A 48,398-nucleotide genomic window follows, 5' to 3' on the forward strand; every position below is an offset into this window, starting at 1 on the left:
AAATAATAAATACACATACTGGAGAAGAATACAAAGGAGAAATAGAGCAACTTAGAAAATCTGATGTTTCTAAACTAAATGAAAATGACAATTTTGAATTTGATTGGTCGAAAGAATCTGAAAATGATGTTTACAAAATCAGACGAAAAGGAATCGATGAAACTTTAGGTTTAATCTCACTTACTGATTATCCTAAAGAAAAAAGAATTCATATAAACTTAATTGAGGCATCTAAAGAAAATGTTGGAAAGAATAAAAAATTTAAGAATATTGCTGGAAATTTAATTGGATTTGCTTGTAAAAAAGCATTCCAGAAAGGCTATGATGGTTTTGTTTCTCTCCTACCTAAGACAGAACTAATTCCAGTTTATATTGCTTATGGCTTTAAAAAAGTTGGACTGTTTTTGGCTGTCTTCCTCAAAGCTTCCGAAAATTTAAAATCTAAATATCTTGAAGATGATGAGAGAATATGAGAAAATATATAAAGAGCTTAGAAAAAAATTCAGTGATGAAGAAATTGCTGAATCTATGCTTATTCCTGCTGATTTAACGGAGGAAGAAAAAGAAAAAGCAACAGAAAAGTTATTAGCTTTTCGATTTAAATTACTACAAGAGCAATCTGAAAAAGAAAGAATATATTCAGATTTACTTCGATTCAAATATCAAATGGAAGACTATATAGAAAATAGTATTTATATAGATGGAAAAAGTTTTGGTAAACATCTTGAAGAATATACTCGCATTCTAAATAGAACTAAAAAGAAATTATCTGAAGATTTGGATATTCATTACACTCGCTTAAGCCAAATCATTAATGATAAAAAAGAACCCAATATTGAATTGACTTATCGTTTAGAAAAACATTCTGGCAATCTTATCCCTGCTGTGTATTGGTGGAAATTAATCATAAAAAAACAAGAAGCATCTATAAAAAAAGATAATAAAACTAGAAAAATAGAAGCGTCTAAGGTTAGTAATGCTATGAAATTTAGTGCATAAGTAACCACAGGTAACAAGAACGATATAGTGCTCCTATATTTAGCTAAACGTTAGCATTATCAATAGTTAGCTGCGCTGCTACTTCGTGGTCGTTGAAAAACTTTATTAGTTTACTTCGTGAGTGCTGCGCAGTTGATAATCAATAAGTTGCAGATTTATTGTGCTTTGTGATAAAGCTTTGATTATCAAGCTAATATAAATTTACTTTTTTATCTTTTTTGGTGAAAAAGTAAACAACTAAGCGATAGCGATCTCATGAGCGTAGCGAACTAATCAACGAACTACTACATTATAGAATATCCAGTTAAGTAAGATAATGAGAATAATAAAAAAAATAGTACTGGTGCTTATACTTAGCTCTATATCAAACCTTAGCAACGCTCGTGGTATAAGTGTCGATTTTATCAAACTATTAGCAGAATCTAGTAAAATAATAAGAATTAAAGTTATAAGTATCGAAAACCAAGTATTAAAGTATATCAATTTGAATAGCCAAAAAATTGGCTCTGCATCAACTCTTGGGACTCAACCAAACACAAACAAAGAATACTCTTTATCTGGATATCTTCCTAGACTTGGAGATACAGTTGTGATTGTTATCAATAATCTGAATGAGGTTTGCTTGTATGCTAAAAAAATAAACTCTAATTATAAATTTTGGTCCCCCTTAGTCTCAACTAGCCGTACACTTTTTTTTTATCCTCGACCAGTAAAAGTTATATCACTTGGGCATGAAGAAAGGTGGCGTATAATCAAAAAAAAACAATATTTTTATAGTTTGGACAGTTGTATTTTAGAGAGCAAATATTTTGAAAGAGGAAAGAAATTTTTTAGAAAAAAGTGGTTTAAAAAGCTTTACAAGCAAAGATAAAATAGGGAAATATTAACGATTAAATTGCAGCAAAAAAACATTTACCCAATTGCAAATCTGAATTCCAAAGATAAAATTATGGCTTAGCTCTACAAAATCAAAAAGCGTCTAGTAGTTTTTTACCACTAAACGCTTCTTGATTAAAAAGACTGCGAACACAATCACTTTTATTTATTCTCCCCTCGTCCACTTCGATTCACATCTCTAGCAGAAGCCTGCTGTGTTCCGAACATTAGGATATCCTGAATATTCACATGATCGGGTCTCGTGGCAACATAGTAAATTGTCTCGGCAACATCACGTGCAGAAAGAGGTTTAAAGTCCTCATAAATTTTTGCTTTTTCCTTATCCTCATAACGTACCTCTGCAAACTCTGTTGCTTCTACATGTCCAGGGCTTACACAAGTTACCTTAATATTGTGTTGATACAAATCCAAACGCATAGATTGTGTCAAAGAATCAACAGCAGCTTTAGTCGCACAATACACACCACCACCAGGGTAAACCTGCGTTCCAGCCACAGAACCTAGATTAATAACATGCCCCTTCTTACGTGCTACCATATTGGGAGTTACCATGCGTGTCATGTACAACAACCCTTTTATGTTTGTATTAATCATTGTTTCCCAGTGCTTCACGTTGCCTTCATGAATAGAAGCTAACCCTTTTGCCAATCCTGCATTGTTAATCAATATATCAATATTAGACCATTCTTCGGGCAAGCTATCCAAGGCATTTTTGACTGCATCCAAGTCACAAACATCAAAATTCAAACTATGAATATGTGTTTCTTCTAAATGCTCCTCCATCAATTGCTGAAACTCATCCAAACGTTCTTTTCGGCGACCAGTAATAATCACTTTGTAGCCAGCCATAATAAATTGACCAGCAATAGCCTGTCCAATTCCCGAACTCGCTCCTGTTACCATCACCACAGTATCTGCATTAGGACTTCTTTCCTCTTCAATTACTTCCTCTTCCTCCTCTAGTTCCTGAACAGCTTCCTCTACTTCATCCTCCAATATGCGAAGCACTCCAAAATAATTGTCATTTTCTGCGGTTTGAAATTTAGCAGCATCCAATACACAAGCCTGCAAATAGTTAGCTTTTGCTTGGTCAATCATTCCCATCTCTCTTTGACATTGCGCCAAACCTAGATAAGCATCTTCAAACATCGAATCAATTAACAAAGCTTCTCTAAAAGAGTCGCTTGCTTTGTTATAAGACTTAAAGTATTCTTTTTGCAACAAAGCATATTCATAGTACAAAGCAGCGTTATCATCATTGACCATAATTGCCTTGCGGTACAAATGTGCTGCCTCCATTGTCTCTCCGTCGTAATGTCTAGCCAACAAACGAGCCAACCAGATTAATGCTCGACCATTATAAGGATCCAGTTTAAGAATACGTTCGTATGTTCTTCGAGCATCCTCAAAATCTCCTTCTTCCGCATTACTTTCTGCTATATGAAATAGGATATCTACATCCTCTACCTCATCTATATTATATTGTTCCAATATAGCCTGTGCATCTACACTATCTAGATCTTTCAACCCTTCCATTGTAAATGGGAGCTCTACTTTATCCTCTTCAGATTCATCAACAATAGCAGTAGTTTCTTCTGGTTTCTCTTCTAGTTCTTCGTTGACCTCCTCTACTAACTCTGCTAGCACTTCTTCTTTGACCGTCGCCTCAGGTTCAGTCAAGATTTCCTCTATTTCCTCCTCTATTAATTCTGCTTCTGGTTGTTCTTCTGTTGCTTCATTTAAGGTAACTTCTGGCAATGGCATTGCTTCGATTGGCTCTTCAGAAACCACCTCTTCTTCTATTTCTTCTTTTGTTTCCTCTTCGTTTTCTGAAGTTGTAGGAAGTTCTTCTTCGTTTTCGTTAGAAGGTATTTCAGATGCAGATACCTCTACCGCTATGCTTTCTTCATCGCCTTTTAAGTCCAATACTTCTGTTTCCACATTTTCCTCCACAACCACTTCCTCAACAGGTATCTCAATAGTAGGAATTTCTGAGACTTCTTCCTCCTCTTCTCCCTCAACAAAAACTCTTTCAATACCAACTTTATCAAAAAGCATTTTGTAATCATCGGCACACAACTCATCCCAATCGGCAGGTTCGGTACTGTTAATTTTTCGAATAAAATTCGAAATACTACCCACTGACATTTTTTTAGCAATCTCTTTTTGCTCATTCAAAGCTTCCTGCTCTTCTATAGGAGCACTTTTAGATTTTTTGCGCAAAGCAATCCATTCTTCATACCAAAAATCTCTGTAATACATGACATTATTTAGTGTCTGAATTTTGGTAGGATACACTTCCATCTGAGAAGTCCCCACTTTTAGACGGCGACCATGCGTAATAACTGGAATTATTCGATTTTCTAGATCTTCATCTAACAAACGATCTAAGTGCGTTGTTTCTTGAATAGATTTGAGGTAATTATCGCTCACTAAAAGAAGTCCTGTTGCGTCTTCTTTTTCTACCAATTGCGTTACCTTCTCAGCAGTTGGTGCCGCAACGATACAATTAATATTCGTGTGCTTTAAATCTTTAGCAATTTGATTGGCCTCTATTTCATTAGCCTCAGAAAAAAAGATATAAACAGTGTGCTTTTGCATGAAAAAAAATTTATTGGGTGCTTAAGTTATTTATAAATCACTAATTTGTAACACGATGTTTCCGCTCTTATGTGGGTACTCCATTTTTTGCTACATTTATTCAGTAAGATAGGACTTCTTAAATGTATGGTTTTTGTCTAAAAAAACGAAAAAGATACTAGCTAAATATTGATTTAAAGGATTATTTCTATTTTAATTCATCAATCTCTCCAAACTACCACCTTGAAAAAACAACTACATTTCAATCGATTATAAATAGAATAACGAACCATTCCTACAAGGTAAGATACGTTGAATCTTCCACAAGAGATACCGCTTCTTTATCCTCTCTAAACTTAAATAAAAGTAAAATTAGCCCTCTACTATTTTGCATAACCTACATAAATAAACGTACCTTAGTGAACGATTTGGGCACTACTTTGTGTTAGGAGAACATGACAGTTTTTAATTTATTATAAATCAATTGGATTGGAAGGGATTGTAACAAAATCAACAGGCAAATGGTATATCGTCAAGTTAGAAGATGGGCGATTGATGAATTGTAGAATTAAAGGAAAATTTAGATTGGGTAAATTTAAATTGACCAACCCTATTGCTGTTGGTGACAAAGTTTGGGTAGAACAAGAAAAAGGCTTGGACACGGGAATGATTGCTAAATTATTTCCACGAGAAAATTATGTCCTAAGACAATCTACTCGACGCAAACATTATATGCATTTGATTGCGGCCAATATTGATCAAGCTTTTATTATTGTTACCATCCAAGATCCTATGCTCAAGCCAGGATTTATTGATCGTTTTTTGTTAACAACAGAATCTCACAACATTCCCACTTATATTATCGTCAATAAGGCAGATATTTATACCGACGATGACATGGCTATTTTTAATGGTTTAAAGCAATTGTATGCAGAAATTGGCTATCAAACGAAACTAGTTTCTGCCGAAACAGGTACAGGTATTGAAGATTTAAAAGAACTTTTAAAAGACAAAACGACGCTTTTATCTGGGCATTCTGGTGTTGGGAAATCTTCCATTGTCAATTGTATACAAGATAATTTAGAACTGGACACACAAGAAATTTCGGAATATTCTGGTAAAGGAATGCATACCACGACCTTTGCGCAAATGCATGAATTAGAGTTTGGAGGTGTTATTATTGATACCCCGGGTATCAAGGAAATGGGTTTTATTAATATGGATCCCGCAGATGTAGCGCATAATTTTAGAGAAATATTTGAGATGTCTGAACATTGCAAATACGGCAATTGTATGCACATGAACGAACCACATTGTGCGGTTAAAGAAGCCGTTGAATCGGGGGCTATTAGTATTTTGCGCTACCAAAGCTACCTTTCTATCTTAGAAGATGTTATGGGTCAAAACTCTTGGGAACGTTTGACGGATTGGTAACTATTTCTTTTAGTTTTGGCTATCAATTGGGGAGCATATTCCCTTTCTGATTTTTAGTTTAGGAACACATTCGACACACCCATATATAAAATTCTTCAAACCCTGTAACACTTTGTTCTACTGATGTTAAGGTCTCTAGAGCTTCCTTGAATTGCTTAAACAGCATCTTCTCTTCTTTAGATTCAACAGGAATTATCAATAATTTCTTGAAATATTGGAGAGCAATTTTTTCAAAGGTGTGCATTTCAGCTTTTAGCTTCTTATTTCTATATACACTTCTGAATAGATATTCCAACACTTTATAGCTAGATAGTTTATAATAAATTGCCATTTGTAAAATACGAGCAAATTGCTGTACGTCTTTTCGTGGTTCATATGTTCTCGCAATTGTCAAAATCTTGTTGAGCCAATCTGCAGCTGCCTCATAGTTTTCTAATAAAAAATAGGTAATTGTAGAATTGTAATAAAACGCTAATTTGCGAGCAGGATTAATTTTTTGAGTATACTTATTAAGTCCTTTTTCTATTAAGGGAATTAATTCTTCGGCAGCTTGTAACTTCTTGGTATTTAAATAATACAATTGTTTATAAAAATAAACATTTTGAAATTTCTCTCCCTCTTCATCAAACGTAGTTGTTTTTAAGCTTTCCATTTTTTCAATTAAAGAAAAAACCACTTCATATTTTTGACAAGTAAGGCTATTATTGATGTAATTAGCCAACCTTGCTATATAAACAGACCTTTTTTCCTGAATTATGGTAGGATTTGCTTCCCATAAGGTCAATATTTTGGCATGTATTTCATTCCCTTTTTCATATTGTTTTGTCAGTTGATGATACAAACTCTGTATGGTATAATAATAATACTGTGTTTGAAAAGTCCCTGTTTCTGGGAAACCTTGCTGAATCACAAATTGATAGCCTTTTTCCATTTGTTCAAGTATCTTGGCTGTTCTAGGATGTCGCCATTTTCTAAAAATCAATACAAACCAATGGTGCCAATAAATATAATGACTTTCTTCTTGCAATTGATGGTGTATATGTTGAGTTTGATGATACAAAGCATCTAGCTGTTCTGTTAATTTTCGATCTTTGTCAGCCACTATTAATTCTATTTTCCGAGGAGTGATTTCTGCCAGTATGAAATTTTTGTGCTGTTTTGTTGCCAATTTCTCTGCACGATTCAGTACTTCCATAGCTAATCTGTAGAAGCCCTTTCTACTCAAAATTTCAGCATCCATTAGCAAATTATACAATTTGGCTACAATAGATTTTTCGGCATGAAAAATTCGCAAGCTCTCCATAATACGCTGATAAAGATAATTTTCAGTAACATGCAGTCTTTTGACAAATTTATAGCCTGATAATTTTTCGATAATCTGTTGTTTGTCATAAGTCTCTTGTGCTTCCATTTCTTCAAACAGCAACACATAGTTTTTTTTACCAGATTGCAAATCTGTAGACAACTGAAAATGTCTTTTTTCATTACTAGTCAAAGACTGAATCAAATTAAACAACTCAAGGGAAGAAGCCATCTCATTCTTTTTAGGACAAATCAGAGATTCAAAAATAGCTAAAATGGGATTTTACATTTTTCAAAAAGTTGGTTTTACCTTTTTGGATTTCTAGTCTATATTTGAATCATCAACAAGGGTTAATAATAAATTGAATCATGCCTCCACAACAAAGAAAACAATATATACTTTGGATTAATGAATTGAGATTAAAACAAGCTGCTGCAATTACCCTTCCTCATTTCTATAATCCTGTTGCCATTATTATTCTAGTAGTCGTGATCGAAGATACCAAAAACAATGAATTTATTGTTATACCAAAAACATCTCATTCGATTTCAAAATATATTACTTTTATCGAAAAAAACAATGAAAGAGTCTTAAAAAAAGTATGTATTAACTATGTTTTCAATGAATTGAATAAAAACAACTTTGAGAGCCTTTTCTTTTTGGTGGAGATAGCTAACTCTGAAGACTATACAAAAGCACTCCAAGAAGTAGAGAAAATACTTCATACAAAATCAGAGGTATCAGAAAAAAGTACTTCTATGAAGACAATTGAAAAGATACAAACCTCTTTTAATTCCTTTTTGTGTAACAATATTTTTTTATGGAGAAAAAATAGCTCCTCTCTAGATGATACACTAGAATTACATATAGACAATCATTTGTTGTTTTTAAAAGCCACCCTATTAATACATTTACAACCACCTAAATAATATATTATGTTGAAACTAAAAATATTGCCTTATCCTCTTAATGATCAAAAGAAGATATATTCTAATGATAAAATTATTAATCTCCCTATTGACCCACCTTTTGAAGAAGGAACACAGCAGGCTCCCATTCCTTCTTCCAAGGGAAAAATAAAGTCGCTACTGTTGGTACTACCTAAAGATAAAAAGCTAAAAAGCAAATTCAATTTCTTTCCAATTCTAAGAGAGCTAATCCAAAAACTGCCAGAGGTACAATTTATTGTAGTACATAGAGGAACAGAACTTGATTTAGATCCAACTTTTAAACTGTGGCTAAAAAATCATCCCAGAGTAGCCTTAAAATTGATAAAAAATCAGAGAGGAAGAGCGGCTACAGATGCTGACTTGTCCACTTGGGCACAAGACCACTTTTATCCTTTAAAACTCATAAATGAAAGAACATCTTCTGTCACTACTTATGGTATGATAGGAAATATAGATAGCAATTATTTATTTTCCTTAAAAAGACTTGCTCAGTCTACTGCTGAATCCAATTTACTTCCAAATTTCAAACTAAAGCAAACAGGGCTTCCATTTGAAGGGGGGAACCTATTGGTTGGAGACGGTTTTATGTTGGTTGGAGCCAATGACATTCACCCTGAAGATTGTAAGGTAGATTGTAAAAAGGTTTATGAGAACTGGTTTGGAATCAAAACTATTTTTGTCAAGTCTTGTGTACCTCCTCCTCATGAGGAATATCATACCTCAAAAGATACCTTTGAAAACAAGTTTCCACTTTTATCTGATATTAGAAAACAGCCCATTTATCATTTGGACATGTTTTTAACCTTAGCTGGATTTAACAAAGACAAAACAAGCTATACAATAGTAGTTGGTCACCCCAGACTTGGAGTAGAAGCTCTAGAGCAATTGGATCATGAATTTTACTTGTTTTTGAATGGTTGGATCACACAAATGCAAGCTTCTCTTTGCTCTTGTATAGAAAACCTTAAAACTAGTTTTGTACAGGAATTGAAGGTAAATCTAAATATAGTTTCTATTCCTTTGATACTGACATACAATGACAAAGTAGGCTCAGCTTGTCTTAAAAGAGAATGGTTTTGGGCTTCTTATAACAATTGTTTGGTAGAACATATTGAGGAGACTCCCCAACAAAAAACTTCTAAAAAAGTCTGGCTCCCAGCTTATGGAAGTAGTGCATCTGATTTTTCTAAAAAAGAAATGTCATCTAATTTGAGTAGAAATATCCAACAATGTCTCAGAACCAACCATCCTATAAAATATGGAGATTGGACACATCTAAAAAAATATGACCTTGAAAGTAAATATGTATGGGAAAGCTTGGGCTTTGAGGTCGCTCTACTTGAGCAAAGTTACCTTCCTTTTGCTCGACAGTATGGCTCTTTAAATTGTTTTACAAACTGCCTTGAAAGATAAAATAACAATGGCGATTGCTGAAAAGCCAAAATAGAGTAAGCATTTAATCATAAAACTTTGAATCATGAGCGATTATCCTCAAAAAGTTACTTACAAAAACAGTACTAAAAAACTAACTTTGCACTTTAAAGATGCTTCTAAGAACACAGAACTCTTGCTAAGTGAAGGTCTTGAACTAACCATTTATAAACACAAAAATACTGGTATTCTGCAAGGGGAATTAAGCATTGCCAATAGCAATGACTTTGACAATGCTCCAGTATATTCTAAAATACTCTTTAACACTATTGATTATGATGGAGACATCAAAGGTGGTTTCGCTGATGCTACTACCCAACTCAAATTAAAAGATCTAGATAGCCCTTATATTGATATTGCTAATTCAAACAAATTCATGCTGGGTATTATTGGTGTAGATGACATTCGAGCATTGACATCAGAACCAAAATTCAATCAAATCTATCTGATGCAAAAACAGCGAATATTCTTAAAAACCACTACCAATAGTAATAATGAAACTACAATAGAAATAAAGTACATGAAACGCACTTAAGCTACTACCCATACAACTTTTTCAGATTAGGAATGGCCTAGGGCTATTCCTAATCTCCTTCTAATTTTCCAACACCTATTTCTCGACCAGTAAACTGCTACTTTTTGATAATGACAAAAACGTGGCTAGCCCTCCCTATATCCAATTATCAACTAAAATTCAATAAAAATGAAAACAATCACGATTCTATTTCTTGTACTAATCTCTAGTTTCTCTTATGCCCAAAAGGCAAAAGACGTTTTAGAAAATGGTATTAGAATAAAAAAACTAGAAAACCTCTTTTTAAAATTTGATTTAGCCAACCAACAATTGAAATATCAGGTCAATAAAAGCCTAAACGATCCCCAAAATCCTTTTTCGCCTAAGCCCCTAGAAGACAGTACCATTTTTTTGGTTTCTGAGAATGGTCTTAACCTATACATACGCCCACTCAACCCCTTAAATTACAGTGTGACAACACAAAATGAAATCATTCTAGATCCTATCAATGCAGCAGCAGAAAAGGCGTTAGCAACTATTTTAGAGGATCTGCCTTCTTTGATACCTATGGCTGCGGGCGGGGGAGCTCCTCACCCATGCCCTTCTGAAAAAGTCATAAAAAATACTTTATTAAGTATCAAAAAACGCTTAGAAAACAATAAAAAAGCAAAAATAAACCATGTTTTTACCCTTCTGAAAGCCATAGATTTTGCCAATCCAACACATACAGAAAGAACATTAAACGAGCTAAAAGATAGCCTTAATGAAATCAACAACCATTTCTCAAGTATAGAGGAAACGCTAACCCTCTTCTCTGTAAAAGACACAATGTTAACCCATGGTTGTGCTCCTCCTCACGACTATGCAACAGCCTTCATTTTCAAATCTATTTTAGATAATCTAAAAACTATTTTTTATGAGCAGAAGAAAAGATTTGACAATCTTAACAAAGCCTACGAGCTCGTTAAAGACACCTATGACAAAGCCATGCAAGTGGATGGAGACTGGAGTCCTGGATTGGAATGGAGCCTCCATATAGCCTCAGTTCCTATAAAAAAAGGTAAGGTATCTGTCCATACCATCACCATTCAAAAAAGTGGCTATGTATTGTCTGATAAAGGCGAGATTGTCAGCACCTCCCCCCAAGAAGTACTCAAACGTACTCAAAGATTCAGAAAATTTCAACGCTTCATTCCTGAGGTCTCTATTGGGCTAGCTTATACCTCTTTCTCTTTTATTTCTTATGGAACAAAATTCGACTCTGTGAACAACCAAATGTATGTGGGAGATTCTATTAGAAACCATGTAGGTAACATCAATATATCTACCATGCTTAATTTCAATTACGTTATAGAAAACTCTCCTTTACACCCTTTCTTCCAAATAGGTTTAGGAGTAAACACGGAGGTTCCAACACTGATGGCTGGTCTTGGCATAAGAAGTAATATCAATAACGTAAGACGAATCGCTATATCTGGAGGCATTGCTCTCTCTTGGGTAAAAGAATTAAACACACTTCGCCCAGGAGATCCAATAACTGGTTCTGACGATTTGGAAAAGGATTATCAATACAATTTTTCTTGGCCTCCTAATTTCTATGTGGGGCTTCAATACAATTTTTAATTTAATAATCTTTAATTTGATAAACATCATATATCATGGAGAAATCTATTTTCAATGGCGCTAGAATTAACACCTCTATATCTAAGGAATTGTACGAAACTAACAGTCCAGATGAAGTATTTACATCCGAAAACCCCTTTGAGCAAACAGTTAAGATCTTACAAGAACATGCTATTTACGATTGGGAACAGTTGTATGCTCTAGTCAAGAATAAAGCGATAGAACAACAATTAATCAGCACCCTTCAATTGAAGGACAATACTCAGTTAAAAACAATTGAAACTATTTGTGAGCGTATCATTCCTAGCTATAATTTAGAAAAATTAAGCGGTCTTGGCTCCATTGATTATAAACTAGGTGCTAAGCGACCTCAAAACTTTGAAAATTTTAACGATAATAAACTAAAAGTTCCTATTTACGAGGATCGGGAGAATACCGTAGATGTTCAGGTAAAGATGCATTCAATTGACCGTCTTAATAACACTGATTTTACCCTAGCAAATGCTGTCAATCACATTCATTACCTAAATCCAATCCAAGATCAAGGAAATCAAAGAGGCACTTGCACAGCCTTTGCTGTTACAGTTGCCAATGAACTTTCCTACTATATGCAAACTGGTAGAAAATATGACCTTTCAGAACAGCATCTATTTTTTGAAACAAAAGCCCTTGAGTCAGATAATGAGTGCGCTGCATGGCTATCTTCAGCTATGCATATCATTGCACACAAAGGACAATGCGAAGAACAAATATGGTCGTACAACCCTAATGCTCCTTGTATTCAACAATATGGAAAACCATCGAATGCACAAAGTAATGCAAGAAACTTTACAAACACTTATGCATTTGTAAATGGTCAAGACATCTTAACTCTGAAACAAATACTAAATACCAATCGAATTATTCCCTTTTCTATTCCAGTCTACAAGAGTTGGTATAGATCAACTGAAACACGCCGAACAGGCAGAATTACATTGCCTATAAATGGGGATGAAGAAATTTCAGGTCATGCAATGACTTTAGTAGGTTATCAAGATGACTCTACATTTGAAGGAGGTGGTTATTTTATTGTTAGAAATAGCTGGGGTACGACTTGGGCTCCTGATAGTTATTATGGTGCTGGTTATGGTATTATTCCCTATTTGTATATGAAAAAGTATTGTTGGAGTGCATTAACGTTCTAAGTCATTCTACATACACCAATTCCCCATTATCAGCAAGATCAATTCAGGCAAAGCCGTTTTTGATGCAAAAAAAGACGACTCACCAAAAACTAAAATCTTTATTTTTTAATTTTAATCTGCTAAAACTGTCTTAATAGCTCTCATATACTATACTATTCATAACTATTATGATAAACCAAGTACAAAAGGCTCTATCACCTAGGCGAACTCTTTTATTTTGTACTTCATAACGAGCTACTTCTTTTTATATAAAAATTAGCAGATTACTAAATTCAGTAATTATGAGTAATTTTTGTAAAGAACTTATAAACCAAATTGGCTTAGGGACTGCTTTTCACGATATGGTGGAAGCCGAAAGCAAAGAGTCCTATTATAAATCAATTAGAACTATTCTCTTGAAAGGAGAATTTAGCTCTATTACCGATTTGCAAACATTTGCTACAAGTCTAGATATAGGATTACCGGTATTCTCAGGAGATAGTTCTGGTTCATCTACGCGACAACAAACCAAAACATATCAAAAACAACTAGCGACAGACAAAATGTTTCTTAAAAAGTTTGAAAAAGAAAAATCAGAATTTATTTTAAATTTGAACGAAAAAGTCGCTGAAGCAATTTTAAATTGTTCTAAGAATAGCCCCAAGATTGAAAGCACTCCTGGATTACACGTTCATTTCAAACTCTTGGATACTTACGACAAGAAAGTCCAAGTCTCTTTTAAATATATACCTTACTCAATAGAAAACTATGCAGAAATAAAAGAGTTTGCCCTAGATGAAGAAGTTGAAAATAGTAGCTCGATTGAAAATTTTAAAATATATGCAAATCAAGAAGTAAATTTTACATTTACTATAAAAAATGACGCAATAAGAAGCGTTTCTATTTCTAAATTGACTTTTAAGAATCAAACACCAATAAGAGTTATTTATCGAACACCCATTATTATCTATTTTGCATATGAAAAAGAGGGGTTAGAAGTAGATTTCACGAATAATGTAATTGAACTAGGAAATAGAGTTTTTATAAGAGAGGCATCCGTTCTAGAATTCAATTCAGGGCTAAAAGCAATCAACAGTAACTCTGTCTATTTAACCCATTTGCCTATTCCAAAAGGGAATTCGAAATTCTATCTCCAAATAGGTAGAATTGAGATCCAAACTACTCTAAAAAAATATCGGGAAATTTGTAAAATAGGAGTCTTATCGGGAAAAACTCTAGACATCAAGGATTTTAATAAAGCTAAAATTATCAAGAAAATAGGTTATATGGAAGGCTTGCCTAGAGATCGATATGGTGAAAAGGCAAATTTATTTGAGTACGATAGAGAAGCTAATTTTATTACACTATTTATACAATTTAAAGATGCTTGGGCTGGTCATAAAGTTAAGGTCCGCTTATCTACTCTTAAATATTATTCTTTTTAAGGATTTAACGATTCATTACCATTACTGCTATTCTAATAATGCCACTGAATTATCTCTTTTTCAATAAAATAATACTCCGTTGATTTTTTAGTTTTCCTACGAAAAACGTAAAAAAGCATCTTGCATTAGTTTGATTACCAGCCTTTTAGCATAAAGACTAACAAAAGCATATCTTACTGATAATCAAACTAATACGATTTTTCAACGGAGTAATGTAAAAACAAGCAAAATATTATATAAATTTAAATACCAAGCAACAAATACATTTTCTTTACCGTCTCTTGCCCTCCACAGCAAGAGACTTTTGGCATTTTAAAAGTCGTTATTGAACTTTATTTGTCCAACAACTGTATATAATTAATGGTAAATTAAAAGAACCTTTTGAGGCTTATACTCGATTTTTAATTGAAAAAACTTATCTTTCAAAAAATTTGATTCACAAACCGTATTGATACCATTTTATGAATTTGCAAAACGTAAAACAAAAACTAGAAAAAGTCAATCGTTTTTATGACTACTTAAATGCTAATCAGGAAATTATTTCTAGAGTAGATCATGATGCTTTAATAGCTTCTATTCGAGAACTATACGACGCTTGTTTTGATGAAGCAACCGCAAAAGTAGCAACAACTAGTACACAAGAAGTTCATAAAACAACTACTCCTACCCAAAAAACAAGAGAAAAAGAAGCCAAAAAACGCCCTAAGTTGGTTTTCAATACAGCAGATCCTAGCCCAACAACCGAAAAAACGGGGAATGAAGTAACGCCCAACAAATCTCCTAAATCAACAGTTAAAGAAGAACCTATTGTTGAGCAACCAAAAGAAACAACGCCTACAGAAACAAAACCTGCTGTTGAGCAAGAGACTCCAAAGGCAGAAAAACAAGTAGAAACCCCTAAAGACAGCACAACAAGTACTGCCTTTAATGAGGATTATGAAGAATTATTTATCTTTAAAGAAGCAACTGATTTATCTCAGAAACTAAGTGCCACTCCTCTTAGTGATTTAAATAAAGCATTAGGGCTTAACGAAAAATTTCTATACATTAATGAATTGTTCGGTGGAGATGTTGCTAAATTTCAAGCTGCCATAAAAGTACTAAACGACGAAAAAGATTTTGACAGCGCACGTTTGTATATTGAATCTGAATTAGCAGATACGTACAATTGGATGAAAAAAGTGAAAAAACCAATTGCTAAAGATTTTGTAAAACTGGTTCGCCGTAGATACTTATAATCATACGCTATGCTCAATCAAGTACTTTGGAAAGGCAAAAGCCGCTGGCAAACTATTGGTGCATCAATAGGCATTTTTATAGGTCTATTTTTGTTGCTTTTTGCACTACAAGTTTATTTAGATGTGCAAATTTTGACCAAAGGAGCAAAAGATGATAATTTTTTGGTCATTAATAAAGCTTTTGAGAAACACTATGGAAAACCACTAGAGTTTTCTTCAGCTGAATTTCAAGAAATTAGCCAGCAACCTTTTTTTAATCAAGTCGATGCTTTTGAGTCTAATGAATATAAAGTGTCCTTATCTAGCCAAAAAATGGGCTTTAGGACACTTCTATTTTTTCAGTCGTTGCCACAAGAATTTCTAAGTGTAGACAGTACCTTGTTTCAATGGCAACCAGGAAATCGAATTCCAATCGTCCTATCCAGTGACTACTTAGCCTTATACAACTTTGGATTTGCCCCAAGCCAAGGATTGCCCAAATTCTCGGCAAGTACGATTAGTATGGTTGACTTCAAAATTACAATAATGGGCAATGGGATACAAGAATCTTTTGATGGCTATGTTTGTGGTTTTACACCCAATGTCAACTCTATTTTAGTGCCCCAATCGTTCATGGAATATAGCAACAAAAAATTTGGAGAAGCAAAAGAAGCAAAACTGCCTACACAAATCATTGCCTCTACAGACAACCCCTATAGCGTTGCCCTAGAGGAATTTTTAGAAGAAAAAGGCTATGAAATTTCTAGAGGTGGTCTTATCGGAGGTGAACTCAAAACAACGCTATTTATGCTTGTTTTCCTTTTAGTTGCCATAGGAATGACTATTGTTGGTTTGGCGATGTTGGTCTTTATCTTAAACTTTCAAGTACTTATTGCTCAAGCTAGTCACGATATTCAATTACTGCTTCAATTGGGATACAAAGACCAGCAAATCACCAAAACATTAGCTCAAAATCTACTCCAATTATTTGGTATTGTCGTTGTATTGGTTTTTGCAATATTAATTCCAACCAAATATTTCATATCGGCTTTGATAACAGAACAAGGATACAACCTAAGTTTTGGTTTGCACCCAATTGTTTGGGGAGTTGGGTTACTTTTTTGTATCTTGTTTATATGGATTAATTTATCTAGTATTCGTAAAAATGTGCAAAATTTGGCATAATTTCAGTACTATACTATTCATTAGTAGTTCGTTGATTTTTTAATTTTTTACCAAAAAGATAAAAAAGCACATTTATATTAGTTTGATAATCAAATTCTTAACATAAAACACAGTAAAACTATAACTTATTGATTATCAAACTAATAAAGTTTTTCAACGAACTATTGATTCATCTGATCTACGAATCAATTTATCATTTGCTACGATCGACGCTTTTACTTTGTAAGAATCATTTCAATTTATTTTTATAAAACAACCTGTTCTAACCCACACAAATAGAACTTTTGCTATCATATTCACAAAAAATAGTTTGTTAGAATAACACTAAGAATACTATTTATTAATACTTTGTATATTTTTTTGTAAGAACTAAAAGACCCACGAAGCGAAGTATTTACAGCAAATGGCAATCATTTTTTTATAGATTTAAATTATCCCTAAATTTCACTATCTTGAATTAAAAATTAACACAATATGAAAACCTCACATCTACTTTTCATAATCTTAATTTTATTTTCCTACAACAGTTTTGCTCAAACAGGAATTTATAAATATGAAGACAAATCATCAAAAGAAACCATTGAATTAAACTTGCGACGAGATGGTGTCTTTTTTTATACCTACAATAAAGAATGGACCAACTGCATTACTCAAGGCAAGTGGCGACCTCTTGGAAGCGGTCGAGTAGTTCTAACCAGTGATCATCAGCTAACAGATTATGTTGTAGAAGAAGTTGAAGATCCTCAAATCAACAATTTGCACGTCATCATTCAAGGAAAACAAAAGGGACAAAGCCCTACCTCTATCTCTAGTATTTTTGTTAATGAAGACGAAACGGCTACATTGGAAATGGATGGAGAAGCAGGTCTAAAAATGCTAGAAGAACGCCAAAAATTAATGATGGCTGCTTCTACGGAGATAAGAGATAGCCTCAAAAATAGTGACCCTCCTCGATTTTATAAATACAATAAGAATAAAGCAATTCAATCCATCACCATTGAATTTGATCAACGAGAATTAACCATTCCTATCGAAAATCCCAAAGCCAACAAAATTATCATTACAACAGCCTTTGCTACGAATGCGGCCTATCATTACTTAAATAGCGTAGAATTTATTTCTGATGGAAAATTTATTCGAGAAGAAGGAAGCAGTAAAAAGCTAAAAAAACAAAGACGATAAGTTATTGAAAAAAAAGAAAGGTTTGCCAAATTTTCATTTAACAAACCTTTTAATCACCAAAAATCAATCAATTAAATTTTAAAACCTTAATTGTTCTTTTGTTGTTCTCTTTATAGAACCACAATTAATGTTTTATAACCTTAGCTCGAAAGTAGGAAATGTTTTATAAATTTCCAAAAACTATTTTATAAAATATAGTTTACTTACAAAAAAAAGACTTTTTGCGGTTAAAATCACTTATTTTATCTTTTTTGTACGCAAAATTGCCAAATAATAAATTTGATACTATCAATGTTTTTTTTATCTCTAAAAGTAATGTCTTTACGCTTCTATTTTTGTTTTTAAGCATAGAACAAGTGGTTGTTCAGAAAAATTATCGTCTCTTTCTTTTGACAAAATAAGACAAACATCCACTATGAAAAATTTATGGCCACTACTTCTATTGATAAGCTTCTATTTTTATCAATGTGCTAGTACTGAAACTAGTCAAGAAGCCCCCTTTCAAACAACAAGTGCAGATAGTATACAATTTTCTAAAGAAAATACTGCTCCTACCATCAAGTTGGTAGAAACACAACGATCTAACATCAATTTAAAGACGATTGCTGCCCGTACAGCTGCTTTTGAAAAACAATTTGGAGCATTTCACCAACACATTCCTTACACCATGTTCATCAACAACCAACTGTATTTTATTGTTGCTACGGGGGATTGGAAGGAAGACAATTGGAGGGATTCAAATCAAAATGCAGCTCCCAAAGGCTCTTATAAAGTAGGTTTGGTCAATGAATTGAACGAAACGATTATCCCAATAAAATATGATAAAATCTACAACATGGGTGGTGTTGCCCCCAATCTTATGGAAGTGGAATTGGATGGCAAACTAGGAGCTTATGACATTGTTGGCAATGAATTACTAAAAGCAGAGTTTGACGGCATTTATCCTTGTAACAATGTTAAAAATGCTTGGGTTCAAGTTAGAAAAGGGGATCAATTTGGTTGGCTTAGGACTTCTGGCGAAGTCTCACTAGATACTATGTCTCATTACAACAAAGCCCTTTTCAAAGCACAATCAGTGGCTAACCTTTTAACCAATTGGTCTTTTGATTCCAACTCAGAGACATTAATTCCAATTTTTAAAACACAAAGAACGTTTCAAAAAGATAGCCGTGTGCAACAAGAAGCCTTGTTAGTTCTTCCATCCTACCTCTACCAATTAGGATTGGTTCCTGAATTTAGAACAGAATGGAGTCCGTTTGTAAGGAATGGTCCTGGCAATGGCGAAACAACGGCAACCATCGAAACTGCTCGAAAAACAGGCAATAATCAAACCGTTATTAGTGCTTTTAAACAGTATATAGCCGCCCCTCGCGGTTATTATGAAGAACGTAACGATATTATTACCGTCAATGAAAAAATGGAAAAAATAGATGTGCTGAGTATAGAACATTATGGTATACAAGGTCCTTGTTCTCCCGATATTCGTTTCCGTTTTATTGATGATAATACCTTAGAAGTAATGATGATTAAGGCAGCTCACCACCCAACTTATACGATGATGACAACTTATACTTATCATCATATTAGTGCCAATGGAAAAATTAGTTCTATTGACGTCAAAGGTCTGTATCCCTTTACTAGAATACTTAAAATTACAGATTTTTATTTTAAAGGCTGCTTTTCTCGTGACCTCACCGAGGAAGAACGAGCAACTGTAAAAGAAGATGATTATCTAAATTTTGCGAACTTAGAGCACCTTACTATTGACGACTTGGATGTGATGCGCAATGAAATTTATGCGGCGCATGGTTACATTTTTACAAAGAAAAAATGGCAAGATTATTTTGCAAAACAAGCATGGTATACCCCACAATTTAAAAATGTAGACGATCAATTAAGTGAAATAGAAAAACACAATATTCGTGCTATTCTCAACCAAAAGAAAAAAATGGAAGGACATGAAGCTGAATTCATCAATACCACCTATGGGGTATTTGTCGCTGCTGGCTAATGTTCTCAAAAATATTGGAAAAGGTATTGGGCTACTGTTCATTTTATCGATGGCTGTTGTGATTACAGTTGGTAGCCTCAAGCACTTTTCTCCTTACACGACCCCTTCTACTTTCTTAAAAACTAAACAAATACATTATTCTATTTATCTACCTGCTTTGTATGGTCATATTGTAACTAGTGGCTGTATTTTGGTTATTGGTGGCTTGGGTTTTAGCCGTTGGATTCAAACCAATGCTATACAATGGCATCGTAGAATGGGGAAAGCTTATGTAGGACTTATTTTATTTATTTCAGCTCCTTCCGCCTTAATCATGGCATTCTATGCACGTGGAGGTTGGCTGATTAACAGTTGTTTTTTTGCTTTATCTTTTTTATGGTGGTTATTCACTTGGCAAGCTTGGATGTATATTCGCAAGAAAAATATCCTCCAACATCGAGCATTTATGTTACGCAGTTACGCTTTAACCTTATCTGCTATTACCTTACGTTGGTATACCTTCTTCTTGGGGTATTTATTCAATTGGTACAACCTAAATAGTTATACTTGGGTTGCGTGGTTTAGTTGGGTTCCTAATCTAATTATTGTTGAGTATTGGATATGGGCAAATATTAAGAAGAAAATAAAACCTACCAATAATGCTTCTTAGGTTGACCTCCTACAAAAAAGATCCAAAGTAGCCCTAAAGATAATCAAGCGTTTAACATTGCATGAGATTGCTTTACTTAGTACCTACAAAATACTCTAACAGAATGGCATACTATTCATCTTTTTGTTAAAAAAGTAAAAAGCAACGAGCTACTATTCTAATAAAAAAGTATTTTTAGCAAGCGTCTACCCTATCTCAGGTCAACCAACACCAACTAAAAATCTAAAACATTAACAAACAACAACAAATACTGCAATAAGATAATACCATCTGCTAAATAATAATTCTTACAATGAAAAAATATTTATATTTTCTACTTATCATCACGTTTGCTAGTTCTTGCCATGAAGAAGATCACCCGAGTTCACTTCCTACACAAAACTGGTCTGAAAAATTTATTGACATCCAACAGATAGATTCGTTAGAATATGGGAAATCCTATCTTTCTATTTATTCTCAAATATACAGTGCAGACGATAAGCGAGTGACGAACTTAACAGCTATGGTTAGTTTGCGAAATACTAGTGACACAGATACTATTTATTTACTGAGTGCTTCTTATTACGACACATATGGAGCATTAATTAGAACTTATTTTGATCAACCTGTGTTCTTATCACCTATGGAAACAACAGAAATCATCATAGACTTAACAGATGTAAGTGGTGGAACTGGTTCTAATTTTTTATTTGAGTGGAAAATACCTTTGGGCTGTCCTGAACCTTTATTTGAGGGAATCATGAATTCAACCAAAGGGCAACAAGGTTTGTCTTTTTCAACTCAAGCAAAACGAATAAAATAAAATAGCATTAATATGTCTGAATTTATCACGACCTTTTTCTTTTTGATTGCCGTTATTGATCCCCTCGGTTCTGTTCCTGTTTATTTAGAAGCTACTAAAAACTTTGATAAAGTCCAACAACAAAAAATTGCAATTCGTGCTGCAGGAATTGCCTTTTGTATCTTATTGTTTTTTATTATAATAGGACAATTAATTCTAGAAGGAATGGAAGTTTCTTTGGATGCTTTTCAAATATCAGGAGGTGTAATTTTGTTTCTGTTTGCGCTCAGTATGATTTTTGGAGACAGCAAACCTGAGGAAGAAATCAATCGAATAACAGATTATAATCATGTTACTATATTTCCCGTAGCAATGCCTTCCATTGCTTCTCCTGGGGCAATCATGGCTGTAGTTCTAATGACAGACAATCACCTTTATAGCATTCAACAACAAGCTGTGACCACCCTGATTGTTCTAATTGTTATTGCGCTAACAGGTCTGATATTACTGGCAGCTAATGCTGTGCAGGAAAAAATTGGTAACTATGGGATTATTGTTATTAGTAAAATCATGGGACTAATTCTAGCAGCTTATGCTGTACAAAGTATTTTAACAGGCATCAAACACTTCTTTTTTAAATAAAAAATGAGTCCATTTTTTGGACTCATTCCTATTCTATCAATAGTTAACTGCGCTGCTACTACATGGTCGTCAAAAAACTTTATCAATTTTATAATCAACAAGTTATAGCTTTATTGTGTTTTGTATTAAAAATTTAATTATCAACTGCGCAGCGCTCACGAAGTAGCAGCGCAGCTAAACTAATATAAATCCTTTTTTATCTTTTTGGTAACTAAGCTTGCGATCTCACGAGCTAATTCTATAACTACAAGAAGTTATTTCTTTTTGGGCTTGTCCTTGGGCGAAGGAATCATTGTCCAACGATAGATACTGTTGTCTAAATTATGCTCCAAAACCATCTCATCTTTTTCTACACGTACAATTCTATAATCGTTCCACCCATTCACACCAACAAACTGCACAGAATCATTTTTGACATTATAATTAAAAATACGGTCGTTCCCCCCCATTTCCATTTTAAAGACATTAATCACCTCTTTTACCTTTTTTTTCTTCTCGTTCCCTTTTGCATCTGTAAATTTTTCTGTTTTCATATCTTTTCGAATCCGAAACTCCATCGTTACAATTCCTGCAATCCCCTTGATATTGATTTCACGGCCATCTTTTTGGAGTTTCTTGCATTCCCACTTGCCTACTTTAGCAATTGTTTTAGCTGCTTTTTTGTCATCTTGATCCTGAGAAAATGCTTGTTGAGCACCTAACAACAACAGCATTATACTAATTAACATACTTAGATTAAAAGTTCTTTGCATAACATTAAATTTTCGTTTTGAAACAACTGTTTCCTTGTTTTAGAACACCGAATAGGTATTTTATAGTAACTCTATTCTATTTTTATACCAAAATCTTAAAATTTAATTTCATCTTCATTCAGCAGCAACAGAAAAAACCCACAAAACACTGATTAACAACCAAATAAACTAAAACCAACTAGATATAAAAACTAATTATTCAGCCTACTACTTCTAAAAGATTGCTTGCTATTTTTTAGAAGTAGATAAAGAAAGCTCTGAATTATTGACCTGAAATAGAAGTTATTAAGTAATCGTTCATAAAAATTTATAGGCAAAACAATTACATTTTTAACTATACTTTTTTCTGTCCACTTACTTAAATGATTACTTATGCAAATACCAACTCAACTTATCATTGCTCAATATCATTGAATCTTGCGACAAATGAACCACCTTCATGGGTGGAAAATTATTATTGGGATAAGAGATCATACTATCCTGTCCTAAAATATAGTCTACAATTTCTGGTGGAGGAGCAGGTTCTTCATTCAAAGTTTTCGTTCGTTTTCCTTCCTTATCAAAAGCATATTGAGGATTTCCCATATATGGTCCAGGCATAACTCTTCCATCATGAAACCGAAAAGCGGTTACTTTCCAGAGACCATAAAACCATTCTGTATTCAGTCCTTTTTTTGAGGAAGCTGCTTTATTTGTTGCCTTGCAAGCAACTAACAATAAAATTACACTAGTAAAAACAAGTATAGATTTCATAAAATTATTTTAATTGAGCAACAAAAGCATTCCAAAAAGTTGATTATCATACTTATTTTATGCCTTTCTTTAATATTTAGTTCTCCAAAGTATAATCAAGTATCGCTTTTGTGATTCGAAGGTGTTATATAAGAATCTATTTCTATCAATTGATTGCCTTCGCTACCATAATCCCAAGTAGACCATTGATAGTTAATCAAACATTCATAGGTGTCTGCCAAATAAGCACTCAAACTACTCGTTGTATATCCTGGTCCTTGACCATCTTGAAATTCCATTCCCACTATTTGTCCTACTTGTCCAACTGGTCCAGGATCGTGGTCTACTAGCAATTGATTGCCTCCACTATCTACACAAAATGGTATCCAACCTTTACTACAATATTTTCGGGCAAGGCGCTTATCTTTCCAATTGGTAAATCCATGCTGCTCTTTGAATGCAACCGTATCTTTGAAGATACCTTCATCTATCAATTCCGCACTACAACTCCAATTATTTAAAACAGTAGCAGGATTTTCATAAACATAGCCGCCTTCAAAATCTATTCGATAATCACAATAAGTCAAAAACTCAACCAGTTCATTGTGTAAGCTAAAACCTACTTTTTTTTCCAAATCTTGGATTTCGATCGAAGTCATTGGATTAAATGTAAGGTTTTTGTAATAAGGAGCATGTTCCCAATAAAAATCCTTAATAAGTTGTAAATATTCTCTAACTGTCTTCATTAAATCAAAAATATAGTTCTCTATCTACAGAATGAATGTTAACAAGAACGTTATTTTTTTGGAAAAACTAGTTCTAAATTTATTATTTTTGTACAACCGAACTCCTTAATCGAATGAATTAGATATATTTAAGTATGCTCATAAACTCTTGGTCGTGCTTGGCTCTTCTCATTACAAAAACACAATTCGAACCTTAACTATTTAATTGTCAAGACTATTATTAGTTCATCTGTACTCATTATTATAAATCAATCAATATGCCCAAATTCTTATCCTTGCCTATTTTTGTACTTTTGCCCTTTACTTTTTTTGCACAGTCTGATGCTTATCATCAAGCCATTACACAAGGAGAAAGTGCACAAGCCAACCGCCAATATGCGCAAGCCATACAGTATTATACTCAGGCGATACAATTGGAACCTACCAATGTAGAGGCTTATCTAAGGCAATTAAATGTTGCTATACAAAAAAGGGATTTAACCACATTTAAACGTACAATTGGGCAATTAGAAGGGTTAGAGTATCCTCTGCCTTTAGAAATTTATATTACTTATGCTCAATTGGCAAAAAAACAACGCCTTTATAACGATGGATTAAAAATGCTTGCCAAAGCAGAATTAAGACACAAAACAAACAAAACAATATTAGTGCATCGTGCTGATCTATATCAAAAGCTAAATGATAATGCTGCTGTTATTAAAACACTTAACCAAGCCTTAGAGTTGAATCCTCAAAATATGGATATTGTCCATCAACTAGCAACCATTTATATAGATATCAATACTCGAAAAAGCATTGATTTATTTAAAAAATTATCCACCAACCCTACGTACAAAGATGTAGCGCTTAGTTCTTTAGGACTACTTCACACCAAGCTATATCAAGCTGACCCAGGACCTAACAATCGAAATAATTTAGTTTTGGCATTGCAGTATTATAATGAATATTACAAAAAACACCCCCAAAATCAAGATGCTAAAACGATGATTGATAATATCCGTATTTTGTTAGAATCTTAATTGGGACGCTTCCTACAATTTTGAAGAATAGAAAACCTAGTATGGTCTTATCTCTTTAATACAAAAAATATTATATTTAAATTAAATTTTCATCTTGTGTTCAGTATTAACAACTTGCTAGCCATCAAGCAATTTATTACAGAACCCAATTAATCCAAGCCAAATATATGAAACAGTTCCTTCTTTTTCTCCCGATTCTTGCCCTCTTTTCTTGCCAAGAAACTACTTCATCAGAGCAAACTGAAAAACCTAAAGATTATGTGGTATTTTCGGGAAAAATTGCCCATACAACTGCTGATTCGTTAGCAATTTTATCCCGTGATTTCGCTAAAACAATTGCCATAAAAGAAGATGGCAGTTTCACAGATACATTTAGTGTCGAACCTGGTACCTATTATTTTACAACTAGGCAAAAAGGAATGATTGTCTTTTTAAAAGATGGTTATGATCTTTCGTTGGATGTAGATGCGGAGGACTTTGCAGAAACCGCTAAATTTACAGGAGAAGGCGCTAAAGAAAATAACTATCTAGTTGCTAAGGCTCGTTTTGAAACAGAATTATACGATCAAAACTTAACACATTTAGACTCTACTCAGTTGGATAGTGCTACTCAAGTTCTTGTCGATCAAGCGAAGGACTACATCAATTCTCAAAAAGATATAGACTCTATTTTGATCCATGAGAATTTAAATGAATTGTCTATCATCGCTCAATCTTTAAAAGAATATCACTTAGAGATCATTCGATTAAAAAACGAAATGCCTAAAGGTAGTAGCTCTCCTATCTTTACTGATTTTGAGAATTATGACGGAAGCAAAACATCTCTTTCTGATTTAAAAGGCAAAAATGTATACATCGATGTTTGGGCAACTTGGTGTGGTCCTTGTAAAGCAGAAATACCTGCTTTAAAAAAATTGGAACACGATTATGAAGGCAAAAATATTGCTTTTGTAAGTTTATCCATTGATGATGCTCAAGCACACCAAGGTTCATGGGAAGTTGCCAACCAAAAATGGAGAGCGATGGTCAAAGATAAAGAACTCGGAGGCATACAACTATTGGCACCCAAAGGCTGGGAAGACCCATTCATTCGTGCTTACAAAATTAATAGCATTCCTCGTTTTATTCTATTAGATACCGAAGGTAATATTATTAGTGCAAGTGCTCCAAGACCAAGTGACGAAAGCTTACGAACCTTATTTGACGAAATTATTTAAACTTAAAAAGGCTTGAAAATGAAGTTCATTTTCAAGCCTTTTTCCTTTTTTAATAACTCTAAAAACACAACTCTGATTCCAAAACTGAAATCAAAAGCTGTGTTTCGTAGTACAAAAATATATAGTTACTTCGTTTAAGTAATTGTTCAGAAAAAATTATATAAAAAGAACCTTATTTTTTTCTGACCACTTACTTGTTTTAATTAAATAATACCTTGTGTGTGGATCTAGTTCCATTCTCAAAATGAGCTACTATCGTGTACATTCCTTGTGCCAACTCTCCTTTTTTCAATTCAACCACTCCCCTTGCATCTTCGATAGTTTGTACCATTTCTCCCAAAACATTAAAAAGTTGAAGAGAAACATTTTGCTCTGTTCCCAAATCAATATTCAATTGATAATTGGTTGGATTAGGGTAAATACTAATAGCGGGCGCAGCTCTTTCTATTTTTTGTATGCTTGTATAATTTGTATCGCGATATAGAATTGTTGCACACTCCGCTCCTATTGAAATTGTTGTTCCGTCTGCTCGAATCGCTTTGAAGTCCTCAAAACAAACCTGTGTAGACATCGTACCTGCATTTACTGGAGCGTTGGCATCTACTCTAAAAATTAGACGCCCAAGGTTTCCTCCTCCTGTATAATTGACTTGATTAAGACGGGTGCCAACATAATGAATTCGACCATCTTCCGATGTCATTCGAGCATGAACAGGTGCTCCATCATCGTCCAACCAACCATTGTCTAAGTTTGTATATCCTAGCCCAAAAACTGGACTGCTTGCTGTTGCTTGTAGATTCAAATTCAAAACAGCCTCATCATAATTTACTCTAAATGTCACACCATGCAAATCTGTAATATTTTGTACAGCATCACCAAAATTAACATCCAAGACAGCGTAACCTCTTAACGGTACTATTGTATCAGCCGCAAGAGAAATAGGCATTGAAGTACTGTAATAACGTTCAAAAAACAAGTCGGTTCCAACCGTGTTAAAACCTTCCACAGCTCCCGTGTACAAACTGTGCGTTTTTTGCCAATTTTCTTTATTAGCGATCAAATCCAATGTATCTATGATATTGTCACCGTTCGCATCCACATAAGCATTCGTAATAGGTGTTGGTGGCATATGAGGCATCCAATGATCGCCTATTTGAGTACGAGCCACTGCTGCCCCACCATACTTTAGTCCCATTTCCAAAATATCAAAATCATTGTCTACTCCATTGTTATTGGCATCCCCTGGATAAACACAATTGCTGGTACAAAAAACGGATTGTGTACACGCCATAGAAAAATTATTATCATAATATTGCTGAACCAAATCTATTTGTTGCTCCATCAAGTTGACATTCTGTACATGGTTGCTGTCAGGATCTCTATGGTAAGAATAAGCTAAATCTACGGTAAAGATTTCTCCAGGTAATAAACTGTCTTTATAGATAGAACCAACAGTACGTTGGTCGAATCCCCATAGATTTTCAGTATACATGGACCATCCTGCTGCATCGTTGGGATTGTCAGGAAATGCATAATTTGCTGGTATTGCATTGGGATCATTGGAATTATAACCATTGCCCCCATGAGTCAATGGGGTACCATCCATAAATTTTCCTGTTAACAGACGATAATATACGTTTTGACTAACAGGGTCTGATCCTTGTGTTCCTACATAATAGATACTATGCGCCAAATCATGATTTAGTATAGTAACGGCTTGTACAGGTGGATTAGTACCATAACCCGCCTCACCTGTTACTGCACAAGGATTATCATCGTCGTTATCAGCGTTGTAAGAATATATAGTGTTTTTACTGGGTATTGTTCCCATATAGTCGTCTTCTCCGCAGCCCATATCAAAATCAAGCCAAACACCATAATAATAATCATATAGTTTTAATGGATTTCGATTGATAACTTTATGTTTTACAAACAACGTTTTATTCAATAATGGGTCGTTAGAGCAGGAAAACAAATAAGCCGTTTGTTGCACTTCTACGTTTAAAGCTAATCCTCGACTTTGTGTTTGTAGTCCTCCTTGGTCATTAAATACAGACCACAATATTTCTTCTGCAATAGCATTGGGATTACCATCTTCAAATACAGGATAATCACCTCCCATAGGATCATAGATACCATTGTTATTGGCATCAAAAAATGGCGCTAAATCTTGATTGGCAGGCAATGGGAACCCCATTTGTGCCAAAAAATCAGGATTATTTCTGCCTGGCCATTGCAAAATACTGGGATTGACAGGACCATCAATAATCCCATTGTCGTTGTAATCTGCTATATGCTGCTCAATTGCCCAACGCTGTACTTTCCAAATATGGTCAAATCCAGCACAATCATAAACCATTCCTGTCGCCTCATCTATTGGACCTGCCCAATAATCATTTCCTCTAGCACGGTATGTTTGCGCTGATAATAGCACTTGTCCTCCTGGGTCAAGAGCTCCCATCCAAGTAGCCGCCGCAAACATAGAATGGGCTTGATTATTTGAATTATAGACATAAGGTACGGCATATTGAGCTTGAATATCGCCATCCCAAAACATATCTCCCCCATTTCGAAATAAGATTTTCATATCCGAATTTTGGATATATTCCTGTGCATTAGATTCTGCACAGTTTTGCGCCCAAACACTTTTATTAAACAAGCATATTCCTGAGGCTATAAGAATAACAAGTATTTTTTTCATATTTTCTATCATTTTTCTAATGCAAGCATTGCTAATCAAGAGTTTGCAAAAAAAATATTAATTTAACAATCAATAAATTGCAATTTCAATGCATTTCGCAGCAAGATCACTGTTTTAGTTTTTCTTTTATCAAAGAAGTGAAAATAGACACCCTCCGAAAGGCTATACATCTCTCGAGGATGCCAATAAAGAAAAAGACTTCAGTGATCCATACCACTTTATTATTACAGGAACTACATTTCGTGAAGGTCGTTCTTAGTTAAACACAACCTTATGGCTAGATTTTGTCCCATTTTCAAATTCGACAACCATAGTATAGATTCCTTGTGCCAAATCATTTTTGTATAATTCTACAATACCATTTGCATCTTTGATAGTTTGTACAGCTTCTCCCAAAACATTAAAGAGTTGAATTGAAACATTTTGCTCTGTTCCTAAATCAATATTCAATTGATAATCGGTTGGATTAGGATAAATACTAATAGCGGGCGCAGCTCTTTCTATTTTTTGTATGCTTGTATAATTTGTATCGCGATATAGAATTGTCGCACACTCCGCTCCTATTGAAATTGTTGTTCCGTCTGCTCGAATCGCTTTGAAGTCCTCAAAACAAACCTGTGTGGACATTGTAGCTGCATTTATTGGAGCATTGGCATCTACTTTAAAAATCAAGCGACCGATTTTTCCCCCTCCTGTATAATTGACTTGATTGAGACGGGTACCAACATAGTGAATTCTACCATCTTCCAGTATCATCCGAGCGTGAACAGGTGCTCCATCATCGTCCAACCAACCATTGTCTAAGTTTGAATATCCTAGCCCAAAAACTGGATTGTTTCCTATTCCTTGTAGGTTCAAAGTAGTTTCATCGTAATTCACTCTAAATGTCACTCCATGCAAATCTGTAATATTTTGCACAGCATCCCCAAAGTTCACATCCAATACAGCATAGCCATTTAACAAAACCACTGTATCCTTAGCAAGGGAAATAGGCAACGAAGAACTATTATAATAACGTTCAAAAAATAAGTCCGTTCCTACCGTGTTAAAGCCTTCGACAGCTCCCGTATACAAACTATGTGTTTTCTCCCAGTTGTCTTTATTAACAATCAAATCCAATGTATCTACGGTATTGTCACCATTCGCATCTACATAAGCATTGATAATAGGTGTTGGTGGCGTGTGAGGCATCCAATGATCGCCTATTTGAGTACGAGCCACTGCTGATCCACCATACTTCAATCCCATTTCCAAGATATCAAAATCGTTGTCTATACCATTGTTGTTTGCATCACCTGGGTAAACACAATTACTAGTACAAAAAGTAGGTTGTGCACAGCCTGTCAAAGCAAAGTTATTATCATAATACTGTTGAACCAAATCTATCTGTTGTTCCATCAAATTTACATTCTGTACATGGTTGCTGTCAGGATCTCTATGGTAAGAATAAGCTAAGTCTACAATAAAAGTTTCTCCTGGCAATAGACTATCTTTATAAACAGAACCGATAATACGTTGATCAAGTCCCGATAAATTTTGAGTATACATAGACCATCCTAATGGATTATTAGGGTTATCAGGAAAAACATGGTTTGTGAGTGTTGCATTCGGATCATTGGGATTATAACCACTGCCCCCCTGTGTCAATGGCGTACCATCTATAAATTTCCCTGATAATAAGCGGTAATAACCAATTGAACTAGTAGGATCCCCCATAGGGTTGGAAGAACTATTGACATGATAAATACTATGCGCTAAATCATGATTTAGTATAGTGACAGCTTGTACAGGTGGATTGGTGCCATAGCCAGACACTCCTACTGAACCACAAGGATTATCATCGTTATTATCTGCATTATAAGCATATATAGTGTTTTTGCTAGGGATACTTCCAATATAATCATCCGCAAAACAGCCCATATCAAAATCTAACCAAACACCGTAGTAATAATCACGGAGTTTTATTGGATTACGATTAATAACTTTGTGTTTTACAAACAACGTTTTGTTCAACAACGGATCGTTAGAACAAGAAAACAAATAAGCTGTTTGTTGCACTTCTACCTTTAGAGCTTGACCATTGCTTTGGGTATGTAAATTTCCATTGTCGTTAAATACAGACCACAGTATTTCTTCGGCAATAGCATTAGGGTTACCATTTTCAAACACAGGATAATCGCCTCCCATAGGATCATAGATACCGTTGTTATTCGCATCATAAAATGGTGCCAGATCTTGATTGACAAGCAATGGAAAGCCCATTTGTGCTAAGAAATCAGGATTGTTTCTGCCTGGCCATTGCAAGATACTTGGGTTAACAGGACCATCAATAACCCCATTATCGTTGTAATCTGCTATATGTTGTTCAATTGCCCAACGCTGTACTTTCCAAATGCGATCGAATCCTGCACAATCATAAACCATTCCTGTTGCCTCATCTATTGGACCTGCCCAATAATCATTCCCACTAGAACGATAGGTTTGTGCTGCCAACAATAAATTTCCTCCTGGATCATAAGCTCCCATCCAAGTACCTCCTGCAAATATAGAATGGGTTTGATTGTTTGAATTGTAGACATAAGGTACGGCATATTGAGCTTGAGAACTCCCATCCCAAAACATATCTCCTCCGTTGCGGAATAAGATTTTCATATCCGAATTTTGGATATATTCTTGCGCTGTTGATTCCATACAAGATTGTGCCTTTGATAAATTGTGGTAGCAACTTGCTAGAAATAAAGTAACTATTAAGAGTTGTTTTTTCATAGAAATAGTTTTTTGTTGAGTTGGTTAATGAACCTGTAGTGATTGAGAAAAGTTAGAACTTATACCATCAATTTCACAATGCCCTTTCCGTAAAATTTGATGTCATTCTGTATTTACAATATTAATTATATTAACTAATAATCTCAAAAACATTATTCAACATTCCCCAACACTAAAAATATCACAACTACTTCTAATAAAGCAACCCAGCTATTATTTCCCAATAAACAACAACAGTATATAAAAAAACGGATTTAGGCTAAAGCACTAAATCCGTTTTAAATATAAAAATTAATACAATGAATTAATTTCCATTTTTTATTATTCAGCCATGTTCTTCAAACACATACATAGCATTATGCCTTCTTAAAATTAAGTATTGTTGTTTCAATAATTTTGCAACACTCATCCAACTGAGCAGCTGTCATCACTAAAGGAGGCGCAAAACGAATGATATTTCCGTGTGTAGGTTTTGCCAATAAACCATTCTTAGACAAGGCAATACAAATATCCATAGCCGTAGAACTATCTGGTGTATCGTTAATCAAAATAGCATTCAACAAACCTTTACCTCTTACTTTGGCGATCAAATCCGTTTTTTCAGCCAATTGATTCATTCGCTCTCGGAACACCTTTCCTAACTCAAAAGCATTATCAGCCAATGCTTCGTCTTTTACAATATTTAAGGCTTCCATAGCTACTGCACAAGCCATAGGATTACCACCATAAGTAGAACCATGCTGTCCTGGCTTGATCACGTTCATAATCTCATTATCTGCTAAAACTGCTGATACAGGATACATTCCCCCCGAAAGTGCTTTTCCTAAGATTAGAATATCTGGACGCACATTATCATAATCACAAGCCAACAAACGACCTGTACGAGCAATTCCTGTTTGAATTTCGTCTCCAATAAACAAAACATTGTGCTGCTGACACAATTCATAAGCTTTTGCTAAAAAACCATCGTCTGGAACATTTACACCTGCTTCTCCTTGAATGGGCTCTACCAAAAATCCAGCAATATTAGCAGCATCAGCCTCCATTGCTGCTTTTAGAGCATCCAAATCATTATATGGAACCGCTTCAAACCCTGGCGTATAAGGACCAAAATTTCCTCTTGCATCAGGATCGCTAGAAAACGAAATGATGGTTACAGTACGTCCATGAAAGTTTTCTCCACAAACAATAATTTTTGCTTTGTTTGCTTCAATTCCTTTTTTCTCATATCCCCACTTTCGACATATTTTAATTGCTGTTTCAACCCCTTCTGCTCCAGTGTTCATCGGCAATAGTTTATCATAACCAAAGTACTCCGTTGCAAATTTTTCAAACACACCCAATTTATCGTTATAAAAAGCTCTAGAAGTCAAGTTTAGTGTTGATGCTTGCTCCGTGATAGCCGTAACTAGTCTAGGGTGACAGTGTCCTTGGTTCACTGCAGAATATGCAGATAAGAAATCAAAATACTGCTTTCCTTCTACATCCCATACATAAACCCCTTCACCTTTAGCCAAAACCACACCCAGTGGATGATAATTATGAGCACCGTGCTTATCTTCTAAATCCATTAAATCTTGAGAACTTAATGTTACATTTGTTGTCGTTTCCATATTTGATTATAAATTTTAGATTTTTAGTCAAAATCACTTTATTCTTTATAAATTTGTTTGACACAGAATCAAACAGTACCACAAAAATACAAAAAACTTGAGACTATATCGAAATTTAGTAGAAGCGTCTATAAAGGCATTAAAAAAAATTTTCACTGAAAATCAGTTGGCTGATCGAGTTGTTCAAACAACCTTACGTTCCAATAAAAAATGGGGTTCTAAAGATCGGCGTTTTTTAGCCGCTACGATTTATGATGCGGTACGCTGGTACAGAACTTATTATGAAATATTGGGTAAAGAGCCTCAAAGCACACAAGATTGGTGGAAAATATTGGGTATTATGTGGATACTCCAAGGCATCGAACTACCTGACTGGGAGACCTTTGAAGCGTTAAATAAAGAATTTATTATAAATAAACAGGCTGAGTTGTCTACAGTTTTAAAAATAAAAACGTCGATTCCTGATTGGCTAGATGATTTGGGACGCCAAGAATTGGGCAACGAATGGGCTGCCTGTATAGAAGCTTCTAACGAACCTGCTGAATTGGTACTTCGTGCCAATAGCTTAAAAACAAGTACCGAAGATTTGCTAATTAATTTGGATAAAAAAGGTGTCCAAGCTCAAGCAATGGAACTGCCCGATGCCGTTATTGTTCCCAAACGACAAAAATTAACGGCTTTGCCTAGTTATGAGAGAGGATATTTTGAAATTCAAGATGCCTCTTCACAACAAGTCGCTCCCTTTTTGGAAGTCGAAAAAGGAATGACCGTTGTAGATGCTTGTGCTGGCGCAGGAGGCAAAAGTTTGCATTTAGCTGCCTTGATGAACAACAAAGGAAATATTACTGCTTTGGATGTGGAGGAAGATAAACTGTATCAACTTGCTAAACGTGCTAAAAGAGCCGCCGTTTCTATTATCAAAACACAAACGATTACGAGTTCAGATACAATCAAGAACTTATATGATACTGCCGATCGTTTGTTGTTAGACGTTCCTTGTTCTGGCTTAGGAACCTTAAAACGCAGTCCACACATCAAGTGGCGTTTAACTCCTGATTTTTTAGAACAAAAAAAGCAGACACAACAACATATTTTGCAAACATATACCCCTATTTGTAAAAAAGGAGGTCAACTAGTTTATGCTACATGTAGTATTTTGCCTTCCGAAAACCAACGACAAGTGCAAACATTCTTAGCTAGCGAGGCAGGAAGTGCATTTCAGTTGTTGAAAGAAAAACAAATTTTGCCTAATGAAGGTTTTGATGGCTTTTATATGGCGTTATTAAAACGAATCTAAAACTATTTCAAATGGCTATTACCACCAAAGAACAAGCCTTTCAGGTTTTAGAAACTCAAAAGAATGGAATTCCATTTGAAGCGATTGATTTTTTGTATAACAGTCCTACAGATGAAGATATTCTAAACTAAATACGTTCTACTTTAGAACAAATTTATGATAATATCGACCAATTAGAGGAAGGTTTTTATTCAGAACAAACACCTAAGGTCAATAACACTCCTAAAATAGGTCGAAACGCCCCTTGCCCTTGTAGTTCGGGAAAGAAATACAAAAAATGTTGTCTAAAGAACAAATAATATGCGCATTTTATTTTGTGATAGTGGATTCAATCCTAAAGAAATAGACTATATGTACCAAGAAGAATATGCCGCCGCAAAGGCAGCTAATCTTTCTTGTTCTTTGATTAGCTTTGAAGCCCTCAAAAAAGGCAATCTAGATGTTGCCCTTCGATTTGTTCATCCAGTCTCTGAGAAAGAACAGGCAGTTTATAGAGGATGGATGTTGACGCAGGAACAATACCAAACATTGTATGAGGCATTGTTCCAACGCAATATTCAACTAATCAATACGCCTGAGGAATATGCCTTTTGTCATTACCTACCCAATTCCTACGAAACCATAAAGGCAGTCACGCCCCAAAGTATCTTCAAGCCTCTAAATGGTGCCTTTGATATGGAAGGTTTTAGAGAAGATTTAAAAGTTTTTGGCAATCGCCCTATTATCGTTAAAGACTACGTTAAGTCTCAAAAGCATTATTGGGAAGAAGCTTGTTTTATTCCAGATGCAAGTGATTTAGCCAATGTTGAAAAAATAACCAAACGTTTTATTGAGTTACAAGATGTAGATTTGAATGTAGGGATTGTGTATCGAGCGTTTTTGAACCTACAACCTTTAGCCATACATTCTACGAGTGGGATGCCCTTAACAAAGGAGTTTAGAATTTTTGTCAAAAATGGCAAAATCATTCAAAGTTTAATGTATTGGGATGAAGGAAATTACGCGGCTAGTTTGCCCAACCTTTCGTTCTTAGAAAACGTTATTCCTACTATAAACAGTAGTTTTTTCTGCATTGATATTGCCCAACAAGAAAATGGTCAATGGATTGTTGTAGAATTAGGAGATGGTCAAGTCTCTGGATTGCCAGAAAATGCCGATAAAGCTACATTTTATAACCATTTCTCTTAAAATCAATTTCTATGAAACAATTTATCCTCATCGTTGCTCTATTCAGCATTTGTTTTGCTGCTCAAGCACAAAAAGTAGATTCCGACTTAAAACTAAGTACCTTGTCGTTTCAAAAAACTTTCCAACAAGAGCCTTTAGTTATTGATGTAAAAAAAGCAAGAAAAAGCCCCACATTTGAACTACCTAAAGTACCCAATATCATTTGGAAGCACCATCCAGAAACTGTTAGTTATTATAATAATCATAGATTAAACCCACTGTGCTTTAATCAATCCAACGGTTGGGAGATGATCCAAGTACGCCCGATGAAGCACCAAGTGCTTTATGATGCGGCAGCCATTGGAGGAGGTATTATTTTAGGAACCGTTTTGGAAGCATTAAGCCAACTGTAATCAATCGCCTACAATAAATTCCTCATGCGCTTACCGGCTACTAATGCCCTTTATTGCGTTGGCATTCTTACACTTTTACTAGGTTTATCTTGTATTGATATAGGGCATAATTGGTCGGATGATTTTGCCCTATATCTACAGCAAACTCAAGCTCTTTGGGAAGGCAATACAGAGGACTTGCTTAAAGCCAACTACTTTGCCATGGAACATTCCTACGCCCATGTTGGTCCTTACCTGTATCCAAATGGTTTTCCTATCTTGTTGCTCCCTATTTATTTGATTTTTGGATTGAATTTTTGGGTTCTAAAAGTATATTGTTTGCTCTTTCTTATAGCAAGCATTCCTTTTATTTATGCAATTTTCAAACAATTTGGATGCTCTACCCCAAAAGCCCTTGCCATTACCTTCTTAGTTGTTATTAATTACCATTTTATACGTTTCTCAGATCACATTTTATCAGATCTTCCCTTCTTTTTCTTCAGTTTATGGAGTTATTATCACCTTCAACGACAGCAATATAACAGCTACTTTCAAAGTATTTTTTTAGGCATCCTCATTTTTTTTACGTATAACATTAGAGATATTGGCATTGTCCTATTGCCTTGTCTTTTTGCCTATCAATGGCAGCAATTTAAAACAGCAAAAAAAGCTTCTTTAGGGATTTACCTACTACCTTACATCAGTTTTGTATGTCTATGGTTAATGCGCTGGTATTGGTCCCCCTCTGTTTCAACCAAACAACTTAGCTTATTGTCTGAAACTTCTCTGGATATTATTATCAACAACTTCTACTATTATTTTTTATTAGTAGGCAACTATTTCTTAATTTTTAGAAATATTCCAACGTCTATTGCATTAGTGGTTGCCTGTTTCTTTAGTAGTTTAATCCTTCTTGGTATCTACCAAAAAGGCAATGCACACCTACCACTCTTGGTTTACCTTGGAGGAACAATAAGCATTTGTTTGATATGGGTTAGCTTTCAAGGCATGCGCTTTCTATTTCCAGTACTTCCTTTTTTGATCTACTTCCTATTAGAAGGCATCAAAGGGTTGCCCATTGCCCCAAAATTTCAAAAATACATTATTATAGGATTACTTTTAAGTAGTTTAAGCCAGAGTTTATTAACCAGCTATTATTATTGGCAGAAAGATACCAATGAAGCCTACTCCATAGAGCTGCAACAAATCTATCAATACATAAAAAACAATACTCCCAAAGAGGCTATCATTGTCTTTTACAAGCCAAGAGCACTGCGTTTATTTACGCAACGAAATGCCGTGCAAAAAGATATTTCAACAGCACATTATAACTTAAAGAAACGCACTCATTCACTCCTGCCAACAGACTCTATTTTATTAAAAACAGAACATTATATCTTAACTTATAAAAAGACTCGTTAGCCCTTTTGGTTCTTGTACCCCAAAAAAATAGTGCCTATCTCATCTATGAAATAGGCACTATAATCCGCTTAATGACTTATGATCCGTGCGTAAAGTACAATAAGAGATTAACTCAATGCATCGACCGCTTTTTTAATGCGCTTTATTGCTTCCTCTAACTGTTCTTCAGATGTAGAATAAGCAATGCGCACACAATCATCTGCACCAAACGCTTCTCCAGCAACAATAGCAACATGAGCCTTGTGCAAAATATATTCACAAAAATCCGAAGAATTTTGAATGGTTTGACCATCTACAGACTTGCCGTAAAGAGCACTAATATTAGGAAAAACATAAAAAGCCCCTTCAGGAAAATTCACTTTAAAGCCGTCAATTTCTTGTAATAACTTTAGAACCAAATCACGGCGTTTTCTGAACGCTTCATTCATATCATAGGTCGGCTTCATATCAGCCAACAAAGCCTCCGCAGCTGCTTTTTGTCCAAAAGAGTTTGCCCCAGAAGTAAACTGACCTTGCATTTTAGCACAAGCATTGGCAATCCAAGTTGGAGCTGCCATATACCCCAAACGCCATCCCGTCATAGAAAAGCCTTTAGAAAAACCATTAATAACAATACAACGATCCTTGATGGAGTCAAAGCTAGCAATGCTACAATGACCGCCTTCTAAGAAGTTGATGTACTCGTAAATTTCATCCGAAGCAATCAAAACCTCAGGATGTCTTTCCAAAACCGCTACCAAAGGCTCAAAATCTGCCTTAGAATAAACTGTACCAGTAGGATTGCAAGGAGAAGAAAACAAAACCATACGAGTTTTGGCTGTAATAGCTGCTTCTAGTTGACTTGCTGTGATTTTAAAATCATTATCAATAGTAGCATTTACAAATACAGGCTTTGCGCCACTCAGCCCAATAATTTCTTTGTAAGAAACCCAATACGGAGCAAAAATAATAACCTCGTCTCCTTCATTGAGCAAAGACAAGGACAAGTTGGCCAAACATTGCTTGGCACCATTAGAAACTACAATTTGATTTTTATCAAAATCTAGATTATTGTCACGCTTAAATTTGGTAACAATTGCTTCTTGTAACTCTACTAACCCAGGAACAGGCGTATACTTAGTATAACCCTCTTGCAATGCTCTATTAGCGGCCTCTTTGATGTGACTGGGCGTATCAAAATCAGGTTCTCCCAAGCTAAGACTAATTACTTCATGCCCTTGAGCCTTCAATTCTCTTGCTAATTGAGCCATTTTGATGGTGGCAGATTCCGCCATATTTTTTAAACGGTCAGAAACGTACATTCTTAATAGTAGTTTTATGGTTGATTAATTATTGTTTTTTTCTAATTTTTTTGCACTATCCCATAATTCATCCATTTCGTCTAAAGACAAATCCGCTAAGGGTTTCGTTGCGTGGTCTTCAATATACTTAAATCGTCGGATAAATTTTTTGTTGGTTTTTTCTAAGGCGGCTTCTGGGTCAATTTTGAGATAACGAGCATAATTAATCAATGCAAAAATCACATCTCCAAATTCATCCGCAATACGTTCAGAACTTTCTCTATCATCAACAGAAACCTGTAATTCGCCTAGCTCTTCTTCTACTTTTTCCCAGACTTCTTCTATTTCTTCCCACTCAAAACCTACCTGTTTTACTTTTTCTTGAATTCTGTAAGCCTTTACCATAGACGGCAAGGATTTTGGGACACCCTGCAAGATAGATTTTTTTCCTTTCTCTTGTAATTTTAACAACTCCCAATTTTTCTTAACCGTCTCTTCGTCTTCTGCCACCACATCACTATAAATATGCGGATGTCGATGGACTAATTTATCACAAATTGCATTTAACACGTCCGTAATATCAAAAGCTTTTTTTTCACTGGCTATTTTAGAATAAAAAACCATGTGTAGCATTAGGTCTCCTATCTCACCTTTCAATTCCTCCATATCTCCTTCCTGAATAGCATCCACCAATTCGTAGGTTTCTTCTATTGTCAATAGACTCAAACTCTCCAACGTTTGTTTTCTATCCCAAGGACATTTTTCTCTTAAGTCATCCATAATGTTGAGCAAACGCTCAAACGCCTTTAATCTTACATCCATATTGTGCTTATCTTAGTAGTTCTTCGTAACAATAGTTCGTTGAAACCACGCCGTAGCAGCGCAGCTAACTAAAAGCGCAACACTCACGAAGTGAACTTTATTAGTTTACTTCGTGAGTGCTACGCAGTTTCAACGAGCTACTATCGCAAAGGTATAAATAATAAAAGACTAGCCATTATTGCCAATCAGTTTTATGAGAAAAAAATTAAAGTTATGTTTTAGAATTAATACTCCGTTGATTTTTTAGTTTTCCTACGAAAAACGTAAAAAAGCATCTTGCATTAGTTTGATTATCAGTCTTTTAGTGCAAGAGCCAACAAAAGTACATCTTACTGATAATCAAACTAATACGATTTTTCAACGGAGTAATGAGAATTAAATCTTTCGTCAAAACATCAAAAGCACCATACACGTTGACTAACAAAGATTTATAAAACTAACAAAACTCCAAATAAATTTACACCGATGTTAATTGGCAAGAATGTCCTACTTTTTTGGCAAAAAAAAACACCTATTACATAGCAAAAAACAAGATATTGTGCCTTATAACCTCATTTTATGTGAAATATAATTCACTATTAAAATCATATTTTTAAAGTTCTAATTTCTGTACTTTTAAAACTTTTGTTATTAACAATCAATCGCGTTCCAACTATTTTCTTTATTTATACCTTATTTAAAAATAGCCTTTTAGAACTTTATTATTACTTGTATTCCTTGTGTTTTTTATTAAAAAAATATTAATTTTGTGTCATAATACAACCTTTATTGATTTATAAAAGCATCCCCTATATGTTAAAGTATTTATTAGTCCTATTCATTGGGATACTTGCCCTTTCTAGTTGTCGGCAAGATCCGGGTTTTGGAGGCAATTCTACCATAATTGGTCGTCTAAAATTAGAAAACTACAACACAGATTACACTCTTTTGAGGCAAAGCTATTATCCTGCCAACGAAGATGTATATATTCTATTTGGCTCTAACTCTGCTTATGGAGATCGAGTGAAGACAGATATCAAAGGCTTCTTTGAATTTAAAAACTTAAATCCTGGTACTTATACTATTTACGCCTACTCCAAAGATTCTTCTAGAAAGGAACCTTCAGGTTATATTCCGATTCAAAAAACGATTGAAATCACCAATAACCATGAATTGATTGATATAGGAGAATTGGTTACCTTAGACAATGACGATGATGGTTTCGCTACTATACGAGGCAAAGTTTTGGCAAATGAAGGAGGAGTAAGTTATTATGCTCCCGATGAGCGAGTGTACTTAACGTATCCCAATAGTTTTGGCATAGAGACTAGTCAAAGAACTAAATTTGATGGAACGTTCGAATTTAGGAACTTACCTTTGGGAACTTATACTATTTATGCTTATTCCAAAGATAGTCAAGCACCTTCGGGGGTCTCTCCAATTATCCAAACGGTTGTTATAGACAGCAGTAATCAAGAAACTTTTTTGCCAGACTTAGTAATCAATTTATAATAATGCAACAAAGCTTAAGGAGCGTTATTTTGTTGGTTGTTCTAAGTATGCTTAGTGCCAATATTTTCGCTCAAGATTTAACCAATGATTTAAAATCATGGTTGGGATATAGTATTAATGTTAAGATAGGCAAACGTTTTAAAGTTTCGTTCGCTCAATTATACAGTGTTGATATAGCTACGGCTCGATTTGGATTTGCACAAAGTGATTTGAAATTAGGATTCAAAATCGCTAGTAGAAACTACTTACAATTGGAATATTCTAACGCTCAATACCGGTGGTCTAATCGCCTTACCAATTTTGGACTTTCAGAAAACCTACTAGGATTAATTGATTATCAAAGATTTACAATCTCTTACAATACTAGCCACAAATTATTAAAAAAAAATAAATACTTTCGATTAAAGCACTATGTTTCGGCTCAGGTATTTTTCCCTCAACCTGAAAAACACCGCATGCGCTTTATATACACCGCAAGAATTTATTATACCCACCCCAAATGGCCTCTAAAGTTAAAACCCTACATTTCCAACTCGTTGTATTACTATTTGGGAGGACGCCCGATTAGTTATTATGATGATGAAGGAAACGTCATTGCTTACAACGCTCCCAATGGATTTCATCGCATCCGTATTAAAACAGGGTGTAGTCTTAAACCCTTAAAAAAAGTACCGTTTACAGTTACTCTATATTTAATTTTCCAATGGGAATTCAATAATTATATTTTTCCGAATCAAGAAATTAATTATCAAAAACCAATTTCATTAAATAATATTTCATATCCATTTAAGCCAATATCCCCTAATATCCAATACCCTTTCAATAATTATATAACAATTGGTCTACATTTTAGCTACCAGATCAAAGTTAAGATAAAGAAAAAAGATGCAAGACAGAATTAAAACAGCAATTATTTGCAAAGGAATGCCAGACTTTGAAATTGATTCCAACATCATGTATAACCACAAGCCCAAGGCAGGTGATGTGGCTGTATTTGAGGTACTAGAATTAGGAAAACATTCTTCGATTCAAGGTCTTAATGGTAACAACCGTTATATCTTTCCTGGGGACATTATTATGGCAGCATTTGGCAGTCGTTACGCTACTGGGCAGTTAGAAGGTTTGATTCCTAAAGAATATTGTGAAGAGTATCACATTTTGGGTAAAGGAGGAGCGATTGGTGTCATTACGTCTATGCACGTTAAGTTGGCTTCAAAAGGACCGACAACGCTAAGAATGATTGGTTATGCTACTCAAGATGGTAAAGTAATCAATATGAGATATTTATCGCACAAACGTAGTCGTTTTAATGCTAAGAAAAAGCGAAAAAGCAAGGTAATTCTATCGTTAGGGGCTAGTATGGATAGTGGCAAAACAACTACAGCTGCTTATTTGTGTCGAGGAATATCCCAATCCACTAAAGTTGCCTATTTTAAACTGACTGGAACTGTCTATGCTAAGGATCGCTCTTTAGTAAGGGATTGTGGAGCCTGCTTTGTTTCTGATTTCTCAACACTAGGATATCCCTCTACTTATCTATGTAGTCGAGCCGAGCTATTAGACTTATACGAGAGTCTAACCAATTTAACCAATCATTACAATCCAGAATATACCATTGTAGAAATTGCCGATGGGTTACTGCAGCGAGAAACAAGTATGCTGCTTCAATTCCAACCTTTTTTGGATACTGTTGATAGTGTTGTTTTTTCTGGTGGGGATAGTATGAGTGCTTTATTGGGTTACAATATGTTGACAGAATGGGGGCTAAAACCCATTGCAATTGGTGGTCTTTTTACGGCTAGTCCTCTGTTGGCTAGAGAAGTAGAAGAAGTAGTCGATATTCCTATTCTAAATTTGGATGGTCTCTCTGATCCTAATGTAATTGATCTTTTTAAGGAACGTCCTGAACTTGTTAATGTATAAATAAGTATTATAGATTCGTAGTTCGTTGATTAGCTGCGCTGCTACTGCGTGGTACTTCGTGAGCGCTGCGCTTTTAGTTAGCTTTGTTATTCCTTGCGGTCATGAGTCAGCAAGCTAGGTTTGTTACTCTCTACGGTCGTGAGCTCGCTGCTACCACGCGGTTCTCATGATGAAGTAATGTGCTAAAATAATTTCAAATCAAACATAAATGACAAACTATTGTTTTAACTTAATGTACCATAAAAGGGATTACTAATGCTACTGCAAACGTCGTCTCTCTACTCAATAGATAATAGGTTCTTTTATGTTAAGAGCTTTTAAATAACTACTTGGACTGCTTAAGGCGTCTATTTATAACTTATAATGGCTTTAATTTCAAAAAATAAATTAATACTTCAGTTCATAAAAAGCTATAAACTAAAGTTTTGTGCAGTTATCTTTGTAGGCTTCACATCAAGTATTCTTAAAATATCAATTCCTATTTCTTTGGCCAAATATTATAGTTTGGTATTTGAAACCAATTCTCCTAAAATCTTTTTGTTTAATTTTTTTCCTAGTTACTTTACCAATACCATTCCTCATTTCCTCATTTTCTTTTTTGCATTAATTTTACTAACAGGATTATTTGATTTCTTAGAGCGTTTTGGCAAAGGAGCATTAGGAGAATTTTTTCTTTTTCAATTGAGAAAAATATTGTTTTCAAAACAATTGCACATCAAACAAATGACCTATGATGCAAAAGGAACAGGACGGTATTTGCTACGCTATAGTGGTGACTTAAAAAGTATACAACGATACTTAACCAAGGGAATTGTACAATTTATTATCGACTTATTGTTTATTACCCTAACCATGGCCGTTTTGTTTATCATCAATCCTACTATATGCCTCATTATCTTAGGTTGTACAGTGATAACATTTGTTTTTATGGTTTTTGTCAATCGTTGGCTTTACAATATTTCTAGTAATCGTCGGAATAGAAAGTCAAATTTGCTTTCTTTCGTGAGCGTTCACCTACGAAGTATTTTGTCTATAAAATCCTTTAATAAAGAAAAAAAAGCCTACAAAAAATTTGCTCGTAGAGCTAAAAGGATATTAGACTTGGGTATTAGTTATCATTTGATCAACAGCTTTATCCAAACAATGACAAAATCCACTGTTTATATCATGTTGGGTATCATTTTAACATTTGTCCATTTGTCTTCTTGGCAATCTGGTAGCGAATTATTTATTACAATCTTAATCCTTGTAACAATACTCCCACTTTTTAGAAGAACTCTAAGAGTTTTTAGCATTTGGGAGTTGGGCAATATTTCATTTACAAAACTTCTAAACATTATCAATACAGAAGCCGAAACATTGCCCACCCAAGATTCTATAGAGCGAATCAGTGGCAACAAAGTTATTATCAATAATTTAAGCTTTGAGATAGGTAACCAAGAATTGTTTAAAAACACTTCTATGGTCATTCCCTCAAAATCTATCACGCTTATAACAGGAAAAGGAAAGACAACATTGGGTAAAATTTTACTTGGTATTTATGATAATTATCAAGGAACGATTCTCATTAATAGAACCAACATTCGGCAAATTCCTCCTAAAGTTGTTCGTCGAAAGGTCACCATTGCTTCTGTAGATTGGCCGCTGTATGGCAAAACTGTTTTTGATGCAATTAGTTACAACAAAAGAGAAAAAAAGAGAGTTGCCGCAAAAGCATTATTAAAAGCTTTGCAAAGCAAGTATAATCAGCAATTAACCCTCGACACTCCTATCGGCGAACTAGGTCAAAACCTATCTCACAATCAATATGTTCTATTATGTTTTGCTAGAGCAATTTTGACCAAAAAGAAAATTTTGATACTTGATCTTCCTTTTCAAACATTAACTCCTAGCCTAAAATCAACACTTCTTCAATTTATTAATGGTTTAAAAGATCAAAAAACAATCATTATCTTTGGACAAAATGAAGCTGAATTCAAACAACTCTCTATTGATAAAAAATACATCCTTGGTGCTCCCCCTATGCAATATACTCTAAATTAAAATAAAAATGTCTTAGCTTTAAGGCACTGGTTGGCCTCAAAAAAATAAGGTTTCTATATAGATAATACTCCGTTGATTATCCCCTCTGGTCATGAGGGCGCAAGCTTAGTTTTTTAGTTTCGCTACGAACCCGCAGGCTCACGAAGTAAAAACATAAAAAAGCACCTTGCATTAATTTGATTATCAGCCTTTTAGTACAAATATTAACAGAATTACATCTTACTGATAATCAACTGCGAAGCACTCATGCAATACCACGTAGTAGCAGCGTAGCTAACTAAAAGCGCAGCGCTCACGAAGTAAACTAATACGATTTTTCAACGGAGTAATGCATAGAGATAGGTTCTATTTATGCTCTTAATTATTGTAGTAGTAGCAGCTCAGCTAACTATTGATTATAGTCAAACTATTTAAAACTAGATAACAATGAAGTTTTCTGTAAAACTATTCTTTCTTTTTCTTCTTCTTACCTATTGTGCCTTTCAATGTATTAATAGTTCATCTATTCTTACCCCAAACACCTCATCCAACTCTCAGAAAACTACCTCGTCATTTCAAGAAAAAAAGGCACTTCCTCAAAAAAAAGGAATACAAAAAAAGAAGTACATTGATGGGCAGGTTTACTATTTATATGTTCCCCAAGCCGTTGCCGAAAACCCTGAGATTGGCACTACGATTTTAGCAGTTATTCATGGGTATACGGGGCAAGCCAATGGAATTAAAGGTCAGAATATTGCCTTAAAAAACATGAAGCGCTTTATTCCTTACGCAGAACAGCATAATACCTTATTGATAGCTCCCCATTTTAGTGAAAAAATTTTCGACTCTGATTATCAAAGATTTAATCTAGACGCAACTAGATCGGATATTCGGCTTATTGATTTGATACAGATTACAAAAAATACATTTCCTAATCTCCAAGATAAAAAAATTAAGCTATTTGGTTTTTCTGGTGGTGGACAGTTTGTTCACCGCTTTTGTGCATTTCATCCACTAAGAGTTCATAAAGCTGTCGCTAGTGGTTCTGGATGGTATATGTGGCCTGACTGGACAATAGATTACCCTCTAGGTGTTAACCTTCGTAAGTTTTCAAATACAAAACCTATCAATCTCGACTTATTTACACAATGCCAACTACTGGTTTTGGTTGGTGAGCAAGACATTAGACAAGGTTCCTTTAGAGATGATTACAAAGACTTTGACTTAAATAATATGCAGGGTAACGATCGTGTATCTAGAGCTCGTCAATGGGTATTGGCTATGGAAAAGTATGCTGCGTCAAAAGGGCTAACTTCTAATATCTTATTAAAAACGGTTCCTGAAACAGAGCATCGAACAACAAATACTTTAATGAAAAGTGCCTTTAATTTTTTGATGGCCTCATAAAAAAGTCGCATTAAGGATTGTCCGCCCTCAATACGACTTTTGTTCATAAACAGTATGAATACAATTAGTCTCTTACTCCTTGATAATTTTGTGCGTATAAATGCCTTTTGAACTTCGAAGTTCTAAGAAATATACTGCCGTTGGCAACGCATCAACATTCAATTGAATGAACTGCTCACCATCTACTGTTTTTTCTACCAACACACGCCCATTTACATCCATCAATCGAACAAATCCTTGTTCCAACACCTCTTCTAACTCTATATTAACTTGTCCTGTTGTTGGATTAGGATATACACGAGCCTGCATGGTTCCTTCTTCAATAGTTGACACAGCATTGACAACTACATTAAAACAACTTGAAGTACTAGTACAATTATTGAAAGTAATCATCACCGCATAATCACCATCTATCGAAGGTGTAAAACTTTGCATGGTTTCTCCGACGATTGCTGCATTTCCATTGTTACAATCTACCCATTGATAAGTAGCTCCACTTTGGTTCGCTGTTAAAACAATTCCACTTTGAGTAACTATTGTATCTATTGTAGTAATGGTCAAATCCAAGGTCACCACACTATCACAACCTACTGCATTCGTCAAAGTATGTGTTGCTGTGTTGTTAGAACTCGTGTACGTATTCCCATCTATCCATGTGTACGTATTACAAGCTGTTTGTACATCTGTTCCCGTTGTAGAGTTGTTGATTGTCAAATTCAACGTTACCACACTATCGCAGCCTGCTGCATTCGTCAAAGTATGCGTTGCTGTGTTGTTAGAACTCGTGTACGTGTTCCCATCTATCCATGTGTACGTATTACAAGCTGTTTGTACATCTGTTCCCGTTGTAGAGTTGTTGATCGTCAAGTTCAATGTTACCACACTATCACAACCTGCTGCATTCGTCAAAATATGGGTTGCTGTGTTGTTAGAACTCGTGTAGGTATTCCCATCTATCCATGTGTACGTATCGCAAGCCATTTGTACATCTGTTCCCGTTGTAGAGTTGTTGATTGTCAAATTCAACGTTACCACGCTATCACACCCTGCTCCATTCGTCAAAGTATGGGTTGCTGTATTATTAGAACTCGTGTACGTATTCCCATCTATCCATGTATAAGTATCACAAGCTGTTTGTACATCCGTTCCCGTTGTAGAGTTATTCATTGTCAAATTCAACGTTACCACACTATCACAACCTGCTGCATTCGTCAAAGTATGCGTTGCTGTGTTGTTAGAACTCGTGTACGTGTTCCCATCTATCCATGTGTACGTATTACAAGCTGTTTGTACGTCTGTTCCTGTTGTAGAGTTATTGATTGTCAAATTTAACGTCACTACACTATCACAACCTGCTGCATTCGTCAAAGTATGCGTTGCTGTGTTGTTAGAACTCGTGTACGTATTCCCATCTATCCATGTGTACGTATCGCAAGCCGTTTGTACGTCTGTTCCTGTTGTAGAGTTGTTGATTGTTAGATTTAACGTCACTACACTATCACAACCTGCTCCATTCGTCAAAGTATGGGTTGCTGTGTTGTTAGAACTCGTGTACGTATTCCCATCTATCCATGTGTACGTATCGCAAGCCGTTTGTACGTCTGTTCCCGTTGTAGAGTTATT

The 48,398-nt window shown here is 34.8% G+C and carries 39 protein-coding genes and 1 pseudogene (1 of these 40 only partly in view); 29 read left to right on the plus strand and 11 right to left on the minus strand.

Annotated elements, in window-relative coordinates; genetic code table 11:
* The 3 genes from CG11_RS24900 to CG11_RS24910 all read left to right on the plus strand — a co-directional run.
* Positions 1–473, plus strand: the 3' portion of a protein-coding gene (locus CG11_RS24900) for a hypothetical protein (RefSeq protein WP_052599682.1). It extends 4 nt beyond the left edge of the window; the window shows 473 of its 477 coding nt (coding positions 5–477); its start codon lies beyond the left edge, outside the window; its stop codon occupies positions 471–473.
* Positions 457–999 (plus strand): hypothetical protein, encoded by a 543-nt coding sequence (locus tag CG11_RS24905; protein ID WP_231512833.1) that lies wholly within the window; start codon positions 457–459, stop codon positions 997–999. Before CG11_RS24900 ends, CG11_RS24905 begins: the two co-directional genes overlap by 17 nt.
* Positions 1,000–1,315: 316 nt before the next feature.
* Positions 1,316–1,870, plus strand: coding sequence for a hypothetical protein (locus CG11_RS24910; RefSeq protein ID WP_052599683.1), 555 nt, complete (start codon positions 1,316–1,318; stop codon positions 1,868–1,870).
* 167 nt (positions 1,871–2,037) lie between these two features.
* On the opposite strand, the gene CG11_RS30490 is transcribed toward CG11_RS24910, so the two are convergent.
* Positions 2,038–4,497, minus strand: a complete 2,460-nt coding sequence (locus CG11_RS30490) for an SDR family NAD(P)-dependent oxidoreductase (RefSeq protein ID WP_197043933.1) — start codon at positions 4,495–4,497, stop codon at positions 2,038–2,040.
* 468 nt (positions 4,498–4,965) lie between these two features.
* On the opposite strand from CG11_RS30490, the gene rsgA reads away from it, so the two are divergent.
* A complete protein-coding gene (rsgA, locus tag CG11_RS24920) occupies positions 4,966–5,910 on the plus strand; it encodes a ribosome small subunit-dependent GTPase A (RefSeq protein ID WP_052599684.1) in 945 nt (314 codons plus the stop codon).
* A gap of 58 nt (positions 5,911–5,968) precedes the next feature.
* Here rsgA and CG11_RS24925 read toward each other — a convergent pair whose 3' ends face one another.
* A complete protein-coding gene (locus tag CG11_RS24925) occupies positions 5,969–7,444 on the minus strand; it encodes a hypothetical protein (protein ID WP_052599685.1) in 1,476 nt (491 codons plus the stop codon).
* Between the two features lie 137 nt (positions 7,445–7,581).
* On the opposite strand from CG11_RS24925, the gene CG11_RS24930 reads away from it, so the two are divergent.
* The 13 genes from CG11_RS24930 (at position 7,582) to CG11_RS24990 (ending at position 22,006) form a co-directional block, all read left to right on the plus strand.
* A complete protein-coding gene (locus tag CG11_RS24930; RefSeq protein ID WP_052599686.1) occupies positions 7,582–8,142 on the plus strand; it encodes a hypothetical protein in 561 nt (186 codons plus the stop codon).
* Between the two features lie 6 nt (positions 8,143–8,148).
* Positions 8,149–9,576: a hypothetical protein gene (locus CG11_RS24935; protein ID WP_052599687.1), complete on the plus strand. Its 1,428-nt coding sequence runs from the start codon at positions 8,149–8,151 to the stop codon at positions 9,574–9,576.
* A 64-nt stretch (positions 9,577–9,640) separates the two neighbouring features.
* A complete protein-coding gene (locus CG11_RS24940; protein ID WP_052599688.1) occupies positions 9,641–10,129 on the plus strand; it encodes a hypothetical protein in 489 nt (162 codons plus the stop codon).
* A 168-nt stretch (positions 10,130–10,297) separates the two neighbouring features.
* On the plus strand, positions 10,298–11,731 hold the full coding sequence (locus tag CG11_RS24945) for a hypothetical protein (RefSeq protein WP_052599689.1): 1,434 nt from the start codon (positions 10,298–10,300) through the stop codon (positions 11,729–11,731).
* 35 nt (positions 11,732–11,766) lie between these two features.
* Positions 11,767–12,915: a C1 family peptidase gene (locus CG11_RS24950; RefSeq protein ID WP_052599690.1), complete on the plus strand. Its 1,149-nt coding sequence runs from the start codon at positions 11,767–11,769 to the stop codon at positions 12,913–12,915.
* Positions 12,916–13,196: 281 nt separating this feature from the next.
* Complete coding sequence (locus CG11_RS24955; RefSeq protein WP_052599691.1) at positions 13,197–14,339, plus strand: hypothetical protein; 1,143 nt, start codon at positions 13,197–13,199, stop codon at positions 14,337–14,339.
* Between the two features lie 461 nt (positions 14,340–14,800).
* The gene (locus CG11_RS24960; RefSeq protein WP_052599692.1) at positions 14,801–15,577 is read left to right on the plus strand and encodes a hypothetical protein; all 777 of its coding nucleotides are present in this window, start codon (positions 14,801–14,803) and stop codon (positions 15,575–15,577) included.
* Positions 15,578–15,586: 9 nt separating this feature from the next.
* Complete coding sequence (locus CG11_RS24965; RefSeq protein WP_052599693.1) at positions 15,587–16,741, plus strand: hypothetical protein; 1,155 nt, start codon at positions 15,587–15,589, stop codon at positions 16,739–16,741.
* 474 nt (positions 16,742–17,215) lie between these two features.
* Entirely contained in the window at positions 17,216–17,923 is a 708-nt protein-coding gene (locus tag CG11_RS24970) for a hypothetical protein (protein ID WP_052599694.1), read from the plus strand.
* A 415-nt stretch (positions 17,924–18,338) separates the two neighbouring features.
* Positions 18,339–19,934 (plus strand): YARHG domain-containing protein, encoded by a 1,596-nt coding sequence (locus CG11_RS24975; protein ID WP_052599695.1) that lies wholly within the window; start codon positions 18,339–18,341, stop codon positions 19,932–19,934.
* Positions 19,882–20,583 (plus strand): DUF2306 domain-containing protein, encoded by a 702-nt coding sequence (locus CG11_RS24980; protein ID WP_081909647.1) that lies wholly within the window; start codon positions 19,882–19,884, stop codon positions 20,581–20,583. Before CG11_RS24975 ends, CG11_RS24980 begins: the two co-directional genes overlap by 53 nt.
* Before the next feature lie 292 nt (positions 20,584–20,875).
* Entirely contained in the window at positions 20,876–21,385 is a 510-nt protein-coding gene (locus tag CG11_RS24985) for a DUF3124 domain-containing protein (RefSeq protein WP_052599697.1), read from the plus strand.
* Between the two features lie 12 nt (positions 21,386–21,397).
* The gene (locus CG11_RS24990) at positions 21,398–22,006 is read left to right on the plus strand and encodes a MarC family protein (protein ID WP_052599698.1); all 609 of its coding nucleotides are present in this window, start codon (positions 21,398–21,400) and stop codon (positions 22,004–22,006) included.
* A 254-nt stretch (positions 22,007–22,260) separates the two neighbouring features.
* Here the strand turns inward: CG11_RS24990 and CG11_RS24995 are convergent, their stop codons facing one another.
* The 3 genes from CG11_RS24995 to CG11_RS25005 all read right to left on the minus strand — a co-directional run bounded on the left by CG11_RS24995 (position 22,261) and on the right by CG11_RS25005 (position 24,236).
* Positions 22,261–22,758 (minus strand): lipocalin family protein, encoded by a 498-nt coding sequence (locus CG11_RS24995; RefSeq protein WP_052599699.1) that lies wholly within the window; start codon positions 22,756–22,758, stop codon positions 22,261–22,263.
* 366 nt (positions 22,759–23,124) lie between these two features.
* Positions 23,125–23,511 carry a hypothetical protein gene (locus CG11_RS25000; protein WP_052599700.1) on the minus strand — a complete coding sequence of 129 codons (387 nt, stop codon included), beginning with the start codon at positions 23,509–23,511 and terminating at the stop codon, positions 23,125–23,127.
* Between the two features lie 95 nt (positions 23,512–23,606).
* Positions 23,607–24,236 (minus strand): SMI1/KNR4 family protein, encoded by a 630-nt coding sequence (locus tag CG11_RS25005; RefSeq protein ID WP_052599701.1) that lies wholly within the window; start codon positions 24,234–24,236, stop codon positions 23,607–23,609.
* A gap of 257 nt (positions 24,237–24,493) precedes the next feature.
* On the opposite strand from CG11_RS25005, the gene CG11_RS25010 reads away from it, so the two are divergent.
* Positions 24,494–25,255, plus strand: coding sequence for a tetratricopeptide repeat protein (locus tag CG11_RS25010; protein ID WP_052599702.1), 762 nt, complete (start codon positions 24,494–24,496; stop codon positions 25,253–25,255).
* 167 nt (positions 25,256–25,422) lie between these two features.
* A complete protein-coding gene (locus tag CG11_RS25015) occupies positions 25,423–26,472 on the plus strand; it encodes a TlpA disulfide reductase family protein (protein WP_052599703.1) in 1,050 nt (349 codons plus the stop codon).
* Positions 26,473–26,671: 199 nt separating this feature from the next.
* On the opposite strand, the gene CG11_RS25020 is transcribed toward CG11_RS25015, so the two are convergent.
* The 3 genes from CG11_RS25020 to rocD all read right to left on the minus strand — a co-directional run bounded on the left by CG11_RS25020 (position 26,672) and on the right by rocD (position 33,552).
* Positions 26,672–29,173, minus strand: a complete 2,502-nt coding sequence (locus tag CG11_RS25020; RefSeq protein WP_197043934.1) for a T9SS type A sorting domain-containing protein — start codon at positions 29,171–29,173, stop codon at positions 26,672–26,674.
* Positions 29,174–29,428: 255 nt separating this feature from the next.
* Positions 29,429–31,939 carry a T9SS type A sorting domain-containing protein gene (locus CG11_RS25025; protein WP_052599705.1) on the minus strand — a complete coding sequence of 837 codons (2,511 nt, stop codon included), beginning with the start codon at positions 31,937–31,939 and terminating at the stop codon, positions 29,429–29,431.
* 356 nt (positions 31,940–32,295) lie between these two features.
* A complete protein-coding gene (gene rocD, locus CG11_RS25030; RefSeq protein WP_052599706.1) occupies positions 32,296–33,552 on the minus strand; it encodes an ornithine--oxo-acid transaminase in 1,257 nt (418 codons plus the stop codon).
* 97 nt (positions 33,553–33,649) lie between these two features.
* Between rocD and CG11_RS25035 the strand changes: the two genes are divergently transcribed.
* The 5 genes and pseudogenes from CG11_RS25035 to CG11_RS25050 all read left to right on the plus strand — a co-directional run bounded on the left by CG11_RS25035 (position 33,650) and on the right by CG11_RS25050 (position 37,830).
* Positions 33,650–34,849 carry an RsmB/NOP family class I SAM-dependent RNA methyltransferase gene (locus CG11_RS25035; RefSeq protein WP_052599707.1) on the plus strand — a complete coding sequence of 400 codons (1,200 nt, stop codon included), beginning with the start codon at positions 33,650–33,652 and terminating at the stop codon, positions 34,847–34,849.
* Positions 34,850–35,025: 176 nt separating this feature from the next.
* A pseudogene (locus CG11_RS31080) lies at positions 35,026–35,148 on the plus strand (SEC-C metal-binding domain-containing protein); the annotation flags it as partial.
* Position 35,149: 1 nt separating this feature from the next.
* Positions 35,150–36,037 (plus strand): ATP-grasp domain-containing protein, encoded by an 888-nt coding sequence (locus CG11_RS25040; RefSeq protein ID WP_052599708.1) that lies wholly within the window; start codon positions 35,150–35,152, stop codon positions 36,035–36,037.
* 11 nt (positions 36,038–36,048) lie between these two features.
* Positions 36,049–36,429 (plus strand): hypothetical protein, encoded by a 381-nt coding sequence (locus CG11_RS25045; protein ID WP_052599709.1) that lies wholly within the window; start codon positions 36,049–36,051, stop codon positions 36,427–36,429.
* Positions 36,430–36,453: 24 nt separating this feature from the next.
* On the plus strand, positions 36,454–37,830 hold the full coding sequence (locus CG11_RS25050) for a hypothetical protein (protein ID WP_052599710.1): 1,377 nt from the start codon (positions 36,454–36,456) through the stop codon (positions 37,828–37,830).
* Positions 37,831–37,937: 107 nt separating this feature from the next.
* Here the strand turns inward: CG11_RS25050 and CG11_RS25055 are convergent, their stop codons facing one another.
* A complete protein-coding gene (locus CG11_RS25055; RefSeq protein ID WP_052599711.1) occupies positions 37,938–39,131 on the minus strand; it encodes a pyridoxal phosphate-dependent aminotransferase in 1,194 nt (397 codons plus the stop codon).
* A gap of 24 nt (positions 39,132–39,155) precedes the next feature.
* Complete coding sequence (mazG, locus tag CG11_RS25060; RefSeq protein ID WP_052599712.1) at positions 39,156–39,932, minus strand: nucleoside triphosphate pyrophosphohydrolase; 777 nt, start codon at positions 39,930–39,932, stop codon at positions 39,156–39,158.
* Between the two features lie 792 nt (positions 39,933–40,724).
* Here mazG and CG11_RS25065 point away from each other — a divergent pair.
* The 5 genes from CG11_RS25065 to CG11_RS25085 all read left to right on the plus strand — a co-directional run bounded on the left by CG11_RS25065 (position 40,725) and on the right by CG11_RS25085 (position 46,775).
* Positions 40,725–41,423 (plus strand): collagen binding domain-containing protein, encoded by a 699-nt coding sequence (locus CG11_RS25065; protein ID WP_052599713.1) that lies wholly within the window; start codon positions 40,725–40,727, stop codon positions 41,421–41,423.
* 2 nt (positions 41,424–41,425) lie between these two features.
* On the plus strand, positions 41,426–42,325 hold the full coding sequence (locus CG11_RS25070) for a hypothetical protein (protein WP_052599714.1): 900 nt from the start codon (positions 41,426–41,428) through the stop codon (positions 42,323–42,325).
* Positions 42,309–43,346 (plus strand): hypothetical protein, encoded by a 1,038-nt coding sequence (locus CG11_RS25075; RefSeq protein WP_052599715.1) that lies wholly within the window; start codon positions 42,309–42,311, stop codon positions 43,344–43,346. Before CG11_RS25070 ends, CG11_RS25075 begins: the two co-directional genes overlap by 17 nt.
* Before the next feature lie 363 nt (positions 43,347–43,709).
* Entirely contained in the window at positions 43,710–45,389 is a 1,680-nt protein-coding gene (locus CG11_RS25080; RefSeq protein ID WP_052599716.1) for an ABC transporter ATP-binding protein, read from the plus strand.
* A 426-nt stretch (positions 45,390–45,815) separates the two neighbouring features.
* Positions 45,816–46,775 carry an alpha/beta hydrolase gene (locus CG11_RS25085; RefSeq protein WP_052599717.1) on the plus strand — a complete coding sequence of 320 codons (960 nt, stop codon included), beginning with the start codon at positions 45,816–45,818 and terminating at the stop codon, positions 46,773–46,775.
* Positions 46,776–46,847: 72 nt separating this feature from the next.
* Here CG11_RS25085 and CG11_RS25090 read toward each other — a convergent pair.
* Positions 46,848–48,398, minus strand: a 1,551-nt coding sequence (locus tag CG11_RS25090; RefSeq protein WP_156039895.1) for a T9SS type A sorting domain-containing protein, incomplete at its 5' end; no start/stop codon positions are given.

This window comes from Aureispira sp. CCB-QB1 (assembly GCF_000724545.1).
Lineage (GTDB): Bacteria > Bacteroidota > Bacteroidia > Chitinophagales > Saprospiraceae > Aureispira.

What these genes read in the sequence shown, in the direction of transcription:
- CG11_RS24905 (WP_231512833.1), top strand. Translation starts at nt 457, where the DNA reads ATGATGAGAGAATATGAGAAAATATATAAAGAGCTTAGAAAAAAATTC.
- CG11_RS24910 (WP_052599683.1), top strand. Translation starts at nt 1,316, where the DNA reads ATGAGAATAATAAAAAAAATAGTACTGGTGCTTATACTTAGCTCTATA.
- CG11_RS30490 (WP_197043933.1), bottom strand. Translation starts at nt 4,497, where the DNA reads ATGCAAAAGCACACTGTTTATATCTTTTTTTCTGAGGCTAATGAAATA.
- CG11_RS24925 (WP_052599685.1), bottom strand. Translation starts at nt 7,444, where the DNA reads ATGGCTTCTTCCCTTGAGTTGTTTAATTTGATTCAGTCTTTGACTAGT.
- CG11_RS24930 (WP_052599686.1), top strand. Translation starts at nt 7,582, where the DNA reads ATGCCTCCACAACAAAGAAAACAATATATACTTTGGATTAATGAATTG.
- CG11_RS24935 (WP_052599687.1), top strand. Translation starts at nt 8,149, where the DNA reads ATGTTGAAACTAAAAATATTGCCTTATCCTCTTAATGATCAAAAGAAG.
- CG11_RS24940 (WP_052599688.1), top strand. Translation starts at nt 9,641, where the DNA reads ATGAGCGATTATCCTCAAAAAGTTACTTACAAAAACAGTACTAAAAAA.
- CG11_RS24945 (WP_052599689.1), top strand. Translation starts at nt 10,298, where the DNA reads ATGAAAACAATCACGATTCTATTTCTTGTACTAATCTCTAGTTTCTCT.
- CG11_RS24950 (WP_052599690.1), top strand. Translation starts at nt 11,767, where the DNA reads ATGGAGAAATCTATTTTCAATGGCGCTAGAATTAACACCTCTATATCT.
- CG11_RS24955 (WP_052599691.1), top strand. Translation starts at nt 13,197, where the DNA reads ATGAGTAATTTTTGTAAAGAACTTATAAACCAAATTGGCTTAGGGACT.
- CG11_RS24960 (WP_052599692.1), top strand. Translation starts at nt 14,801, where the DNA reads ATGAATTTGCAAAACGTAAAACAAAAACTAGAAAAAGTCAATCGTTTT.
- CG11_RS24965 (WP_052599693.1), top strand. Translation starts at nt 15,587, where the DNA reads ATGCTCAATCAAGTACTTTGGAAAGGCAAAAGCCGCTGGCAAACTATT.
- CG11_RS24970 (WP_052599694.1), top strand. Translation starts at nt 17,216, where the DNA reads ATGAAAACCTCACATCTACTTTTCATAATCTTAATTTTATTTTCCTAC.
- CG11_RS24975 (WP_052599695.1), top strand. Translation starts at nt 18,339, where the DNA reads ATGAAAAATTTATGGCCACTACTTCTATTGATAAGCTTCTATTTTTAT.
- CG11_RS24980 (WP_081909647.1), top strand. Translation starts at nt 19,882, where the DNA reads ATGAAGCTGAATTCATCAATACCACCTATGGGGTATTTGTCGCTGCTG.
- CG11_RS24985 (WP_052599697.1), top strand. Translation starts at nt 20,876, where the DNA reads ATGAAAAAATATTTATATTTTCTACTTATCATCACGTTTGCTAGTTCT.
- CG11_RS24990 (WP_052599698.1), top strand. Translation starts at nt 21,398, where the DNA reads ATGTCTGAATTTATCACGACCTTTTTCTTTTTGATTGCCGTTATTGAT.
- CG11_RS24995 (WP_052599699.1), bottom strand. Translation starts at nt 22,758, where the DNA reads ATGCAAAGAACTTTTAATCTAAGTATGTTAATTAGTATAATGCTGTTG.
- CG11_RS25000 (WP_052599700.1), bottom strand. Translation starts at nt 23,511, where the DNA reads ATGAAATCTATACTTGTTTTTACTAGTGTAATTTTATTGTTAGTTGCT.
- CG11_RS25005 (WP_052599701.1), bottom strand. Translation starts at nt 24,236, where the DNA reads ATGAAGACAGTTAGAGAATATTTACAACTTATTAAGGATTTTTATTGG.
- CG11_RS25010 (WP_052599702.1), top strand. Translation starts at nt 24,494, where the DNA reads ATGCCCAAATTCTTATCCTTGCCTATTTTTGTACTTTTGCCCTTTACT.
- CG11_RS25015 (WP_052599703.1), top strand. Translation starts at nt 25,423, where the DNA reads ATGAAACAGTTCCTTCTTTTTCTCCCGATTCTTGCCCTCTTTTCTTGC.
- CG11_RS25020 (WP_197043934.1), bottom strand. Translation starts at nt 29,173, where the DNA reads ATGAAAAAAATACTTGTTATTCTTATAGCCTCAGGAATATGCTTGTTT.
- CG11_RS25025 (WP_052599705.1), bottom strand. Translation starts at nt 31,939, where the DNA reads ATGAAAAAACAACTCTTAATAGTTACTTTATTTCTAGCAAGTTGCTAC.
- rocD (WP_052599706.1), bottom strand. Translation starts at nt 33,552, where the DNA reads ATGGAAACGACAACAAATGTAACATTAAGTTCTCAAGATTTAATGGAT.
- CG11_RS25040 (WP_052599708.1), top strand. Translation starts at nt 35,150, where the DNA reads ATGCGCATTTTATTTTGTGATAGTGGATTCAATCCTAAAGAAATAGAC.
- CG11_RS25045 (WP_052599709.1), top strand. Translation starts at nt 36,049, where the DNA reads ATGAAACAATTTATCCTCATCGTTGCTCTATTCAGCATTTGTTTTGCT.
- CG11_RS25050 (WP_052599710.1), top strand. Translation starts at nt 36,454, where the DNA reads ATGCGCTTACCGGCTACTAATGCCCTTTATTGCGTTGGCATTCTTACA.
- CG11_RS25055 (WP_052599711.1), bottom strand. Translation starts at nt 39,131, where the DNA reads ATGTACGTTTCTGACCGTTTAAAAAATATGGCGGAATCTGCCACCATC.
- mazG (WP_052599712.1), bottom strand. Translation starts at nt 39,932, where the DNA reads ATGGATGTAAGATTAAAGGCGTTTGAGCGTTTGCTCAACATTATGGAT.
- CG11_RS25065 (WP_052599713.1), top strand. Translation starts at nt 40,725, where the DNA reads ATGTTAAAGTATTTATTAGTCCTATTCATTGGGATACTTGCCCTTTCT.
- CG11_RS25070 (WP_052599714.1), top strand. Translation starts at nt 41,426, where the DNA reads ATGCAACAAAGCTTAAGGAGCGTTATTTTGTTGGTTGTTCTAAGTATG.
- CG11_RS25075 (WP_052599715.1), top strand. Translation starts at nt 42,309, where the DNA reads ATGCAAGACAGAATTAAAACAGCAATTATTTGCAAAGGAATGCCAGAC.
- CG11_RS25080 (WP_052599716.1), top strand. Translation starts at nt 43,710, where the DNA reads ATGGCTTTAATTTCAAAAAATAAATTAATACTTCAGTTCATAAAAAGC.
- CG11_RS25085 (WP_052599717.1), top strand. Translation starts at nt 45,816, where the DNA reads ATGAAGTTTTCTGTAAAACTATTCTTTCTTTTTCTTCTTCTTACCTAT.